The sequence below is a fragment of the Shewanella sp. P1-14-1 genome, from assembly GCF_001401775.1.
In the GTDB taxonomy this organism is placed as follows: domain Bacteria; phylum Pseudomonadota; class Gammaproteobacteria; order Enterobacterales; family Shewanellaceae; genus Shewanella; species Shewanella japonica.
The window spans coordinates 1-57,671 of sequence record NZ_LKTL01000029.1 but is presented as its reverse complement, the minus strand read 5'-3'; the positions used below and the strand labels follow the sequence as shown (position 1 = coordinate 57,671).

The following is a 57,671-nucleotide window of genomic DNA, read 5'->3' as shown; positions in this document are numbered from 1 at the left end:
ATTAATAATAACCGGCTCATCTGGGGTAACGGTTACACACGCAGTCATCATAAATGTCATCAACGCAAACATTGCTGCTTTTACACCGAACTTCATATTTTTATCCTTTCGTCATTCTTAATAAGCCTTCTTGTGTTGCAGATGCAACCAAGCGACCTTGTTGATCAAAAAACTGCCCTTTAACAAAACCGCGGCCACCGCTGGCATTGGTACTTTCTACACTATAAAGCAACCAATCTGAAAAATTAAACGGCCTATGGAACCACATGGCATGATCTATCGTCGCCATTTTAATCCCTGGCGTTAAAAATGACACACCATGAGGCTGAGCCGCAGTCACCAGAAAGTTGAAATCTGACGCATATGCGAGCAAGTATTCATGAACACTGTGATCACTTGGAATATGGCCATTCGCTCGCATCCAAATATACCGCTTGGGTTCAGTAGAGTCTGGAGCGATAGGATGTATTGGATTAACCAAGCGCATTTCGATCGGCGAGTCAGCCATGAATTTTTCAAGTATGTTAGCGGGTACTTTATCGCGCATTGTAGAAGCTAATTCTTGCTGATTTAGTAACCCGTCTGGACCATCGACGACTGGCATTTCAGCTTGATGTTCAAAACCTTCTTCAGGAGCTTGAAACGAGCAAGTCATGTAAAAAATAGGGCGGCCTTTTTGAATCGCTTTTACTCGTCTTGCACTGAAACTGCCCCCATCACGCATGTTTTCAACATCGTAGACAATAGGAAGTTTCTCATCACCCGCCCGCAAAAAATAAGAGTGTAATGAATGCACATGCCTATCTTCACTTACCGTTTGCTTTGCAGCACTTAACGCTTGCCCCATCACTTGTCCGCCAAAGACATGACCGAAGCCTAAATCCTGACTTTGCCCACGGAACAACCCTAGTTCGATTTGCTCTAATGAAAGCAGTGATAATAAATCGTTTAAAACTTGACTCATAATTTCCCTAACGTCTGCACAACCTGACTCAATAAACTTAGATTACCTTAGAACCACACACCTAGCGTAAATATATTCTCGAATTTACGTACAAATAAACAAAAAAACGATAAAATTCAGCACAATTAGTAACAAGATTTTACTTAATTGCGCGATCACAACCTCGTACTTAATCAAAAAAAGTTGCTATGCTATTAGTCTATCCTAATTTAACTCGATATCTTGAAGCCTTAACAATATGCAATCTTGGATTTTAGCCATTAGACCTCGCACTTTACCTGCTGCCATTGGTCCATTATTAATTGGTAATATTTTAGCCCTACACCTTGAGCAATTCAGTTATACCATTGCTTGCATTTCAATGTTATGTGCCATTTTATTGCAAATTGCCGTCAATTTAGCCAATGATTATTTTGATTTTAAAAATGGCATCGACACAGAAGAACGAGTAGGGCCTGTCAGAGTGACCCAAAGCGGAATGTTATCACCTAGCAGTGTACGCAATGCCATGGTTATTTGCTTATTGCTTGCATTATTGGTTGGTTCAGCACTTATTTTTCATGGTGGCTGGCCTATTGCGATATTAGCCGTGGCATCCTTACTTGGTGCGGTATGTTACAGCGGTGGACCTTACCCTTTAGCATCACATGGTTTAGGTGAAGTGGCAGCATTTGTATTCTTTGGGCTTGTTGCCGTCGTTGGTAGTTATTACTTACAAGCAGGTGACACGAGTACCAGTGCTTGGCTGTTAGGAAGCGCTATTGGCATGTTTAACGCAGCGATTATGCTAGTAAATAATACCCGTGATATTCAAACAGACACCAAAGCAGGTAAAAATACCCTTGCAGTCAAAATTGGACAAGCTCAAGCTAGAGTCTTATATCAAGCATTAGTCTATTTACCTTTTGGTCTTATTATTGGTGGTTTTTTAATGGGTAACCTTGCAGGCCTTCCAGTGCTGCTAGCAGGTTTATCATTAATCTACGCTCGTCAACTCAGCGGAGAGTTCAGTAATACCAGTGGTGAAGCCTTAAACCCAATCTTGGGGCGCACAGCTAAGTTAACAATGATTTTCAGCCTATTGTTCAGCATAGGGTTAATCTTTAGTTTGCCAATGTAACTGACCGCTCGCCCAATAAGTCTTCCTATGAACTTGCTTTAACATTAATACAAGCATGTCATAGGAAGCTTTTTACTTTATTAAGCCTATACTTAATCCTGTAATAATTACCCTTTTCTTCCCTCTTCATGCCATTCAAGAATAGCACTATCATCCAGCCTAGAAAGCGGATAATACACAGCTTCATTTGGTTTAAATGCTTGATTAGTAATTGCATTGTAAGCACATATCATCGACCATCTAGGTTTATCTGAGCGATTTTGATTTGATTTATGCAGCAAGTTGCAATGAAAAAACAGAACATCCCCCGTTGCTAACTCAACATTGACTAAAGGATGATACTTCATTGCCTCTTCGACAAAAGTCATGTCTGCGCCTTTTTGATCGCCAGCTTTAGCGTGATCTAACCTTCCTATATGATGTGAGCCTTTTAGTACCTGTAAGCAGCCATTTTCAACTGTTGCAGAGTTGATGGCAATCATGCAGCTAATCGCTTTTGGGTACAGCATAAGGTTATCTTGATGCCAATAACCGAAGTCTTGATGCCATTCCCAAGCGCCTCCAACCAATGGCTCTTTCATCATGATTTTGGTACTCGTATGGTAAGCCTCCTCTTCTAGTATCTTTTCTACTGAATCAACAAGTCGTCGGCCTCTAGAAAACATACTGTATAAGTCATCACCAGTTTGCTGCCAAATGCACACCTTGCTTAAGGCACCTTGACTGTCTTTCTTATTCCATGCTTGTTGGTACAAACCCTCATCATTAAAAGCGACTTGCTGCAATTTCGCCATTTCTTGTTGAGAATAGTATCCCTTTACAATGACATAGCCATCACGATTAAAATCTTTAATCTGTTCAACTGTTAATTCAAGCTTACTCATCTTCCATACTTCCTTTTAATTGCTAATGTTAGTTCCGTCTTTATTCATCTTGCTCGATAATGGCAAAATAAACGCCTAAACAAATTAAGTATTGTTAACAATAATCAATTAAACTTATTAAGATCGCAAGTTTTTATTTATATATAAATGTTAAATTTATATAAGTATTGATCTTATAAATAAATACCCTGTCGGTTTTCTATGCAAATTTGCCCAAATAGCCATACCTACATCTCAAAGAAAAAGGCCAACCGAACAATTGGGCACCATTAATAAAGGGAAAGGTGATATGCCAGCAAGTGTTAACTCAATAGCAGAACAAAAGTACTCTGTGCCAGCATTGGACAAGGGCTTTGATATTTTGGAATTTTTAGCTGAGCAACAAACCCCTTTACTTCAATCAGAGATAGCCAAAGGTATTGGGCGTAAGCCAAATGATATCTATCGGGTATTGGTTAACCTTGAAGCTCGGGGGTACCTTCATCGGGATGAGTCTTCTGGTCGATATCAGCTGTCTTTGAAAATATATAACCTCTCAAGAGGAATATCGCCGATTGATAAAGTGAGGCAAGCAGCGCTGCCGTTAATGGAGGATTTGGCGGTTACCACAGGTCAAGCTTGTCACTTAAGCATGCTTTACCAAAGTCAGGCAATGGTTATTGTACAAGCAAAAAGTCACTCCCCAGTGTCAATCAACATAACTGAAGGAGCAATGTTCTCTACCGTTTCATCAACTGCTGGTAAGGTATTACTGGCAAACAGTAACCCTGATGTCGCCTTGATGATACTAAAACGAGATGCACTTTATTTAACAATGAATCAAAAACAGAAAATGGCTTTATCTGCTCAACTGGAAGAAGTTAAGCAACAAGGTTTTTTGTTTACACATACAAGCCATATTGAAGGTATCGCGGAATATTGCGCATTGATTGGAGAACCAGAAGGACAAGTGATTGCCGCACTCACCTTTTCAGTGTTACCCAATGTGCTAAACCACACAGAGCTAAACCTGCTTCAAAATGCGCTGAAGCAAACAGCGAAACAAATTACCCACCAGTTAATAAGTTAAACGCAATCCGCTTAATACGCCTTTCCTTTATGGAAAAAGGCGTATTAGCATACGTAAAAACTTAGCACTGTAGACTTTTAAGATTCAACTTCTGCCGTTGCATTGGCCGAGATCTGTTTTCGGTCAAAATCATCATTAAGCAAGATCATGTCGGCTAAAGAAGCTCTTAACTTCACTGATGCAGGTGCTTTAGCTGCCGTTCTTTGACTTAACGATTCCCTTAGCAGTACGACTTCAAGTAATTTTTCTAGTGCATCATTATTGTCAATTTCAAGGGGGGGGAGTTTTTTGGCAGCATTTTTGGAGTATTGTTCATATTCAAACGTGACGCTTTCTATCGCTTCGGCTATTCGTTTCTTTTTATCAGCTTTTGTCGGCATTATATTCCCTCATAACTATGAATTTTTACTTACAAACCTTACTGCTTATAGTTGAACCTATAGCAGTCAAGCCGCAGTTACAAGTTTTGCTTACCCGCTTGATTGGGTAATATCATTATTCTATACACAAAAAAGCACTTCTAAATAGAAGTGCTTTTTAATCAATAGCCAGCTAAAAGCTGTCATTCAAAGTCGATATCAAACTTTTGATAATGTGCGTTGCTTAGCACTCCAATCTAGATGATATTTTTCACCTGCTGGTTTATCAGTACGTTCAAATGTATGGGCTCCAAAAAAGTCACGTTGACCTTGGAGTAAATTTGCGGGCAAGGTTTCACTGCGATAGCTATCATAATAAGCCACTGCAGAACTAATGCAGGGTGCAGGGATCCCTTGCATGACAGATGCCGCAACGGTCTTGCGCCAATTCATATGCTTAGCTGATAAACTGTCGCTGAAGGTTTGAGCCATCAGTAAGTTTGGAAGCGCTGCATCATCTTGATAAGCTTTAGTAATTGACTGTAAGAAAGTGGCACGAATGATACAACCCGCACGCCAAATCTTGGCGATTTCAGCAAAATCTAAATCCCAATTTTGCTCTTTAGCTGCCATCGCCATTAATTGAAAACCTTGGGCATAACAACATACCTTGGCGCAATATAAAGCATCTTCCAGGTTAGCGATAAACTCCGCTTTTTCGGCATCGTTCAATGGTATTTTTGCAGGACCAGAAAGCTTACTGCTTAAATTAACCCGCAAGGTTTTTTGCGTACTCACCGCACGTGCATAAACCGCTTCAGCAATTGTTGGCGCAGGGCAGCCAATTTGTAAGCTGCTTACCGCAGTCCATAGACCTGTGCCTTTTTGACCCGCTTTATCTAAGATCATTTCAACCAGAGGTTGACCGGTTAACGGATCATCTTGTTGTAACACCTCTGCGCTTATTTCCATAAGATAGCTATTTAAACTACCTTGGTTCCAAGTATGGAAAATACTACCAACTTCATGAGCAGATAAACCTAAGCCATCATGCAATAATTGATAAGCTTCGCAAATGAGTTGCATGTCAGCATATTCAATACCGTTATGCACCATTTTAACGTAATGGCCAGAGCCCGCAGGACCTATGTAAGTCGTGCATGGTTCCCCTTCAATCACTGGATTGCCCGGCTCAAACCGCTCAATAGGCAAGCCAGTTTCAGGATCAACTTTTGCTGCCATTGCTTTCCATACAGGTGCCACGTATTGCCAAGCATCTTTATCACCACTAGGCATTAAAGAAGGTCCAAAACGTGCACCAACTTCTCCACCTGAAACAGCAGAACTAAAGAATACAAACTTACCTTTAAAGCGCGCTTCACGCTCCACAGTATCAGTCCATAGACTATTACCTGTATCAACAATGATATCGTCTGATTCGATACCTGCTTCAATAAGCGCATTACACACGCCATCAACAGGTCCACCAGCAGGCACAGATAACACAATGACGCGAGGTTTAGCTAAAGAATCAAGCATTTCAGTAAGATTATTACAGCCTAGCATTCGGGGAGCTAAGTTTGCTTTTCTTTCTGCTTGTTCTTGATTTATTGCGGTATTCACTTTGTCGCTGTCGAGGTCGAAAGCCGCGACCTGGTAGCCATTATCAGCAATATTTAACGCGAGATTCTTGCCCATTACACCGAGGCCGATAACACCGATGTCTGAACGAAAGGGTTGGGTAGTCATTATTATTTTCCAAAGGTCACAGAGATTAATCGCGCGTAGCGAATCCATTTGGACGGTGATTATACTGATTTATGTAACTAAATTACAGTCGCAAAATGTGCACACACAATTGCATAATTAGGAAAGCAAACTAATAAACAAGTTTTAGCTAATAAACACAGTGAGTTAGAATAAATTAAAACGGATTGTAAATAATCGTTACAACATTTAATCCAGTAGTCTGAAAATACAAGATTTTTGGTTAAATAACCAAGTCAGCGACCTTAATAAAACATGATTAATGAGCTCATTTTAGCTTAAAAGTAACTAAAAAAGGTTGTATAAGCTTATCTAAGCAAGCTAACTCATACAACCTTTAACACATTGATGAACGATTTAGTTCAGTCCGTGCATCACATCAATACCTAAGCTTTTCCCTTCGCCATGACAGGTTTGGCAAGACTCATCACCAGGCTGATATATTGCGCCAGAGCTTGCATCTTGTTGGAATACACCGCCGAAGCTTTCTGCATGAGCTGCCCAGCTTGCTTCAGTGTTATGGCATGAGGCACACACAGCAACAGTCGGTGAATACTCAGAAACTTGACCCGATGAGGTCGCATCACGAGCTGCCACTATGACTGAGTCTTGCGCACCAAGCGTATCCATTTGGAGCTGACCTTCATCATGACACGCACGACAATCGTTCGCAGAAGCCGGATACGTCATTGCTTCACGTTCACTACCGGTATAGCCTTTGGTTGTGCGAGTATTTGCATGCAGTGAATGCACTAACTCTCGATAACCTAGACTATTATTAATAGTTCTAAATGATTTAATACTTGCATCACCTGGTGTGTGTTTGCGTGTGGCATTCATGTATTTAACCATGTCGTTGGTATGACAGCTTTGACAACTACCATCTGCTAAGGTTGTCGCAACTTGTGGCGAGTGACAAGCACCGCAGGTTGCCCCATTGGCTGGTGTAGATATTTTACTGTGAGCTTCATTCACTCGTTGCTGGAACTGTTCATCATGGCAAGCAATACACTTTTGGTTATTCACTAATTCAGTATAAAGCTCAACATTAGTGGTTAATGATATCGCTGCATCAGCTGGGACCTCAGCAAGCACGATACTTGATTCCGTCTCTAGTGCCTCACATGAAGCTGCTAGACCCGTTAATTTGTCTCCGCAAACCATAACCTTCGCATATAAGGTACCCGTCGTATTCAGCCCAAGATCGGCAACACCAGCATTGTTAATTGTCACAGTAACAACTGAACTCTCCCTAATTAACGTGATATCTTCTGAGCTTGATACCAGGTCCCACACTTTACGCTGGCCATTGTTTTCAGGCATAACATCTTGTTGCGGATTACCTGATGCCACCAGCCAAAGGTTATCTATAGCGGGATCAGCATCTGGAGTCGTGCTTAATTGGTTAAAAGTTAGGGTAGCTGTTAACGTGTCTTGCGCCTCATTTACCACACTGTCAGTTAACGCAAACTGATATTGCTCAATCAAGGAATCTGTCACACTCACAGTAGCATTGTGGAAAATGGCCGAACCTAATGGATTATGACTATCTGGGTGACAACCACTGCAGCTCATCGCCCATGCATCAGGAAACGCATCTCGATCGTGAAATAAGCCTACCGCAGTCCCATTCCAGGTATCAGGTGCATATTTCTCATGACAGCTTAAACAGGTTTCTTGACCAGGGTATTGGTAAAAGTTAGCTTGAGGCGCACCATCTTCAATATGACATTGCTGACATTGATGCATATCTCCAGGATAAGTCAGATCGCTATAATCATGGACAGATCCGTTATAACCAATGACCAAATAATCACTTTTATGGATTTTATGTACTAAGCTGGCCATGCCAATACTCACGCCTGTTTCAGGATCGCCAGAATAACTGGTATGACACATCACACAGCCTTCATAATCAAAGCGTTTATTGCCATGCATTAATAAGCGATTGTCAGCACTTAAGTCATTTGTATGGCATCGATAACAACTCTGCTCCGCTGTCAGTAATACCCGAGTATCTTCTGCTGAAGCGCTTACGCCAGTGGTCGGGTCAAAGTCAAATGTGGTGTTCACCAACATCGTACTGATGTCTGCATCGGAAAAAGGCATTAACTCTAAATACACCCGATGAATATTTTCTACATTGTACTCAGTATTAATTCCATCAATATTTGAATAGCTATCTAAAGGCTGTGAAAACGTATAACGATATAAACCGTTTCCAATAGCTTCAATACAAGCTTCTTTACAATCCGACTCAATACTTGCTTGCCACTGAGTCCCTTTGTGCTTGTCCCAGCCCTCTTCTAAATCATTGTCCGCAACGTCTCCAGGCTCAACCACGTTATTGATATAACTCGTCCATTGTGGTGATAAATCAGTTTCAGCAGTTGTCACAACAGTAGCGCTATCTGCTTCATTCAATGGGCGCACGCGCCTTTGTTGAACTCCTAGCTTAGCAATGCCTGCCCCTAAAGTTGAAATGGACGCCACATCGGCTAAACCACTTACAGCTACACCGTTGGCATTACTAAGATAAAACTCAAAAGAGACCTGCAACGACTCATCAATCGTGACCTTTTCAATTTCAGCTTGTAATGATTTTGCCGATGAAATTGCAATGTTAATGTCACCAGATTCTCCATCATCGCCATTTTTTCCGTCATCACCGGAACATGCTGTAAGTGCAACCATTGGAACTAAAACAAGCGGTGTTATCCACTTCTTATATTTCCTAATTAACAATTTGCTCATCATTATTATTCCTTTTATTAATTCACGGCATTTTTAATTTTTAGTAATAATTATTTATTTATAAAAATCTTATTGTGATAAAAATCATGAATCCACTCAAAATATTAAAACAACAACTAACAAAACAGTACATTCCACAAAGTAAAATACTCAGTTCAAAAGTAACAATTCCAAAAAATGGAATCGAATAGGATTTTTCAATAATTAAATAGAAAAGCAAATTTTAATAAATGGAATACACAGCAAAAAAATGTGACTTAAGATATATATTAAGACTAATTAGAAAAACAAGAAAACAAACGTGATCATAATCAACTTGTTTTTAAATTAATTAAATAATACTCGAATCATAAATATAAACATAAAAGCAATATTTATAATTAAGAGGAAACAAATATGATTACAAGGAGAGCACTACTTGCTAATGGCGCTAAGGTCGCTGTCGGAACCGTTTATGGTGGAACATTAGTCGGTTTTTTAACTGGGTGTGGTAGCAGTGATGACGCAGAAACCCCAATAGTTGAAGTCATACCCGGTGGACTCATGGTCGTCAACCCTATCTTATGTGTAGGTTGCCGACGTTGCGAAATAGCCTGTAGCTGGAGCCACGGAAAATCAGCTGTCAGCCCAAGTACCTCAAGAATTAAAGTTGCCAAAAACCTCAATTTTGGCCCCCATGGCGTGCAGCCAAACTATCAAGACCAGCGTGGTGAACAAGGTGATAGCACCATTGTGCCATCAACCTGTCGTCAATGTGATGTTTGCATGACCGTTTGCCCTCAAGAAGCGATTACCGTTAACGAAGAAACGGGAGCCAGAGTGGTCAACGATGACTTATGTGTCGGTTGTGGCTATTGCGCTGACAAATGCCCGCAGCAAGTTATCACCATAGATAAAACCACTCGAAAATCTCTCAAATGCGATCTCTGTGAAGGCAGTCCTAATTGTGCCCAAGTTTGCCCAACTGGCGCAATTAAGTTTTATACCTGGGAAGACGCTGTTGCCGAAGTTGAACTTCATGAAAAGTATTTAGAATTAGTTTAAAAACTAAAAAGGAATAATTATGACTACTACATATGGTGGCTGGGCCGGTTATATTTTAAGAGTTAATTTAACTACAAAAGTTATTACTAAAGAAACAACAGAAACCTATCACGATTATATTGGCGGAATGGGAATCGGTTATAAAGTTTTATGGGATGACCATGTCGACGGAATTAAAGCAACTGATGAAGAAAACCAATTAGTTATTTCAGCGGGGCCATTAAGTGGCTCAGGTGCAATATGTTCGGCTAGAACAACGATTACTTCTCGTAACCCTGTTATTCGAAATCACTTAATCACTGATGGCCACTTTGGCGGTCACTTTTCACCAGAGCTTAAATTTGCTGGTTACGATGCAATTATTATTGAAGGTAAATCAGAAACCCCTGTATGGCTAAAAATTGTTGATGACACTGTCACCCTCGAACCCGCAGATTCTTTATGGGGAGTAGGCATATTCGATACCTTTGCCAGCATCAGTAAATTAATGGGACAACAAGCTCAGGTTGCAGCAATTGGCCCTAGTGGTGAACACCTTGTAGCTCAATCAACTATTCAAACTCAAGGTGGCCATTCAGCAGGCGGTCATGGGGCTGTACTAGGCTCTAAAAAACTTAAGGCCATTGGTATTATTGGCACTGGTACAGTCGATATCGCAGAATCGACAACCAATGAGCAATTACGTGCATTAGATGACCATATTCTTGGGATCATTGGTGCTAACAATCAAGGAGTTGTTCCTAATCAGCCGCAATCTTGGGCAGAGTATAGCTCTACAGGCAGTCGTTGGCGAGGCGGTCCAGGCGTCACATGGGGAGCTGCAGACAATCCTGTTGATGTGGGTGAAACACCATGGGATGACCGCCAAAAAGTAGGCATGCGCACCTCAATGGCCGAAATGTATTTTGGCCGTGATGAAGCCAATAAAATCTTTAAACGTCCAGGAGGCTGTCACTCTTGCCCTATTCGCTGTTTTTGTGAAGTTAAAAACCCAAAAATGAAAACCGAATACAATCTGCCAACTGAAAACATTACCAATGTATGTTTAGGTTTTCTCGATCCTTGGTACGCCATGGGGAAACCAAGCAATGGTGAAAAACGAACCGACATTCAAACGGTTGGTGCCTATTATATGGATGATAATGGTATTTGGAGTGCTTACGGCCAACTGTCCCATTTAATGCGAGAGTTTACCGCCCGCGGCTTTTGGGAAATCATTCTACCAGCTGAAGAATATGCTGCGATTAATTGGGCACAATACGCTGATCTCGATGCGCATTTTATGCAAGATTTCTATACCCGTATTGCCTACAGTGAAGATTATCCTGGCTCAAATATTCTAGGGCGCTGCCTAGGCCGTGGCTTACATGAATTCATTAATGAAGATGGTGAACTGTACAACGTTGAAGATATTCTTAATGAGGTAGAATCTCCTCGTATGGCGGAATTGACCTTCGAGTTAGAATCTGATGCAAATTATGATTTAGTCGGTAAAACCTACAGTGTATTTCTCGATAAAAACATGAAAGTGTTTAACCGTTCTATGGTGGGTGGCGTTCACCACGCCAGTGAATCAGCAGGTCAAGTAGGAGCACTGCTAAACACAGTATTTAACCGTGATCCGCAATGTCACTCGCACATCAACTTAATTAACTGTGGCCTTCCCCACGCCAAGATCGCCGAAGTAGCCGCGTCACTATGGGGCGAAGGCGCATTTGATCCAGTTCAACATTACACAGCAATGAACACCTCCAAAGCAAAATTTGCTAAATGGTGTTTAGTGAAAAATGTATTACATGATTCATTAACCCTATGTAACTGGATGTTCCCACTCGTTGTCTCACCAGATGCCAATCGAGACTATATCGGTGACAGCTCAATCGAAGCACAAATGTTCAGCCTTGTCACAGGTATTGAAACATCAGAAGCCGAACTGGACGCCATGGCAGAAAGTGTCTTGCAATTGCACCGCGCACTTACCGTGTTGCAAATGAATGAAATCGATCAGCGAAATAAACATGATGTCTTGTCTGAATGGGTTTATGACTTAGATCATGACAAGAATTTCGGCGACGAAGGCACGATTAAAATGGATCGAGACGATATCCAAATAGGCTTAGACATGTTTTACGCTGAAATGGGCTGGGATAAGGATACTGGCGTACCGACTCGTGCAACATTAGAAAAATTCAAACTGGGTTACGTCGCTGACAAGCTAGAAAGCTTGGCGTTGTTACCAGCATAGGTAAATCAAATATGATTGAACTGGTTGATTATATTCGCTTGCTAAGTAAGGACGGTCGTCTGGTGACGGCCGAGCAAGTTATTGCTGTCGCAGGCCTTGATGTAGAAATAGAAGATGTTGAACTCGCTCATCAACAATTGATTGAAGATAGCCAATATCACGATATCGCCATTATAACGGGAGAAAAAGAGCACTATTTTTATTCTAAAAGGTTCATTGTAAGAAGTTACGCCATCCAATGGATTGGGGTAAAAGATGATAAGTTAATTGAAACAATGGCGGATTATATTCGCCGTTATTCAGCAATGGGCGAACTCGTTGCAGCGGTTAACTTTAGCTATCCACCTTATAAACTTGAACTCAGTGAATTAACGACATTAATTGATAAATTTAGCCAAACAGAGGGGTGTGAAGACATTCATTTTCAAGCCGATGCCAAGAATCATGAAACCCAAACTCATGGTTATTACTTCTCCATAAAAACCATGACCAACACTTATGCCAAAGTGTTGGCTGACCATGATCCATTTGAGTGGTCTGCTTAGGTAAACGTTATTGCCTTATATGCCGTTTATAAGGCAATAACACCCCAATAAAATCAATATAGGCTAAATTTCTTATTTATATTTAGCCAGTTTAGCTATGTACAGAATAAACTTTTGACTGATTTTCGCTAATCTTATTCGTTAGTTAACACTTCAAGAATAAAAACGCCGCTTTATCGTGACTAAGGTAAAACTTATCTAGTTTTTAACTCCTAAATTACCTCCTAGTTGGTACATTACTCATACATGATTCCAACTAAGTGTGATATATGAAGCCAACAACTACACAAGAAAGTCTTCTGCATCTTGATTACATGACTTTGCTGGTATTTCTTCGACTTTACGAGTTTCAAAGCGGTAAACTCACAGCTGAGTCATTTAACGTTCCCCAATCAAAAATAAGTCGTTGCCTGTCTAGGTTACGAGAAGCTTTTGATGATCCCTTGTTTATCAAAAAAGTGTCAGGCTTAGAAATAACCGATAAGTCTCAGCGCCTTTACCCTATCCTTAAACGTATTGAAATCAACCATATCGATCTTGCACAAGAAATAGATAAAAGCATCGAAACACTTAACAGTGAAATTGTCATTCATGCGCCTTCTGGTTTTACAAATGGCGTGCTAAGGAAACTGTATAACTGCCAATGTAATAACGCGTGTATGAAACCCTGCGTTAAATCTGCAGTATTGCAAGACAACGGCGCAAATGACGAAGAAATGTTATTGAATAGTCATTGCGACATCGTCATTACCTGCAATCCGTCCATTCATGTTGGCATACAAAGTCAGAAAATTTGTGAAGTTACCGACACCTTTGTAGTCGCAAGAGAAAACCACCCAATTTGGGATGAGATGTATAAGCCAATTTTAGATCGTGTGCTTAATTACCCTGTAATTTTGACTGAAGTGCTGCATTTTAATAGCGAACTTGAAGCGACACCGCTAAAACAGTTTGCCGATTCTCGTCAAAGAGAATTACTCGTTGCCGCTAAAACAAACAACCTCAATGAAATTTCTGACTTCTTAGTCGGCACTGACGCTATTACTTTAGTGGTATCTCAAGGTGCGGTAGATTATTTAACCCATGATGACACCATCAGAGCGCAAATTGTCCCACGAAAAGAACGTGAAGAATTAATGCGTAATAAGCCCAATATGACGCTCTACATGCAAACCAGAAAGTCTGAACGTAAGCTATCTGAATGTGTAAAAAACAAAATTGCCGAGCTAATCACCACAGGAGCAAATGGCTGCATTAAAGCTTGTCAATTTGAGCGCTAAAATGATTGCCAGATTGTTAGTTAACCTAATACAAATAAACAAAATACCAGAAAGACTAATAAGCTAAATACTGAAACCTTACTCTATACACCAGCCACAATGGCTGGTGTTACCGTGCTTTGCCATCGCTTCCCTTTCAATCACAAAACACGCAAAAGCCATCGCAAGGCCCATTTCTAAATACACCTGACAACTCGAGATACTGGTTCCGTAAGATTTCAGCAGTAATCTCTTCACCGGCCCATGGTTTAAATAACATTGTTATTATTCACTCAGATTTGACACTTGTTTGGAATGTCCGCAAGATAATTTGAGCTTTTGCTCTTTTCTCATCCAATCGGTTGAAAACAGCAAGAAATTTATCGATAAAAATAACACAGAAACAACGTTAAGTTTTCTTGTTCGTGTTTAATCAGAATGGAATCAAGATGCATAGACAAAATATCATTATCACAGGGGCAAGCTCAGGTTTAGGTCAAGGTATGGCCATAGAGTTTGCTAAACAAGGCTGCAATCTAGGACTTTGTGCTCGTAGAACCGAACGATTAGATGCATTAAAAAGTCAAATCGAGTCGATTAATCCAAACGTCAACGTCTGGTTATTACCGCTAGATGTCAATGACCATCAACAGGTGTTTGACGTTTTTGAGCAATTTACTCAGTTAATGGGGCAAGTTGATCGCATCATAGTGAATGCAGGTATGGGAAAAGGTGGCTCAATAGGCACAGGATTATTTGAAGCCAATAAACAAACTGCACAAACTAATTTCATCGCTGCTTTAGCTCAGTGTGAAGCTGCAATGAGTATATTCCGTAAACAAAACGCGGGCCACTTAGTCACAGTTTCCTCAATTAGTGCACTGCGAGGTTTTAGACGAGCAATGACCGTTTATGCAGCAACTAAAGCAGGATTAAGCTCGCTTTCCGAAGGCATGCGGTTAGATGTAATGAATACACCGATTAAGGTTACTTGCGTACACCCTGGTTACATTAAAACAGAAATTAACGATCACGCCGATGGGGCATTATTTATGGTCGATGCTGAAACAGGCTGCAAAGCGATGGTCAAAGCAATCAATAAGGAACCTGCAAATTGTTATGTGCCGAGTTACCCTTGGGCGATGATTCAATTAATCCTCCGTATATTACCTGATAAGTTTTTACGTAAAATGAGCTAGAAAATCGCTTACTTTTCAGCTTGTCGTCATATGTTGTTTACACTAAACCGCAAACACAAAAGAGCAATAAAACAACACATTGCAGATATATCAAACTAAAAGCGCACAAAACTGTTCATTAAATAATTTGATACCAGTTCATAAAAATTAAGTCAGAAACATAAAAAAGAGAAGCGTAAAGCTTCTCTTTTTTTATGTTCAAAATACTGAAACAGGATTACTTTAGCTCAGTAATATTAATCGAGCCTTTGCCATAGGTAGGATGGCCTTTTTGTTGTTCTTCAGGTAATTGATTTATGCAGTAATTAATATAAAAAATATTAAAAATTACCGTGAAAAACTTATTCATCTTGTAATCAATATCGAAGTTAACGTGAGCATAATCTTGAATCGCCGCTCTGGCACGAAAAGACCAAAAAACATAAAGACCAAATGCGATCAGCAGCATCATATTTCCGACAAATCCGAATAATCCCATATCACTGTGGGTTAGCACGCCGCCAAGGCCAAAACACACAGCAATAGTTATCACGAAGCTATCGTCAGCAGTGCGAATTGAGGTGATATCATCCATTTTAGGGTATTTCGCAAACAACCAAAGAATGGGATAAATACCGCCAGTGAATACCGTCAACCAAAACAAACGACTTGTTTTAGTGTTAATTTTTTCAGGCAATTCTTTAATATTGGAAATCATGAATGCTAAAACCTTTTTAATCGAATAAGCTGCTAACAAAAACGGATTGTATTAGCTTATTATAAAACTAAATTGCAGTCGTTATTATCATGCAAAGTAAAATTAAATAATAAAATCAGTGTTTAGCTCTCATTTTAGACTAATAATGTCGCTTCGCCAGTCATGCCATATTTAGTCACTTTTTAGCGACAAACCCGCAGCATTACACGAGATTTCAGGCAATTATTCATCAAGGCGCAAAACTCATCAAAAAAAGCTGAGCGTAGATTAAGCTCAGCTTGCTCCCAAACGCATATTCTTGTCACAGCTATACCACAGTGTAACTTAAGAGGCTGTGAGCTCCTTTGCTAACGCATCGGCATATCCCATCTTAGTTAACGCTGAGCGCACAATATCTAAAGTCATGGGATCTTCGATTGTGGCAGGCACAGTAAAGGCACTATTGTCGGCAATTTTACGCATCGTCGCCCGTAATATTTTACCTGAACGGGTTTTAGGCAGCTTTTGCACCGCACTCACCAATCTAAAAGAGGCAACAGGACCTATTTCATGGCGAACTAAGGCTAATAACTCCTTATATAATTGCTCATCAGAAATATCGACACCATTTTTTAATACCACTAACCCTAGAGGCACTTGGCCTTTAAGTTTATCTTGCACACCAATCACTGCCGCCTCAGCCACAGCATCATGTTGACATAACACTTCTTCAAATCGACCTGTCGATAAACGGTGCCCAGCAACATTGATGATGTCATCGATACGACTCATAATATAAAGATACCCGTCTTCATCGATGTAACCAGCATCACCCGTTAAGTAATAACCGTCATACATGGATAAATAACTGTCGACGTAACGGCTGTCGTTATTCCAAAGCGTGGTGAGATTTCCTGGCGGTAATGGCAATTTAATCACGACATTACCGCTTTCATTGGCAGGCACTTGCTCACCCATAGCATCAAGTACTTCAACTTGGTAACCCGGTACTGGCCTTGCTGGCGATCCTGCTTTAACTTCAATAGGATCGGCTCCCATTAAATTGGCAGCAACTGGCCAACCAGTTTCAGTTTGCCACCAATGATCAATCACTGGCTTGTTCAACTTTTCTTGCGCCCAGTAAAGCGTATCAGGATCGCAACGCTCACCCGCTAAAAAGACTTGCCCAAGACAAGACAAATCAACGCCGTCTAATCCATCACCATTAGGGTCTTCTCGTTTAATTGCGCGAATGGCCGTAGGAGCGGTAAAAAAACTTTTAACGTTATATTGTGAAATAATTCGCCAAAAAGCCCCAGCATCAGGCGTGCCAACGGGTTTGCCCTCATACATTAAGGTTGTCGCTCCCGCCATTAACGGTCCATAGACAATGTATGAGTGGCCTACAACCCACCCCACATCCGATGCAGCCCAAAATACATCGCCCGCATCAATATTATAAATATGCTTCATTGACCACATCATGGCGACTGCGTGGCCACCGTTATCTCTTACAACTCCTTTTGGTTGCCCTGTGGTACCTGAGGTATATAACACATATAAAGGGTGAGTTGACTCAAGGGGAACACAATCAATTAATGGTGCACCTGCTACTGCTTGCTGCCAATCAACATCGCGCTCACTCAGTAATTCAGCTTGATATTGTGGCCTATTTAAAATGACACAATGATTAACTTGGTGAGTCGCTTGCTCTAACGCTTCATCCAGTAGCGGTTTGTATTTAACAACACCAGATGGCTCGATACCGCATGATGCTGATAACACTAGCTTAGGCTTAGCATCGTTAATTCTAGTCGCAAGTTCATTAGCAGCAAAGCCACCAAAAACGACAGAATGGATTGCACCGATACGAGCACAAGCCAACATTGCATAGGCGGTTTCTGGCACCATGGGCATGTAAATGACGACTCTATCGCCTTTTTTAATACCAATGGATTCCATGTAACCTGCTAAACGACTGACTTGAGATAACAATTCTTTATACGTAATGCTGTAGTGATTTTGAGTCACAGGACTCACATACTCGATGGCAATACGATCGCCATAACCCGCTTCAACATGCCTGTCGACAGCATTAAAACAAGAGTTCATTTTGCCACCAGCAAACCACTGATAAAAAGGGGCATTTGACTCGTCCAACACAGTGTTAAAGGGGGTAAACCAAGTCACTGCTTGTGATGCTTGTTGCCAAAACGTCTGCTTATCTTGTATAGATTGCTGATGCATCTTCATCCCTAATCCAGCCATATGCTATTCCTCTATCAGTTTTTTATTCGCAATTGATATTTTTATTTCTGATCATAATTTTTTCATTATGGCGTGGTTAAAAAATAAACCCTATTAGACCAAGGGATATAGAAATAGCGATAAATCCCGCTGCAATTTGCATAGAAATAATTAACTAACTACCTGAAATTAAAACAGTCGTATAAATTTTCATGATAAACAGCAGCAAAAATTTGCTACACTTAGCCCAATTAAACACAAGCCTTTTCACCTCACCGAAACTGAGATTTTCTCAGTATTGGCAAGCTCAATTTACAACTTCATCAAGCGAAACCCCGTCACAAACCGGCGACAAACTTTACCTTTACGTAAACTTCATATATCTTGCATCAAAAGACGTATTTTTGGTGAGATGATGAGCGCGAACATAAACCCACAATCAACCTATTCAATTAGTGATTTATCAAAAGAGTTTGATATCACGACTCGGAGTATTCGTTTTTACGAAGACCAAGGGCTTATTAAACCTAAACGCCGTGGGCAAACCCGTATTTACAGCTTAAAAGACAGAGTTCGTCTAAAACTGATTTTGCGTGGTAAGCGATTAGGCTTTTCGTTAGCTGAAACCCGTCGGTTATTCGAACTGTATGATGCGGATAAAAGCAGTACGTCACAATTACATACCATGCTCGACTTAGTAGAAGAAAAGAAAGCTTCGCTGCAGCAGCAAATGGATGACATCAAAGTCGTACTCATGGAGCTGAATTCTGCAGAGCAGCAATGCCGAGCGGCGCTAGAACAAGATTAAATAATTGGGGGGAGCCCCCCTCAAAGCATCACAATTAACAACTAAGCTCAAAACGTCGCACTCATCGACTCGATATAACGTTAAACCAAGCAATTAGTCACTAAGAACTGATGCTTAACCAATACAAAGCTCAACATAAAAATTATAAGCCTAAGAAACAACATAGTTTCACGGTAAAAGTACCTAATATTCAACAGGACACAAGACAATGACATCACTCTACACAAGCCTTAATTTCGGCCTGGGCGAAGACGTGGATATGCTTCGCGACGCCATCAATGATTTCGCAACAAATGAAATCGCACCAATTGCTGCGCAGGTCGATCAAGACAATACATTCCCTAACCATATGTGGCCAGTATTAGGCGAAATGGGACTACTAGGCGTGACCGTACCTGAAGAGTTCGGCGGCGCTAATATGGGCTACCTTGCTCATGTTGTAGCCATGGAAGAAATCTCCCGCGCATCAGCTTCAATTGGCCTTAGTTATGGCGCACACTCAAACCTTTGCGTTAACCAAATTAACCGTAACGGCAATGCTGCTCAAAAAGCCAAGTACCTGCCTAAGCTGGTTAGTGGTGAGCACATTGGTGCCTTAGCCATGAGCGAACCTAATGCGGGTTCCGATGTGGTATCGATGAAGCTTCATGCCCGTAAAGAAGGCGACCGCTACATTCTAAATGGCAACAAAATGTGGATCACTAACGGTCCTGATGCCGACACTTTAGTGATTTACGCTAAAACCGATATCGATAAAGGCCCTCACGGCATTACCGCTTTTATCGTTGAAAAAACCTTTAAAGGTTTCAGCACCGCTCAAAAGCTAGACAAACTCGGAATGCGTGGCTCAAACACCTGTGAGCTTGTTTTTGAAGATTGTGAAGTCCCAGAAGAAAACATTCTAGGCGGCCTAAACAATGGCGTAAAAGTATTAATGAGCGGCTTAGATTATGAACGTGTCGTATTATCAGGTGGCCCATTAGGCATTATGAATGCGTGCATGGACATCGTTGTGCCCTACATTCACGAGCGTGAACAGTTTGGTAAATCAATCGGTGAATTTCAGCTTATCCAAGGCAAAATTGCTGATATGTACACCGGTATGAATGCAGCAAAATCATACGTTTATAACGTGGCGAAATCATGCGATCGCGGTGAAACCACTCGTAAAGATGCCGCTGGCGCTATCTTATACAGTGCAGAGTTGGCCACGAAAATGGCGTTAGATGCGATTCAATTACTCGGTGGCAATGGCTATATCAATGAATATGCCACAGGACGATTATTACGAGATGCCAAGCTGTACGAAATCGGTGCTGGCACATCAGAAATTCGCCGCATGCTAATTGGCCGTGAACTGTTTAACGAAACAAAATAGTCAAGATAGCAACACGCTATCGTAAGCACATAACCTAAGCCGTTCAAACGGCGGGCATCCGTAACTAATCGGTAAATCGAAAGTGTTTTGCGTAGCGTGGTTGAGAGTTTCCCCCATTGTCTCAGCCATGCTAACGCCTCACTTGATTCAATAAGGATATGCATTGTGACGCAACTGAGCAGCCGTATTAACTCCCGTAGCGATGAATTTAAAGCCAAACATAATGACATGGCTGCCATCGTAGACGACCTAAAACTCAAACTCGCTAAGATTGAACAAGGTGGCGGCCCCGCTGCACTTGAACGTCATCTTTCGAGAGGTAAATTGCTCCCTCGCCAACGTGTCGAAAAGCTACTCGATCCAGGTTCACCTTTTCTAGAAATTTCTCAATTTGCAGCATACGAGGTGTATGATGAAGCCGTTCCAGCGGCTGGGGTCATTGCAGGTATTGGTCGTGTTAGCGGCGTTGAATGTATGATTATTGCTAATGATGCAACAGTCAAAGGTGGAACCTACTACCCCATCACAGTGAAGAAGCATTTACGCGCTCAAGATATTGCAAGTCGCTGTCATCTTCCTTGTATCTATCTGGTTGATTCTGGCGGGGCAAACTTACCGCGCCAAGATGAAGTCTTCCCTGACCGAGATCATTTTGGCCGTATTTTCTACAATCAAGCGCAAATGTCAGCGAAAGGGATCCCGCAAGTGGCAGTGGTTATGGGGCTATGTACCGCAGGCGGCGCATACGTTCCAGCAATGGCTGATGAATCAATTATCGTCAAAGAGCAAGGCACCATCTTCTTAGCTGGGCCACCATTAGTTAAAGCAGCTACAGGTGAAGAAGTCACAGCAGAAGAGCTTGGCGGCGCTGAAGTGCACACCAAAATTTCTGGTGTGGCAGATCATTTAGCGCAAAATGACGATCACGCATTAGAGCTTGCTCGTAAATCCATTGCCCGCCTTAATCATCAAAAAGACATTGCTGCGCAGCTAAGTCCAGTGAAACCACCTAAATTTGATATCAACGAGCTTTACGGCATTGTAGGCACCGACCTTAAAAAGCCATTTGATGTAAAAGAAGTGATTGCTCGTGTCGTTGATGACTCTGACTTTGATGAGTTCAAAGCTAATTACGGTAACACCTTAGTGTGTGGTTTTGCCCGTATTCACGGCTACCCTGTCGGTATTGTCGCCAATAATGGCATTTTATTTTCAGAGTCAGCACAAAAAGGCGCTCACTTTATTGAGCTATGTTGTCAGCGCAAAATCCCATTATTGTTCCTGCAAAACATCACTGGCTTCATGGTCGGTAAAAAATATGAACATGAAGGCATCGCTAAGCACGGCGCTAAAATGGTGACAGCTGTTTCTTGTGCCAATGTGCCAAAATTTACCGTGATTATTGGCGGCAGTTATGGTGCAGGTAACTACGGCATGTGTGGCCGTGCATTCGAGCCAACGATGATGTGGATGTGGCCAAATGCCCGAATTTCCGTCATGGGCGGCGAGCAAGCTGCAGGCGTTTTAGCTACCGTTCGTCGTGACGGTTTAGCTCGTAAGGGACAAGAATGGTCAGATGAAGACGAACAAGCCTTTAGAAAACCCATTGTTGAGCAATACGACAAAGAAGGACATCCATATCATGCGAGTGCACGATTATGGGATGACGGCATTATCGACCCAGCGCAAACACGCGATGTGGTAGGTCTTGCTTTATCGGCGGCACTAAATGCGCCTATTGAAGATACCAAATTTGGTGTATTCCGCATGTAATTGCGGTTTAACAATAGGAGTACATGATGACTGATACAGTGACACTACCGCTTTCTTTTCAACACATCGAATGTCAGCTTAACCAAGGTATTGGTGAGTTAATACTTAATCGTGTTGAAAAGCATAACGCCTTTGATGAAGTGATGATTAATGAAATGATCACCGCCATTGAGTTTTTTGCCAATAACGAAACTTGCCATCAATTAATTCTACGAGCCAACGGGAAAAACTTCAGTGCAGGCGCAGACCTTAATTGGATGCGCAAACAAGCTCAAATGGACTTCGAGCAAAATCTCGATGACGCCCATGAGCTAGCTAAATTAATGCATGTTTTAGACAAATTTCCCAAACCGACCATTGCCTTAGTCAATGGCGCAGCCTTTGGCGGTGCACTTGGCCTTATATGCTGCTGTGATATCGCCATCGCCAATGAGCGTGCAAGCTTTTGTTTAAGCGAAGTCAAACTCGGCCTTATCCCTGCGGTGATTAGCCCTTATGTCGTCAGAGCAATGGGGAACCGCCAAGCAAGACGTTACATGCTCACAGCTGAACGTTTTAGTGCTGACGTTGCGTTAGCTCATCAAGTTATTCACGAAATTAATGATGATTTAGATGCCGCAGCAAAACCCTTTATCGATGCTTTTAACGCGAATAGCCCCCAAGGCATGGCATGGGTTAAAACCTTAGTATCTCACCTCGAAGATGGTGTAATTAACGACGACACTCTTGCCTACACCAGTGAGCAAATCGCCCGTATTCGGGTCTCTGATGAAGGTCAAGAAGGTCTTAACGCTTTCTTTGAAAAACGCCCTGCTGCTTGGACAACTGCCAGCAAAAATAATAACGATAAAAGCCCCCAAGCAAGCACCAAGACTGCTGCACAAGGAGTTCAGTAATGTTTACCAAATTATTAATTGCTAATCGCGGTGAAATTGCGTGTCGCATTATTAACACCGCCAGAGATATGGGCATACGCACAGTCGCTTTATACTCTGACGCTGATGCCAATGCCCGTCACGTTGCCATGGCTGATGAGTCATTTCACATCGGTGGCAGTGCCCCTGCTGACTCATATCTAAAAGCTGATTTAATTATTGATATTGCTAAAAAATCAGGCGCTGAAGCCATTCATCCTGGTTATGGCTTTTTATCAGAAAATGCAGAATTTGCTCGCAACTGTGAACAAAATGGCATTGCATTTGTCGGTCCAGGTAGCGATGCAATTGATGCCATGGGCAGCAAAAGTGCCGCTAAAATCATTATGGGGGCGGCCAATGTACCATTAGTGCCTGGTTATCATGGCGATGACCAAAGCGATGCGACATTACTTGATGAAGCAAAAAATGTTGGCTACCCAATGCTCATTAAAGCCGCTTATGGCGGTGGTGGTAAAGGGATGCGCATTGTTGAAAGCCAGGCCGACGTGCTTGAAGCCATTAACTCAGCACGTCGTGAAGCTGCATCATCATTTGGCAATGACAAACTATTGATGGAGCGCTACCTTCGCCAACCTCGTCACGTTGAAGTGCAAGTCTTTGCTGACACTTTTGGCAACACGATTTACTTATCCGACCGTGACTGTTCAATTCAGCGTCGCCATCAAAAAGTGGTCGAAGAAGCACCAGCACCAGGTCTAAGTGATAGTTTGCGTAAACAAATGGGTGAAGCGGCAGTCGCAGCAGCAAAAGCTATTGATTATGTTGGCGCTGGTACGGTTGAGTTCTTACTTGATACCGATGAAAGCTTTTACTTCATGGAAATGAACACCCGCCTGCAAGTTGAGCATCCAGTGACAGAAATGGTCACAGGGCAAGATTTAGTCAAATGGCAATTGATGGTAGCAAGTGGCAGCGAATTACCTTTGTCTCAAGATGAGGTGCGGGTTCACGGCCATGCTTTTGAAGTTCGTATTTACGCCGAAGATCCCCGTAATGAGTTTTTACCAGCTGCCGGTAAATTAAACTTCCTACGTGAGCCTGATCAAAACCGTCATGTACGCATTGATTCGGGTATCCGTGAAAACGATACCATCAGTAACTTTTACGATCCGATGATTTCAAAACTGATTGTATGGGACGAATCTCGCCCTCGCGCATTGCAGCGTTTAACCCACGCATTAAGCTCTTACCAAATCAGCGGTTTGAAACACAATATCGAATTTTTAGCCAATATTGCCGAACATAAAGCCTTTGCAGAAGCCGACTTTTGCACTGACTTTATTGAGCGTTACTCAAATAGCTTAATTGGCGATGTCACCGATGAAACTGAAAATGCACTGGCATTAGCCGGTCTTTACCAGGTATTGGCCCGTCAACAAGCTGCAAAAATCAATGCCACCAATAGCGATGATCCTTACTCGCCTTGGGGTCAAGTCAGCGGCTTTAGGCTCAACAGTGCCAATGTGCATCATGTTGCATTGCTGCATGTCACAGGCGCAGATGGCGAACACGAACTGCAAAACCTAGTGATAACTGATTTAGGAGACTCGCTGCACCTTGGTTTAAATGGTCAAGCCCTTAAACTGGCTGGCAGCATCAAAGATGAGGTCTTACTGGCTGAAATTAACGGTCATAAAAGTAAAGTACCAGTTAGCCATGAAGGCGATGAGTTCACGCTATTTTTACCTTCTGGTAGTTATCACTTTAAAGCGGTTCTCGCCCAAGAAGCCGAAGAAACAGTTGATAGCGCAGAAAAACTAAAAGCCCCGATGAATGGCACTGTGGTAACACACTTGGTTGAAGTCGGTGAAACCGTCGTTGAAGGGCAAGGGCTTCTAGTCATGGAAGCCATGAAAATGGAATACACCATCGAAGCCCCTTTTGATGGTGTAGTGAGTGAGTTTTATTTTCAAAGCGGCGAGCTCGTCACCGATGGTGTTCAGCTTTTAAATGTCGAACCAACGGCTGACGCCGAACAAGCATAAGGCGTAAATAATGTTGCCGCATAAAGTCAGTATTTTTGAAGTTGGAGCCCGTGACGGATTACAAAATGAGCTTCCCGTCAGCACGCAAGACAAGTTAACGCTCATCGACCAGTTAGCTGATGCAGGTGTAACGCGAATTGAAGCGGGTAGCTTTGTTTCCCCTAAATGGGTGCCACAAATGGCCGACTCGGGTAATATTTTTAAGCAATTAACCCGCAAGCCAGATGTTGCTTACTCCGCTTTAACCCCTAACTTAAAGGGGCTGGAACTTGCGCTTGACGCTGGAGCAGATGAAGTGGCTATTTTTGGCGCAGCATCAGAAACTTTCAGTCAGCGCAATATAAACTGCTCTATTGAAGAGTCTATTGCACGCTTTGAGCCAGTCATGGCAATGGCTAAAGCCCGTAACATTCCAGTACGAGGTTATGTCTCATGTGTCCTTGGCTGTCCTTACGAAGGTGACATTGAGATTGATGAAGTCGCTCGCGTGTCTGAAATACTTTACAAAATGGGTTGTTACGAGATTTCACTTGGCGACACCATTGGTGTTGGCACCCCCATTAAAGCCCGTAAGATGGTTGAAGCCGTGGCTAAGTTAGTGCCTGTTGAAAAACTGGCGCTACACTTCCATGACACCTATGGCCAAGCGCTTGCCAATATACAAGCTTGTTTAGACACGGGCATCAGTGTGATTGACTCATCTGTGGCCGGCCTAGGTGGTTGCCCATACGCTAAAGGTGCATCAGGCAATTTAGCGACAGAAGATGTTGTATACATGCTTCATGGTATGGGGATTGAAACCGGTATCGACTTACACAAATTAGCTAAAGCTGGCCAACAAATTAGCGCCGCTTTAGGCCGACTAACGGGCTCAAAAGTTGCTCAAGCAATTTGCAGTGAATAACCAAGGTTATTCTGGCCCCAATAATTTGCACTTAACGCAAGATAGAAAAGGACAAGATGATGGCAGGACTCAATAAAGTCGTTCATAGCTACGAAGAAGCCTTAAACGGACTCACCAATGACATGACCATCATGGTCGGTGGCTTTGGCCTTTGTGGTATTCCAGAAGGGTTAATTAACCACATGGTAAAAATGGGTGTAACAGGATTAACCGCCATCTCAAACAACGCTGGTGTTGATGATTTCGGCTTAGGCCTTCTGCTTAAAGAACGTCAAATCGCCACCATGATTGCCTCGTATGTGGGCGAAAACGCCACGTTTGAGCAGCAAATGTTATCGGGTGAGTTAAACGTTATCTTGACTCCACAAGGCACATTGGCTGAAAAAATCCGTGCTGGCGGCGCTGGAATTCCTGCGTTCTTTACCGCAACTGGATACGGAACTCCTATTGCTGAAGGCAAAGAAACCCGTGAAATAAAAGGCCGACATTATGTGCTTGAAGATTCACTGACCTCTGACTTTGCCCTTGTTCGTGCATGGAAAGCTGACACGATGGGCAATCTGATCTTTCGTAAAACGGCAGCGAACTTTAACCCTATGATGGCAACTGCGGGCAAGATTACGGTCGTTGAAGCAGAAGAGATTGTCCAACCGGGTGAATTAGATCCAAACCACATTCATACCCCAGGTATTTATGTTGACCGCGTCATACAAGCAAGCTTTGAAAAACGCATCGAACAACGTACTGTCAAACCAACTGACACGGCTGCAAAATAAGGAGCAAGAACATGGCTTTATCAAGAGAACAACTTGCTCAACGTGTAGCACAAGAAATGCAAGACGGCTTTTACGTTAACTTAGGTATCGGTATTCCAACCTTAGTCGCTAATTACATTCCAGACGGCATGAGCGTCATGCTTCAATCTGAAAATGGCTTGCTGGGTATGGGCGAGTTCCCAACCGAAGACACCATTGATGCTGATTTAATTAATGCAGGTAAACAAACGGTCACCGCTGTTGATGGCGCATCATTTTTCTCATCAGCAGAAAGCTTTGCCATGATCCGCGGCGGTCATGTGGATTTAACCGTACTAGGTGCATTTGAAGTGGATGTTAATGGTTCAATTGCATCATGGATGATCCCTGGAAAGTTAATTAAAGGCATGGGCGGCGCAATGGATTTAGTAGCTGGCGCTGACAATATTATCGTCACCATGATGCACGCAGATAAAAAAGGTAACTCAAAGCTACTGCCTCTATGTGAGTTGCCATTAACAGGTTACGGCTGCATCAAACGCGTAATGACTGACCTTGCCTTTATGGAAATCAAAGACGGCGCATTCCACTTGTTAGAGCGTGCACCAGGGGTATCAGTTGAAGAGATCCAATCAAAGACTGCGGGTAAGTTGGTCGTGCCAGAGCATGTACCAGAAATGGTGTTTTAAATTGAATGTTTGATTCAATTTAACTTTGGATAAAAAAATCAAAAGCGAGCTTCATTGAGGTTCGCTTTTTTGTTGGTGATTCGCAATTCAATTGCTCTGAAAGATTAAGAGCACCAAACTGCGTTTGGATTGAGTTTTCAAAGATTAACGTCGTGGCGCTTCGCCCACACCAGACCAAAAGGGAGTGGACGGCAACTCCCTCTTGGAACCCCCACCCGCTCCAACGAAGTGTTTTTCCTCTGACTAGCTAAGCCAATTCACTACCGCCTCAGATTCGCCATCCATGGCTCAACTGAGGCTATGTCGGCGTCCTGCCTCCATCACGTGAATTGACTTAACGTCATCGGACACTTCAATGGAGATTGTTGAATCGGCAGGTTTGTTTTTACTAGAAAATAAAGTTTATTCAGCATCAACTAAATTCTAATTGAACATTCTCTCTTTTAATTCTTCACATGTTCCATCTAATCCTGGAAATAAAGATCCTGCTGTCACTCCCATCAATGTTAATTCTTTCACAACTTTATCTCTTTCAGACCAAAGTAAGTCGACTGCATGTAAAAAATCAATACCCAAAGATTGCTCAACTGTCTTAATGTGTAATTCAATATCAGCAACACTAGTTACAGAACTTGTAGCTTGCTGAGGAATCATTCGGTTATTTTCTATTCCAAGTAAATCAATTACTGAAACATGCCTTTGACCAGACGTTATATTCTGATTTTGTGCAACTTTTTGACGCCATTCACTCGACAATATATAGATTCTAACTTTTTTGTCTGGGGATTTTTTAGCATCTTCGGAAGATATCCCTCTAAATGCAAAAAAAGCTGCTACATAGGGTGATAGTGTCCAATCAAGTAACGGAGTAGGATAACCGTGATGTTGAGCTAAATTCATAAGAGCACCGAACTCTTCTGAATTAGACAAATCGAAAACATGATTTGTTTTATTACATAAAGATCTATGAAGTTCGGGAATATCTTCTCTCAAATAACGAGTTAAATCATTCCGACCTTGACGATGAAAGCTTGTTTGTAATTTCCAAGGCTCATTCTGTCCACGATATAAAGAGCGATCAGTACTGTTAATTATCATTTGTTTGAAATCGTTCCATGACTTCAAATCTGATGGTAAAACTGATCCACTTTTAAGATTTGATACTTCAAGTTCACCATCTACATTTGTGTCAATATCAGTTTTAGCACTTACATTTAGCTTTTGATTAGTTAATTTGAACTTAATATTTACTGATTTAGGAATTTGCGATTCAATGTATTTATCCTTGAGTAACTCCCAAGAGGTTGGGGTCAATAAACGTGAATCAAGCGGGTGAATAAGTTCACTATTACACTCTCCGACACCTTGAAATATGTCCTTTTTTAGCAATTCAAAATGTATGGAAAGACTAGGAATTGTATTAGACTGATCGACAAAATAGGCTACTCCATTATACGAATTTTCTCTTTCGTCAACATTCATAGTCACCAATGCGACGTTAGAACCTTTTAAATAACCTAACCATTGTCCTTTCATCAATACTCCTGTTAATGCTCTGATTAGCCAAGCTAAAAAACTATAATTATTGCTTTATATTATCTCATAATTCTCAATCCTCCCTACAAAAAATAATAAATGACCATAAGTGGAGTCAAAGTAAACTTTCCTAACTACCTCACTTGAGCCCGCAGGTTCAATTATCTCCGTTGGAAGTGTCTGAATGCGTTAAGTTCATTTGCGTGATGGAGGCTGGTCATTCTCGTGCATCCATGCACCACATGACATTCAGGCATCCTGCCTATCGACGCCGACATAGCCTCAGTTAAGCCATGGTCACTCTTAGCATCCCAGCTAGAGTCACATTAAACAATATTAGGCTTCTATCACAAAGCTGCCTTGCATAATCGCCCAGTGACCTGGAAATGAACAAAAGAATCGGTAAGCGGCTTTGCTATCTAACCCCTCAATATTAAACGTTATTGATGTTGAGCCTCCGCCGCCAATAACGTCAGTATGGGCTAACACTCTTTCATCACCCTCTTTTATATAGCTGTTATCAGCACCTGCGGTCATGCCGTCATTCGCAATAGCTTGAACATTGTCAGCAGTGCTTAGTACCCAGTTATGGCCCATTGCTGATTTAGGTAAACTGCCTGAATGATGTAAGTTTAAGGTCACTTCTTTGCAGGTCGCTGGCACTGATAAACTTTTCTTATCAAATTGCATCGCATCATTGGCCGTAATTGTTAGTTCGCACTCACTTGCGTTAACGTTTAGGCTCATTAACATTACGCCTAGTGCAGCTGTAGCTTTAATCATGTTGGTCATATCATTTCCTTGTGACGGTATAGAATGCATTGTTATTAAAAACGAAAGCATACTAAAACAAATCGCAACAAATGAGAATGATTATCAATTGTAAATAAGTTAAATATTGATTAGCACTTAGCGAATAACCCTTTAGGAGAAATCAAAAGAGTTTGCGTATTCTACTCTTCTAGGATGCTTACTTCATATGTCTGCGTATATAAAAAATATCGATTATGTGGCAAAAGAGCGCTGTAATTTAATCTTTAATTACCGCTTTGCATGTAAGATAGGGGGTTAATCTTCCCAAATAGGCTCTGCCCTATTGCCATTGTTAGGCTAATTTCATGACGTTTGATATTTTATTACTGTTACTTGCTGGTTTTTTTGGCGGCGTTTTAAACTCGCTAGCTGGCGGCGGCAGTTTTATCACTTTCCCTGCATTAATATTTGTTGGCGTGCCACCGATTATGGCTAATGCAACCAATACTTTTTCGTCCTTTGCTGGATATCTCAGTGGTGCATTTGCATTTAGACGAGAGCTGCTTGCTCATAAAAAAGAGATTAAAACCATTATCATCACCAGTTTATTTGGTGGTGCTTTCGGCGCATGGCTATTACTCATTTCTCCAGAGACCGTGTTCCAACAAGCGATTCCTTGGTTACTATTATTTGCAACCTTACTGTTTATTTTTGGCTCTAGAATCAATGCCTTTTTCAGTCGTTTATCGAATCAACATAAGTATGCCTCTCAATTGGGCGCGGTAATGTTATTTTTAGTGCTACTAGCTGTCTGTATATACGGCGGTTTTTTCAATGCGGGGTTAGGCATTATCGGTTTAAGCTATTTGGCATTAGCTGGGCACACTAATATCAATGCGATGAATGGCATTAAGCTAGTCATTTCTTCATCGGTTTCCTTAATCGCTATTATTTTATTTATCTACAATGATGCAATTGCGTGGTTCGAGGGGGTTACGGTACTGGTTGGTACTTTGATTGGCGGTTATATGTCAGCCCATATTGCCAACAAGGTATCCCAAGTACGCATGAGGCAGTTTGTGATTGTGATGAGTTGCGCCATTACGGTTTATTTCTTTTACTCCACATATTCTAACCCTCTGTAAAAACTAGATGCAGCTTGTTGTTGTGATGAGCTGCAACATTACGGTGTATTTCTTTTACACCACATTTTTAAACCTCCCCCCAAAAAACTAGATACAGCTTGTTGAAATGAGCTTTAACAGTTCGGTGTATTTGTTTTACACCACATATTTATACCTCCCCCAAAAAAACTAGATGCAGCTTGTTGTTGTAATAAGCTGCAACATTACGGTGTATTTCTCTTACTCCACTTATTGTCATCCTCTCAAAAAATGAGATACATGTAGTGAGTGACTCCTATTCCAGTTGCATTCTTAACAACAAAACGGTGTTGATTGCAGATATAAGGCTATCGTTTCTGGCAGGTCACCGCTTTGTTACCGAAGTAACAATTCAGGGTTTAAGCAAAGTAAAATTCACTACTAAGCTTCAACCAAAAGTCCCATACCGAAGAGGCTTAAACTAAAATAAAATGAAATAATTCTGTAACAAGCAATAAACCCAATGAAAACCCAGACACATATAGTAAATGGAATTTACGATACTGAAAAAATGTACCTCACGATTGGTAAAGACTCAGTAGAGAAGCACTTTAAACCTTACCGTAAATACATTAGTCGTTATAACATCGAAAAAGAATCATTAGTTAGACTTCAAAATATTAATGGAGTCCCCAATTTAATCGACTGTGATGACAGAAACAAAACACTGGTGATGTCAAAAATTTCGGGTAAAACACCAGCACATCTAACCCGTGATAACTTGAAAGATTTGATTGAATTAGTCAATAAAATGCTCGATGCAGGTGTTGCTCGGCACGCATTACCCATAAGAGATATCATTGTTGATAATCAGAATAAATTAGGCTTAGTAGATTTCGAACGCTCTACTTTACGCGGCTCAATCATCCGTCTTGATTGGTATGTGGCCAAAAAAGTCACTCACTACCATTTATATCGATTAATTGCTCAATTCCAGCCTGACCTACTTACGAATAAGCAAAGCCAAAAACTCAATGCTGTAACTCGAATTCGACACTTCTTCAAACGCTAGTACAGCGTGCTTTACTAGAAACAGTCAGCGATTGTCATGCTTTAACTGCTTTCAGTGCAAATCAGTCTATTGGTTGATAGCGGTTGTTTTTAATCAAGATTAATCAACCTATAAATCTCACAATGTATCATTAAATCAGTAAATTAGCTCAAATTCGTTATTATATTCAACGTTAAATATCGCCTATTAATTCTGTGAGTTAAATCGTGCAAGTTTTGCATTTTATATTAGGCTTAAAGATTGTCATCTATTGACATAAAGCAGTGATTTGACAAACTTCTAAGGAGAGAAAAATGTCTAAGAAATTAATAGCGCTACTTATCTCAGGTCTATTGCTGGGTTGTGGTAGTAGTGATGATTCAGAAGAGCCAGCACCAGAAGCTGAAATACCGCAACCAGAGGTTGAAGATCCCGCTCCCACACCAACCCAAGGTATCTTTATCGATAGTGCCGTTATCGGTATTGGATATAGAACAGAAACTCAATCTGGAGTCACTGATGAAGAAGGTAATTATAATTACCTTGAAGGTGAAACTGTCACTTTCTTTATCGGCGACCTAACCTTCCCTGCAACACCAGCATCAGGAATTGTCACCCCTTTTAATATTGCGGCATCTGAAAGTGTTGATGACAATCAAGTAGTAAACATCGCAAGGTTGCTACAAACGCTTGACCAAGATGGCGATACTTCCAATGGGATTACCATTACCGATACCGCTATCGCAACAGCTGAACCAGTTGATTTTAATTTAAGCACAGATGAATTTGCCGACGATCCTGCGGTTAAAACCACTATTGAAAATGGCGGTCAAGATACCGCTGTAACAGACTTAGTTGATGCAGACGATGCTGTCGACCACTTAACCGAACAAGTTGCGGCGAATGGCGTTCAGGTCGGTATCACTGGCACTTGGCATTATCCAGATGACGATAATGATTTACTCACGTTAGTGTTTTTTAACGACGGCACCTATGCGCATTTTGAAGTTGACTCAGAGGATGAAGAGGAAGAGTCAGGAATGGAATGGGGAATGTACAGCCGTGACAGCGAAACCAACCGTGTTATTGCCAGTCAAACATTTGATGAAAATGGCGATACAGGCTTAACTGATTTTACTGACGTAGATGGTGCACCTTTATTATTTGCCGAAGTTATGGAAGAACAATTAGTCCTTTCAATCGACGAAGATGCCAATGACTCAATTGATGAAACACTTAATTTTGATAAGCAAGGCAGCGAGGGTGTTGTCGGCACCTGGTTAGTAAAAGCAACCGATGATCAACCCGGTGATGAAAATGACTTGTTGATGTTGTTATTTAACGATGATGGAACATACATTCATGCAGAAATAGACCTAGATGGTGCGGCCGAAGAGTCAGGCATGGAATGGGGAACCTACAGTATCGATAGTGAAAGCAATATGGTCACAGTAACCCAAACGTTTGATAGTAATGGGGATACAGGGTTAACTGACTTTGTCGGTGAAGATGGGCCTTCCCTATCAATGTCGGCACAAGGCAATACATTGCTTTTATATATCGACGAAGATGGTGATGGCGACGTTGATACTCAGATGTTATTCCAGCGTCAATAAACAATGTACACAAGCTAACTCAGTAGGTTCAATCTACACCTTTAAGAATGCGCAATACACGCCATGCTTGAATCTGCTGAGTTTTATTACCCCACCATAATTAAGGCTTTATCATTACGAGTTAATCAATAACGACACATTAATTGGTCGTTAGTAGCGAATACACATGCAATAAACTCAAGTAGCCATTCTTAAAAAATAATTCTTTAGGGAAGCAAGGGGTTTTGCTTCCCTCCTTATCTAACAAACTGCTAAAAATGATATCTCACGCCGCCAATGGCTTCTAATTCGACTTTAACATCATCAATCAAGTACAAGGTAGGTTGTGCTTCAATAAAAAACGTAAAGCGCTCTACTTTAGTGTGAGCACCAAATACCGCTCTTGCGCCCAATTTAATATCATCATTTTTTTTATCAGCAATCTTGCCGCCCACGCCCCAATAAAAATGTGGGTGATCGTTAAAATTAAATGTTTTATCTAAGGTAAATGAAAAGTCATCAAAACCCACCCCAAACTTATACTCATTCATTTTTACATTAATGCCTGAGTCGCTACCTACCATTAAACCGACTTCAGGCGCAGCATTGGCCTTAGGTGTAAAAATGATAACCAGAGAAAGCATGATTGAAACAAAGACGGTGACAAACTTCATGATGGACCTTGTTAGAAAATAAAAGGCGACATCCTAGCGAGTTTGCTTTTAAGAGTAAATTTGACGAGTAACATTGGGGCATTTTTAAACAAATAACGCGAGTAAAGCGCCAGTATACATAACGATTTCATAGCGATTTTGCATCAAGTGTTTCAATGTTGGGCGAAAGTAACACACAATAAAATTAAGGCGTATATGAAGCATGGATGCCAAAGTAGCATCCGAGTCGGAACCTATTCAAACTCGTCAGTAAATCATGAACAAGTCCCGATTATCTTACTTCAAGATAATTTCTCGCATTCTATATTCCCCTGTTAAGGTTCTCACTTCTGGGTATTTGGCAGAGATTTCGTTAGACATTTTTTCATCCGAATCACTCCATTTCTGCATAAATTGTTTGTACTTTTCCTTATTGGGTTCAATATCAGCGGCATTGTCAAAAGTCACCACCAGCAACATATTAAAGTCACCACTGGTTGCCAGATCACTGCCGTATATTTTCCAATCTTTAATAAAGCCAAGCTCCTTTTGAATATTTACTGCTTTAACCCAGCTACTGCGTAAACCCGCTAAGTAAATATCTCCCATATTGGGATCCACTTTTACCGTGGTCATCATCATGATTTCGCTGCCGAGATCGTAATCTTCATATACTTCTAATCTATCCTTTGAAAATACAGAACTACTAAATAAAACACATAATGCAATTATTAAGGTCTTGTTCATGTCGTTCACTCCTAATTGTTAACTTAATTCACTGGTCACTTTTTAACCAAATTAAGCTTTAAGAGTATAGTCGAAAGGGTTATAAAAGCAGGAAAAATATAAATCTGAAAGTTATCAGTTCATTAGCGGTGAATATAAAAAAGAATAAAGAAACAAGTCAGTCTAAAGTTATACAAACGACTGAGATTAAAGGATAAAAACCGCACATAAAAAAAGAAATAAAAATGGTTCTAGAAGTACCTTTAACGTATTTAAAGTAAAACACCGCCCGAAGAGCGGGTTTTCACCGCTCAAAAACGTATCACTTTAGACTTACATAAAAAGAGTTGTTAATTAAGCATCTTTAGCGGGGGCTGCAGTAAATAACCCCTGAATTTTCGGTGTGATACTAATAAGTTGATTGGTCAATAAACTCATGCTGTAACCCAGCATGGCGCCCAATAATAATGGCGGTAGAATAGCTGCTAAATCAGCGCCTAATGCAAATGTAATACAGCAGCCAATAAACGCACCTGGGATAAACGCCAGTTTTTGATAACTCGCCTGTAAACACATCGCAGCAGTGGCAACACCGGTAAATGCGTAACCTACCATCGGTGAAATAAAGAACCCACTCCCCGAGATAATAAGCCAACCCCAAAAAACACCTGACAGATTCGTACTCATGGCCATCAGCATGCCTTTAAGGCCAGTTTCTGTTTGAGCAAAAAAAGTGCTACAGCTTAAAAAACCAACCCAAGTCACTAACTGGAAAACATCGGCAACCCCAGCCCATAGCGCTGCGAGTAGACCTGCTGATATTGCTATTTGCCAACGATGTTCCATATTGCCCTCTCGAATGTTGCCAAAATAAAACGTAGAGTTTATAAAATAATACAATCGACACGTAATCTACGCTATTTAGCGATGAAACAAAAGTGATCTAGAACAGATTAATGAGCAAAAAACAGTCAACCAAAGCGATAAAGCTGCCAATACATTAAATATTACTAATTCAAGATACACTTAGTATTAAGGATTTTTATCCTCCTCAATGAAGTAAATCTGTAAATCTATCGACAAAAACCATAACACTTGTCACTTCCAAACAAGCTAAAACCATTCATAAACGAACTATTTAAGTGATACCGTTCAAATTTTTACTACAAGAACACCGAGTTTATGTAGCTAATTGTATTTTCTTGCGAGAGCTATCATTTTCTATTCTTTGACTCCTCTAGTCTGATATTCAACAAGTCATCAACAGCAAAGCTGCCTTATTGGACTCAACAAAACCAATAGTCATGACAATAATTTGAGGAACGCCTATGAAAAACTACCTATCAAACTCAAGATTAAATCTTGCGACAAATAGTCTTGACTGGGTCATGGGACACACCATCAAACAATCGCTAAGTCTTAAAGATGCAGTGCCTTTAGATGGGATTCAGCAATTAGCGGTACCAGAAAAACCGATTGAGACCTTATACATTCACATTCCTTTTTGTCATACATTGTGTCGATTTTGCTCGTTCCACAAAATTAAGTTTAATGAAGGCGTCGCTAAAACTTATTTTAAAGCCCTAAGACAAGAAATTCGCACAGTAATTGCGCAAGGATACCGATTTAATCGAGTGTATATTGGCGGCGGCACGACCACGATTTTAGAAGATGAATTAATCAAAACTATCGAACTGATTAAATCTATTACCACGATAAGAGAAGTCTCTTGCGAGAGCGACCCGATATACTTTAAAGAAGGTAATCCGCATTTACTTAAAGGCTTAGTGGATCGCATGTCTATCGGGGTGCAGAGCTTTGATGACAAGATTTTAAAGGCCAGTGGTCGATTTGAAAAATTTGGTAGTGGATTACAACAAGCCGAATACGTTAGCCGTGCAATTGAAGTAATACCAACGGTTAATCTCGATATGATGTACGGCTTTAAAATGCAGACCCCAGAGACTGTAGCCAATGATTTAGCCCAAACAATTCGTCTCAGCCCAGATCAAATCACCACTTATCCGCTTACCGTAGGCATTGGTCAAAACCGTAAAAAAGCGGGTTGCCTTGCTGGCCAACCCGAAGAACTTTGGCCACAATTTTTAGCGGTAAAAGAAGCACTGGCTGAGCGGTATATTATGGAGTTCCCATGGACTTTCAGTCGTAACTTTGGCCAACCCGTTGAAAATAAGTATGTATTAGATGGCGAAGATTGTTTCGGTGTTGGCTCTGGTGCTTTCGGGCGTTTTGGCGAGCAGTTCAGGATCTCAAGTTTTGATATCCCTGACTATATTGAGCGTATCCAATCTAATCAAACCGGAACCAGCTACACCAAACCATTAGATAACAAAGCATTATTACAACATCATTTAATGATGATGATGGGGCATGGACTATTGGATAACGCCCAATTTAAAGCACATACAGGTAAAACATTGTGGCAAGCGTTCCCACTTGAGATGAGTTATTTGATTTCAGCAGGCGCACTGAATAAACAAGGCAGTAACTATGTGACCACACCGGCAGGTCAATTTATTGGTTTGAAAATGTTCTCAGGCTTTTTAGCTGGGATGGACTTCTTACGTGAACAAGCAAGAGAACTGCCCTTATCAATGAAATCTGACAGCGAAGCATCTGCTAATAACAGCATCGCTAATGAAACAAAAACAGATTCAGGCATTATCGTTTAATACAGGCTCTGCGGCTTACTATTTAAGTCGCAGAGCAAACATCCCTTAAATTTGCTACGACTTTATTAGCTTATAAAAGGATAACTAAACGGTATTACGGCGTAAGGATATACTCTATGGCTTGAGCTAGTTTAGGCGAGTCAGGGTCGGACACTTGTGTCACCCACACCACTTCCCCACTTCGGTTTATAAATACGGTAGTTGGTGTACCTTTAACGCCATATAAGTCGGCCACACTGTCACCGTTTATCAGCGTTTGCATCTCTATCCCTCGACTTTTTAACACGCTCTGCGGTTGTGCGCCCTTATCTTCACGAAAACTAATCGCTACCATCTCTAAATCAGTATCTTGATAAGTTTGCCGTAATCTTTCTAAACCAGGTTGCAGCTTTTTGCAGTAAGGACACCAAGTCGCCCAAAAGTGAATAACAACGGGCTTGCCAGCAGTCGATTCAAGTGACCATTGTTTACCATTAGCATCAAACAGCGAAAAATCGGCGGCTTTGGGAAATTGATACCCTTTATCACCTTGCTCATCAGCGCCCCATGCTAGCGATGACAATAAAACAGCTTGTATTACTGCCGCAGCGAATAGTAGCCATTTGGCGAGTTTTATATGGTCACCGTTATGGTGAATATCAATCACATTCATACAGACAAACCCCGGAAATATTAAGAATGATTTAACGCAAAAGTCATCTAAATTCTGTCTTAAACGCTCTCTTAAATTCGGCCTTTAATTCGGCCTTGCTTGAGCACCTATATACAGACCGAGCTACCCGCTTATTGCTTTCATCGCTATTCATTTTTAACTGAACTTGTCACAGAAATCATGTTCGTTTATCCAAGTCATCAGCCATTTTACAAACTGGTCTAATCAGGTTAACTTGGCACAAAAGGTAAATGGAGTTCACATGCCGACATTGACTGACTGGCAACAAGATAGCTATTTTCAGCAATTTTCTTTTGCCAAAGAAGCTGACTATTCTATTTTCGTAAAACATGCAGGAGATACTAATAATCCCGCGTTATTACTGATTCATGGCTTTCCCACCAGCAGTTATGATTGGCAGCCTATATGGCAAAGTCTCAGCGCTCAGTTTCATGTCATTACCTTAGATATGATTGGCTTTGGATTATCAGATAAACCCACCCAATTTCACTATTCGTTCGCCGCTCAAGCCAATTTAATCGAGCAAATACTCGCGTCACTCAAGATAACTAATGTGCATATTTTGTCTCATGATTATGGCAACACAGTCACACAAGAGTTACTGGCGAGGCAACAGCTCAATCAACCCAATTATCGAATACTGAGCACAGTGTTATTAAACGGCGGTATTTTTCCTGAAGTGATTCACCCAATTCTTATCCAAAGATTGTTATTAAGCCCACTCGGCTTTTTAGTCGCTAAACGAATGGGATTCAAAGCATTTAAACGTAACTTTGATACCATTTGCACAATCAACATTTCAGAAAGTGAACTACAAAAACATTGGCAATTGATTAAACATCATCAAGGTGAGCGAGTATTTCATAAGCTTATTCAATACATGAAAGAGCGAAAGGTGAATCGTGACCGCTGGGTCAATGCGCTTATTGATAACCCAACGCCGATGCGCTTCATTAATGGACTAGATGATCCTATTTCTGGCCAAGATATGCTTGAGCGATATGAAACTCTGATTGATACTCCAGATACTATCAGCCTGCATGATATTGGTCATTACCCTCAACTAGAAGCGCCAAGCTTAGTATTGAAGCATGCAATGGCATTCTGGCAGCGCCACCAAATTATTGGTTAATCTGCGTTAATAAAACCAAGAAATGAATGAAGGATAATGGCGCTCAAGCAACACAAATTATTACCGCTTAAATTAACTGAGTTTTTACTCAAAGTTCGCTAAAGTAGACTAAGTTATAACCAGTCGCTGAAAAACTTATTCAATAATTAATAACAACCACGACGACTCAACAACCACAACTATGGTGCGAAAAAACGCAAAAAACAAAGGACCGTATTATGCCGATTTATCAAGCCCCACTGCGTGATTACCAATTTATCCTATCTGAGCTGCTATCTATCTATGATCAAACCGAACTCGCAGGCTTTGATGAAATAGACCCAGAGCTAACCGACGCTATTTTGCAAGGCGTCGCCGATTTCACCACCGACATCATGTTACCTTTAAATGCATCAGGCGATCTTGAAGGATGCCAACTTAAAGATGGCAACGTCATTACGCCTAAAGGTTTTAAAGAGGCTTACCAACAATACATTGATGATGGCTGGGCTACGCTCACCTGCGATCCTGAATATGGCGGTCAAGGCTTACCTGAAGTCATTGGCACCTTTGCCACCGAAATGAAAACCGCCACCAATATGGCTTTTGCCATGTATCCTGGGTTAACCCATGGCGCTTATTCAGCCATCCATGTCCATGGAAGCGATGCACTGAAACAAAAATATTTAGCAAAATTAGTCAGTGGTGAATGGACTGGAACCATGAACTTAACTGAATCCCATGCTGGAACCGATCTTGCCCTTCTTCGTACTAAAGCAACCCCCGTTGCTGATGGCAAATTTGCAATCAGTGGCGAGAAAATTTTCATTTCATCAGGGGATCATGACTTAGCTGAAAACATTGTCCATTTAGTTTTGGCCAAGCTGCCTGATGCACCAGAAGGGGTGAAAGGTATTTCATTGTTCGCGGTGCCAAAGTTTCATGTAAACGATGACGGCAGCTTAGGTGAAGCCAATCAGTTATGTGCCAGTGCGTTAGAGCACAAAATGGGGATTCATGGTAATTCAACCTGTGTCATGGTGTTTGATGGCGCTGTAGGAGAGTTGGTTGGCGAACCTCATCAAGGTCTAAAAGCCATGTTTACTATGATGAACCAAGCTCGCCTTGGCGTTGGTATTCAGGGCTTAGGCGTATCTGACATCGCTTATCAAAATGCGCTGGTTTATGCCAAAGAGCGCATTCAAGGCCGAGCGCTTTCTGGAGTTAAACAGTCACAACAAGCTGCAGACTCGATTTTAGTTCACGGTGATGTGCGTCGTATGTTGTTATCTCAAAAGTCATTCAATGAAGGAACGCGTGCATTAATGGGCCAACAGGCTTTATGGCTTGATCAGGCAGAGCGACACAGCGACCCTGTAAAAGCTAAACAAGCGGCAGCGCTTGCAGCCCTTTTTACGCCAATCGTAAAAGGGTTTGTGACCGATCAAGGCTTTAAAGCTTGTGTTGATGCTCAGCAGATTTATGGCGGACACGGCTATATTAATGAATGGGGTATGGAGCAATTTGTACGTGATATTCGAATTGCGATGATTTATGAAGGCACAAATGGCGTACAAGCACTCGATCTTGTTGGTCGTAAATTATTATCAGATAAAGGCGCAACACTGACATTATGGTCAGATATGGTTAAAGGCTTTATTGGTGAACATAGTAATAATGACGCGATGAAACCTTACCTAGCAGGGTTAATGGATGCAGCCACGGATTTAGAAAAAGCCACAGGATTTATTGCACAGTCAGCGGCTAAAAATCCCGATATGATTGGTGCAGCCTCAATGCCATATATGCAGTTATTTGGCATTAGTGCCCTTGCATGGATGTGGGCACGAATTGCAGCGACTTCAATTGCCGCCCTTGATGCAGGTACAGATGAGTCTGATTTTTATCAAGCTAAGTTAAATACAGCCGAGTTTTATATGCGATATTGGGGATGCCAAACGCGCAGTTTACGCAAGCAAGTCGAAATGAGCAGCGCGCAAATTGCAACCTTTGATGAAGCTGATTTTTAGTCTGACTCAATACAAGCAATCTATGTGAGCTTTATAAAAAAACAGCGCCTTTAGGCGCTGTTTTTGTGTTTCTGGAAATAACCTTTAATGACTAATCCCAGATGAATTCTCTAAAATGCTTACGACACACTGACTCGTAGCTTTCATTACCACCAATAGCAACCTGCTCACCTTCACGCATAGGTTTACCATTACCATCAAGACGAACGACCATATTGGCTTTGCGACCACAGTGACAAATGGTTTTTAACTCAACCAATTTATCTGCCCAAGCGAGTAGATATTGACTACCGCTGAACAGCTCCCCTTGGAAATCCGTTTTCAGGCCGTAACACAATACTGGGATATCAAGATTATCCACCACATGAGTTAATTGCTTCACTTGTTCTTTACTTAAAAACTGGGACTCATCAATTAAAATGCAGTGTAATTGCTGAGATTCAAGCTCAGCTTCAATCATGGTCGATAAATTATCGTTTGCTCCAAATACTTGAGCATCTGTTTCAATCCCTATTCTAGACGCCACTTTTCCAACACCGTATCTGTCATCAATTGACGCTGTCATAACAAGCGTATTCATGCCACGTTCACGGTAGTTATAAGATGATTGGAGAAGCGAAGTTGATTTGCCGGCATTCATTGCCGAATAATAGAAATAGAGTTGTGCCAAAACAGAAGATCCTTATTGTTATAATCGAGGTTAGTCTACCATTGAATCGATTTAGAGATAAGGCATGTGAGGATTAAATAGCGTGAACTTGCTAGCACTATTCCTTGATGATGAATCCCCTTTACCATCACAGTTAATTTGCTTTCCCTTTTGATGGTTAACTCGCCCTACTCCTTATTCGTTTCTCAAGAGAATATCGCACAAAGCCAAAGCATGGCTGATGAAAAGAATGTATTCCAAACAAGCATCCATTAACATAATTTACATTTTGCAATAAATTAGATCACAGTTTTCAAGCTCACTACCAGCACAACATATACAGGCATCACGAAACGACAAAATCTTCATATACGATTAAGAAACAATTGATAAATTGCATAAACAATTATAATTAAGGAAGTAGAAACACAATGCATAAAACAATTGTCGCTGCCGCGATTGCTGCAACACTCGCATTAAGTGGTTGTAGTCATACTCAAACAGAAAACACCACTCAGGGCGCTCAAGTGCAAACTCAAAATCCATTGATGCAAGCAAGCGTACTCCAGTACCAAGCACCTGACTTTAGTCAGCTTAATAATGAGCATTTTCAGCCAGCGCTTGAACTGGGAATTGAACAGCACCATCAAGAAATTCTCAAAATTGCTGCTAACCCTGCCTCACCGACATTTGAAAATACCATTGTCGCTATGGAAAAGAGCGGTGCATTACTCACTCGCACTTCGAGTATTTTCTATAACTTAACCGGCTCAAACAGCAACCCTGAATTACGTAAAGTACAAGGCATTATGGCGCCGAAGATGGCGGCACATTCAGACAATATTAATTTAAATCCGCAGTTATTCAGCCGTATTCAAGCAATTTATGATACTCGCAATAACAGCTCGTTAACTGCAGAAGAAGTTCGTTTAGTAGAGGTTTATCATCAGCGATTTGTGCTCGCTGGCGCCAAGCTAACTGAAGCGGAAAAACAAAAGATTCGTGAATTAAATGAAGAGCAATCAACACTCACCAATGAGTTTGCACAACGACTGTTAAGACTCAGCAAGGAAATTGCAGTAAAAGTAGACGATGAAGCCCAACTGGCAGGTTTATCACAATCCGCTATTGCAGCAGCAAAAGCAGATGCTGAAGCGGCAGGACTTAAAGGCCAATATCTACTCAATATCACCAATACCACACGCCAACCGGTTTTAGCTCAATTAGATAACCGTGAGCTGCGTCAGCAAGTTTGGGAAGCGTCAGCAAACCGTGGCTTAACGGGTGACAACGAAACCGCTTCATTAGTCGCTCGTTTAGCGCAGCTTCGTGCTAAAAAAGCCAAACTACTTGGCTTTGACACTTGGTCTGATTACCGTTTAGCCCCGCAGATGGCTAAAACGCCCGAAGCGGTTTACGACATGTTTGGCTCAATGGTGCCATCTGTGGTGGAAAACACTCAAAAAGAAGCCGCTGATATACAAGCCATGATAGATAAAACTAGCGGTAACTTTACCCTAGCACCATGGGACTGGGCATATTACGCAGAGTTAGTCCGTAAGGAAAAATATGACCTCGACTCAGCGTCTATTAAACCTTACTTTGAGTTCAATCGTGTTTTAGAAGATGGCGTATTCTTTACCCTAGAAGCATTGTACGGTGTTACATTAAAGCCACGTCCAGACTTACCGGTTTATCACCCAGACGTAAAAGCTTACGAGATGTTTGATGAAGATGGCAGTAGCATGGCTATATTCTATGCAGACTACTTTGCTCGTGAAGGTAAACGTGGTGGTGCGTGGATGAGCTCGTTTGTCGGTCAATCTGAGTTATTAAATCAAAAACCTGTCGTCGTAAATGTCATGAACATTAAAAAGGCGCCAGAAGGCCAGCCAACCTTTGTGAGCTACGATGAAGCGACGACCATGTTCCATGAAATGGGCCACGGTACTCACGGTATGTTCTCTAAAGTGAAATACCCATCTTTAGCAGGTACTGCTGTATCTCGTGATTTCGTTGAATTCCCTTCAACTTTTGAAGAGGACTGGGCTGCGCACCCTAAAGTACTTGCAAACTACGCTAAACACTACGATACAGGCAAACCTATTCCAGACGATTTACTGCAAAAGCTATTAGCTTCTCGAAGCTTTAACCAAGGCTTCGACACCTTAGAATACATGTCAGCTGCGCTGCTTGATCTAGAGTGGCATGCACTGGATGCTGACGCGCCGCTGCAAAATGTTGAAAGCTTTGAAGCTGCTGCGCTTAAAAAACATGGTGTCGACTTACCAGCAGTACCACCTCGTTACCGCTCAACTTACTTTGCTCATGCCTTCCCTGGGGGATATTCAGCTAGCTACTATGCATACATGTGGAGTGAAATTCTTGCTGCTGATGCCTTTGCTTATGTGCAAACTCAAGGTGGGCTGAATCGAGAAATCGGTATGAAGTTTAGAAAAACTATCCGTGAAGTCGGCAATAGTGTGCCGCCAATGGAAGCCTATCAAAACTTTAGAGGCCAAGCCCCTACCACTGACGGCTTGCTTGAGCGCCGTGGCTTAAAGTAACTTAGCTCTGGTTAACGAGCAAAAAAATGCCACTCAATTGAGTGGCATTTTTATTGTTAGATTTTAGCCTAAACTGGGATCTGACTTTAACAAGTCGAGCTCATATTAAGTCACAAACTAAATCCAAGTGCTTAGGACTACTTAGTGGCTATTTTTAGTCCTAAGATTGCTAATACGAACAATACAGAACACGTAATAAAGCCCATCGCAACAGAACCAGAGAAACCAAGCACGGTATAACCCACAATACTGATAACCGCTACGATTATCGCGTAAGGCAATTGTGTCATAACGTGGTCAAGATGGTGACAGCTCGCTCCTGTCGAAGACAAGATAGTGGTATCAGAAATCGGTGAACAATGGTCTCCAAATACCGCACCAGAAAGCACAGCGGCAAGCATTGGTAACATCATAGTGCTATCACTGCCCATCGCCATATCGGCAGCGATTGGTAACATAATACCAAATGTCCCCCAGCTAGTGCCGGTTGAAAATGCGGTTAAACCAGCTAATAAAAATAGCACTGCAGGCAGTAATGCAAATGGAATATTACCCGTTGCCAAGCTCGCCATGTATTTACCCGTTTCAAGCTCGCCAATCACTGACGCAATTGTCCAAGCAAATAACAAGATATAAATAGCTGGCAACATTGACTTAGCGCCAACTTTGATTCCAGTAAACATCATGCTGGTGCTAATTTTTTGCTGCATGGTTAATGCAATCGTCACCACTAGACCCACTAATGAGCCGTAAAATAATGATTCGCTGACTTCAGTGTTTTCAAATGCGCCTAAAACACTAAATGGTAAACCTTCACCCGCCAGCGCATCAGCACCGGTTGAAACCATAAAGTAAATAGTTGCCGCCACAAGCACAAAAATCGGCAGGAATAACCCCATGATTTTACCTGTATCAGCTTCTGGTAAATCAGCGGTCGCGCCTGGAGGTAACCCTTTGCTTTCGTCAAAGAGTTCGCCTTTTTGCGCATTACGCTCATGTTGGCGCATTGGGCCAATGTCTAAACCAAAGATAGCAACACACAATAAAAGTAATAGCGCAAAAATGGCATAAAAGTTCATCGGCACCATTTGTAAAAACACGCTTAAATGGCCTGTATCAGCAAAACCATGTGCCGTTAAGATACCGCCAATTAGGGCAATAATGTATGCCCCCCAGCTTGAGACTGGAGAGATAACACAAACTGGCGCAGCTGTTGAATCTAACAAGTAGGCCAGTTTTGCACGTGAAATATGGTAGCGATCAGTAATAGGACGTGCGATTGAGCCAACCACGATACTGTTGAAGTAATCGTCGATAAATACCACACAACCTAAGAACATGGTCATGAGTTTGGCGTCACGTTTATTGCGAATACGTTGGTGTGCCCAATCAGCAAACGCACGTGCTGAACCACTCACGGTAATTAAAGCGGTGATCATCCCCAGCACTACCAAGAAGCCAATAATTTGTAAATTCCAGGCATTGAGTGCGCCGTCATCCCACACTAAACTGGTGACAGTACTCACTAAGTGGCTTGCAGCTCCAGTAAAAGAGAAATCAGTCAGCAATATCACGCCAGCAATAATACCTAAACCTAATGAAAGAAGTACTTTGCGTGTAACTACTGCTAATACAATTGCCACAACAGGAGGCAAAAGAGAGAGTGCCGAATCGGCATAACTTGTTATCATCATTTATATATTTTCTTCGTTGAGTACGAATGGAGGATAACTGATAAGGCAAGACATCGCATAAAGCGAAGACAAGAATCTTTTCAGTAGCACTCCACAGTAATATCGATATCAACATCGATATCCATTGTTTTATCCTCACGGATAAAAATTACTATGACAGTGCAGCCCCTTTCGGAAACTGCCCCAGCAAATGGTATTGATCGTACCGATTCACTTCGGCACCAAATCCTTTCAAATTAAGTTATTGGTATCAACCAACTTAACCATACTGATATTTGATGCGCCTCTACTTATGTATACGACAGTTTAAATGCTTTATAAAAGCTCACTGCCGCGACACAAGACCATACAAACATAAGCACGAGGTTAATTACCAGATAAAACTAGCTTATCTTGTGAGAAATAACATCACAATCAAAAAACAACACAACACGATATCGACACCGTAACGAATTGTTAGCAAGCGAAGAATTATCCATCAATTAACGACAGTGAGATTAATATGCTTAAAAAATCTGATTATTGAATTAATTCAGATGTATTTATATCGTTCAATAGGTTTAGCAATGATAAAGCTGAAAAACAATGTCATTTAATGCGCACTGACACTAAAACAAACTATCGAATAATCACGCCATAAACTGCGACCCAAAAAAAAGGTTTTTGCCTAAAAGACAAAAACCTTTTTCTACAATCAGTTTATAATTACAAAGATTGAGTTAACTCAGGAATCGCATCAAATAAGTCTGCTTCAAGTCCATAATCAGCCACTTGGAAAATTGGCGCTTCAGGATCTTTATTGATAGCCACAATCACTTTAGAGTCTTTCATACCCGCTAAATGTTGAATAGCGCCAGATATACCGACAGCGATATACAGATCAGGAGCAACAATTTTACCTGTTTGACCGACTTGTAAATCGTTAGGAACATAGCCAGCATCAACAGCGGCACGTGAAGCGCCAACGGCAGCGGTTAGCTTGTCAGCTAATGCTTCTAGAATAGCAAAGTTCTCACCGCTACCCATGCCACGACCACCAGAAACAATCACTCCAGCGCTGCCTAATTCAGGGCGCTCAGATTCTGTGAGAGTTTGCGAAACAAAAACAGTCTTAGCTTCTGCAACAAAATCAATGTTAACCGCTTCAGCACTGCCATCGTTGCCTGCAGCATCAAATGCACTGGTACGAACCGTCATCACTTTTTTGTCATCTAAGCTTTGTACTGTCGCCAATGCAGAACCTGCATAAATAGGACGTACAAATGTGTCAGCACTCACCACATCTACGACTTCAGAAATTTGCGCAACATCTAATAATGCTGCCACACAAGGAAGTGTATCTTTACCTACACTGCTTGCTGCAGCTAGCACGTAATCGTAATCACTGGCGACATTAACAATTAACTTAGAAAGGTTTTCAGCCATTTGCGCTTCATAAGCAGCATTGTCAGCGACAAGGACTTTACTCACACCCGATAGTGCTTGTGCAGATGCAACCACAGCACCAACATGACTACCAGCAACAAGCACATGGACATCGCCGCCAATTGCGGTTGCTGCACTAACGACTTTGGCCGTGTCTAATTTTAAACTTGCGTTATCGTGTTCTGCTAATACTAAAATAGCCATAATTAGATCACCTTCGCTTCATTTTTTAACTTTTCAACAAGTTCAGCCACCGAACTCACCATGACACCTGCTTGACGTTCTGCAGGTGGCGTCACTTTAATCACATTTTGATGTGCTTTAAGGCTTACACCCAAGTCATCAATAGATAAGGTTTCAAGTGGTTTACGCTTTGCTTTCATAATATTAGGTAATGAAGCATAGCGAGGCTCATTTAAGCGTAAGTCCGCAGTCACCACCGCTGGTAACGGCATTTTTAATGTTTGTAACCCACCATCAACTTCACGAGTCACTTCAGCACTGTCAGCAGTTAATGTTAATTCAGAAGCAAATGTTGCTTGTGGCATATCAGTTAAAGCAGCAAGCATTTGGCCTGTCTGGTTATTGTCGCCATCAATTGATTGCTTACCAAAAATAATCACATCAGCTTGTTCTTTTTCTTGAACCGCTTTTAAAATTTTAGCAATTGATAACGGCACTAAATCTTCATCAGTCGTCACATGAATGGCACGGTCAGCACCCAAAGCCATTGAAGTACGTAACTGCTCTTGTACTGATTTGGCACCAATACTCACCACTACAACTTCTGTGACACTTCCCGCTTCTTTTAGTCTAACGGCTTCTTCTACCGCGATTTCACAAAATGGGTTCAAGGCCATTTTCAAATTAGCAGTATCAACATCTGTGTTATCAGCTTTTACTCTGACTTTCACATTGGCATCGACTACGCGCTTTACAGGCACCAATACTTTCATGGGATTTCCTTCTACACCTTCAATGTATGTGGATGGCACATTGGCTTCAGCCAATGCAATATGGCATAACTTTACGTCCTGTTAACGTTAACGTCAACCAAAGTCAAACACTTGTTTATATAATTTTTAGTTAAGAGACTGCTGATAAATAACTTATATATGCAAATAAAATATTACTTTTAGACTTAATTAACGCTTTTTAATTAAAATTTGCCTATTTAAAGGTTTTTTTATTTGATCCAATCAAATTTACTTTCTATTATTAAGAGCAATTCAAGTAACCGTGCTTTTTTTACTATCTTTTTTTGTTTTAACAATTTAAATAGTCGCATCAATTTACACTCTAGTTTGATAACAATTAACCAATTTAGAGTATTGATAGGTATTATTTAATCATCACAGAATTACTTGAGATACTTATTAATTAAAATCATTAGGATGCACATTGATATGAGTGACTTTTTAGAAATTTTGACACATGGTCGTCGTTTTAAAGCTGCTGTAAAAGAGTTATCACTAGATGAATTACGTGAACTTTCTACTAAGCTTGAAAAAATCATTACAGAAAGAGAAGAAGATGAAAAAGCTGAATTAGAAGCCAATGCTGAGCGTAATGCCCGCATTGCTGAAATATTAGCTCAAATTGAAAATAGCGGTTTATCAATTGAAGATTTAGGTGAAGTAACAGCAAAGCCTGCACCTAAAAAGCGTGCCCCACGCCCTGCTAAATATCAAATTGAAGTTGATGGCGAATTAATTCAATGGACTGGTCAAGGCCGCATGCCAACTGTATTTAAAAACCAAGTAGATAATGGTAAAACAATGGAAGACTTCTTAATTCCAGGTATGGAATAAGTCTTAATCTACGATATGATAAAAAGCTTACTTCGGTAAGCTTTTTTGTTATCTAGGATGAGTAAACAGTATTTCCTCGACGCCATAAGCCATGTAAACTAACCCCTTCGCAGCACACCACTCAATTAGGCCTGTATTATGAATGTTTCTCGTCCAATGATGTCTTTCGCACTAGTATCAAGCTTTTTATTATCAGGCTGCGCAAGTGATTATACTTTTAATAGTAATTTAGACAGTAAAGCCATAGATGAGTATTTCAAGCCAACAAGCGTTGAACTATTTAAAGACGGTGAACGTCCAACTGGCGCATTTGATATTGTTGCCCTAGTTGAAGGCGAGTCTTGCCAAGAAACGGAAACTGGCGTACCCGCTAATGTCGCAGATGCCCGCACACAAGCCCGTAAAAAGGCCAATGAACTGGGTGCTAATGGACTTATCGTTAAGAAGTGTCTATTAACAGAACAACCAACAGAAACTTGCTTTACCCAAGCATTCTGCGTCGGCCAAGCAATTAAAATGCACAATGTGCAATAACCTTTTTACTATTATTTAATTCATGACTACTCATTCTGACCAGCCGTTTCAATCTGATATTGAAGCGGTTGCAATTTGTCGCACGCCATATAAACAAAAGTTTGGTATTCCTAGGCAACCTGGCCTAGTTAATGTCAAAGGCTGGGTTGAGTTAACCCCCAAATTTAACCAACTCGATGCCGTCAGGGGTATTGAACAATATTCACACCTTTGGCTACTTTTTTGTTTTCATGAAAACTTAGCACAAGGCTGGAAAAACACCGTTAGACCTCCTCGACTAGGCGGAAATGAAAAGCTAGGCGTATTTGCTACCCGCTCTACTTTTAGACCAAATGGCATTGGCCAATCTGTAGTTAAATTACATTCAGTTGTTAGACGCAACGGTAAAGTCTGCCTAGAAATATCTGGAATGGATTTATTAGATGGCACACCAATCATTGACATAAAACCCTATATTCCATTTTCTGACGCCATTGATAATGCAACTGGAGGCATTGCTCAATCAGCACCAGAATTAATAGAGGTTCAATATTCATCATTAGCTGAAACACAAGTTTTGGCTCACTCTAAAGCGCTTGATATATCGCATTTACAACAAGTAATTACGGATGTTTTAGCGCAAGATCCGAGGCCTGCATATAAAAAAGCCAAAGTTGATCTTAAAATTTATCAAGTTGCTTTATTTGATATAGATGTATTTTGGCGAGTTAACGATAAAACGATTGAGGTGATTGAAATTAAACCGACTAGCGTATGTTAAAATAAACTTAGCTTTTCGATTAACTATGTCATTTTCACCCATTTTTAGGCGAATTGATTTATCTAACAATGTTTTAAATCTAACGGTCTTAATAATAATTTCGTTAACTTAATCTTAGGCTTAATAATGAATAATAAACCTGATTATCAAACTCAGCATAAAAAACGCCTATCTTGGATGCCTTGGCTTTATTTTTCGTTAAAAGAAAAACACTTAGTCTGGGCAAAGCCTTGGCAAGACGAGATCCAACAACATTTAACCCAAGTTGAAACTATTCATATTGGTGAGCACAGTTTTATCGCTCCTGAAGCCAACCTTTTTGCAGAACGTGGACGTGACATTCATATAGGTAACCAATGTATGATTGCAGCTGATGTGTTTCTCCACGGCCCTATTACACTGGGTGATGAGGTCGCGATTAACCACGGCTGTTCATTTGATGGCGGAAAAGTAGGTATCACGATCGGCAATAAGACCCGCATAGCAAATAACGTGACTATTTACGCATTTAATCACGGGATGTCCGTCGATAACCCTATTTACCAACAAGCTGTTACAGCCAAAGGGATCACAATTGGTGATGATGTTTGGATTGGAGCACAAGCTGGTATTGTTGATGGTGTCACTATTGGTAATCAAGCCATTGTCGGTATGGGCAGCGTTGTCACCAAAGATGTCCCGGAGTTTGCTATTGTTGCAGGAAACCCTGCTAAAATAATCGGCGATAGGCGCGATAAGTAGATAAAAAGTGCTGCACAATAACGCCATGTCGTTCAATTTTCCTTGCTAACATGACGATGTAAAACCAGCGTCTTATTGGTTTAATTATTTCAATGCCCTTGTTCCATATATTAAAGCCAAGATGTTGTTAATTATCTGGTGACAACATCGTTGCAAGTGCTAAAATGTCGCCCATTAATAGCTACTAAGTGGACATTGGGAATGCGAGTTAGCAATTACCTGCTTTCAACACAAAAAGAAACTCCTGCAAATGCAGAAGTGATCAGTCATCAATTAATGTTACGTGCAGGTTTTATCCGCCGTAATGCATCTGGCCTTTATTCATGGCTGCCCAGCGGATTACGCGTATTGCGTAAAGTTGAGGCGATTGTTCGTGAAGAAATGAATAATGCTGGTGCTGTTGAAATCTTAATGCCCCTAGTTCAGCCTGCCGATTTATGGGCTGAAACTGGTCGCTGGGAAAAATTCGGTCCAGAATTGCTCCGCTTTCAAGATCGCCACAATCGCGACTTCGTATTAGGTCCAACTCATGAAGAAGTCATTACCGACCTTGTACGTAAAGAAGTTAGCTCTTATAAGCAATTACCATTGAACTTATATCAAGTTCAAACAAAATTCCGTGATGAGGTTCGTCCTCGTTTTGGTGTGATGCGTGCTCGTGAGTTCTTGATGAAAGATGCTTACACATTCCATTTAAGCCAAGAGTGTTTAGATAACACCTACGCACAAATGCATAATGCATACAGTAAAATTTTTGAGCGTATGGGGTTAGCTTTCCGTCCTGTTATCGCAGATACAGGCTCAATTGGCGGCAGTGCTTCACATGAATTCCATGTACTTGCAAATAGCGGCGAAGATTTAATTGCTTACTCAAACGGCAGTGATTACGCAGCCAATATCGAGAAAGCAGAAACAGCTGAGCCTACAACAACGTTAGCCGCACCAACTCAAGAAATGACTTTAGTTGATACGCCAAATGCTAAAACGATTGCCGAGTTAGTTGAACAATTTGACGTTGAAATCACTAAAACAGTGAAAACATTGATTGTTAAAGGTGCGACTGAAGAAGCGCCCCTTGTAGCGCTAATCGTACGTGGCGATCATGAGCTCAATGAATTAAAAGCTGATAAGCACGAACTTGTTGCTGCACCACTTGAGTTTGCAACTGACGCAGAAATCAAAGGTGCCATTGGCGCAAGCACTGGCTCTTTAGGCCCTGTAGGCTTAACAATGCCAGTTATCATTGACAAAGATGTTGCTGTAATGAGCGATTTTGCAGCGGGTGCCAACCAAGATGGAAAACATCATTTTGGTATCAACTGGGAACGTGACTTACCAATGGCGCAAGCGATGGATCTTCGCAATGTTGTTGAAGGTGAGCCTACGCCTGACGGTAAAGGTACTTACGAGTTTGCTCGTGGTATCGAAGTGGGTCACATCTTCCAACTGGGAACCAATTACTCAGAAGCCATGGGTGCAACCGTACTTGATGAAAACGGTAAAGCAAAAGAAATGCTGATGGGTTGTTATGGTATCGGTGTCAGTCGTATTGTTGCTGCAGCAATTGAGCAAAACCACGACGACCGAGGCATGATGTTGCCAGTAACCCTTGCCCCATTCACTGTGGGTATTTTACCGATGAACATGCACAAATCGCATCGTGTAAAAGAAATGGCAGAGCAGTTATACAAAGATTTGAGTGCTGAAGGCATTGAAATCTTACTGGACGATCGTAAAGAGCGCCCAGGTGTCATGTTCAATGACATGGAGCTAATTGGTCTACCTCACGTTGTCGTAATTGGTGACCGTAATATCGACGCAGGTGTATTTGAATATAAAAATCGCCGCACTGGTGAAAAGCAAGAAATTCCTTTTGACCAAATCGTTGACTTCATTAAGTCATCTATTAAAGGCTAAACCTTTACTCAAACCTTCACTAGGCTAGCTAAAATCTGCCTCAGTGAAAGACATTAAACGCACCTTAGGGTGCGTTTTTTTTACTAAAAATTTATACGATGGTGTAAAAAAACCTTCATTAACTCGTCTAACCAGATAATATTAACCATACTGATATCATGATGTTAAACACAATAAGGAGATAAACGTTGTCAGAGACTATTGCACTGGTATTAGGTGGCGGTGGCGCTAGGGCTGCATACCAAATTGGTGTGTTAAAAGCCTTAGTACAACTGTACCCTCGTAATCACCACATTCCATTTGCAATCCTCAGTGGTTCTTCAGCTGGTGCAATTAATGCCACTTCGTTAGCAACCCATGCATCGTGTTTTCATTTAGGCGTTAAAAAACTCGATTGGGTATGGCGTCATTTTGAAACGAAAAAAGTATATCGCTCTTCTTTTTGGGATGTATTCAAGCACCTTTGCAAGATGGCATTAAAAGGCTTACAGACTGATAAAATGAACACTGATGCCGGTAGTTTGCTCGATAACTCTCCGTTACGTCAGTTACTTAACCAACTAATAGACTTCCAACGCATTGAGCGAAACATTGGCAGTGGCGCACTAAAAGCAATTAGTATTGACGCTTCTAGTTATAACGACTCACATTCATACAGCTTCTACCAAGCCCATAATAGTGTCGATGATTGGCAAAGAGCGAGACGGCAAGGAAACCGCTGCACACTGACGACCAACCATTTGATGGCAACATCAGCTATTCCTTTGGTTTTTCCGTCAATTAAGCTCAATCAAGCTTACTTTGGCGATGGCTCAGTACATCAATTATCCCCGCTATCAAGTTCAATTCATTTGGGGGCTGATAAAATCATGGTTATTAACCTCGATAGCCCACATAAAAAACCGCAACACGAAATTGATGCTCACCCAAAAGCTGCCACCATCGCGGGTCACTTACTCGATACCATTTTTTCTGACACCTTAAACAGTGATCTTGAGCGGCTTGAAAGAATTAATACCACCTTAGATTTAATTCCTGGCGCAGATGTGGAAATGATAAACCTAAGGAAGATTAATACGTTAGTTATAAAGCCTAGTGAAGACCTAAGCGAAATTGCAGCAAGATATTATAAAGATCTTCCCCTCGCGATAAGGATACTCCTCAAATTCATTGGTATAGATAGTCAGTCAGACTCAAGTGTGGTTTCTTACCTATTATTTGAAAAAGCCTACACAAGTGCTTTAATTGATTTAGGTTATCAAGACGCAATGACACAGATAGACACCTTTAAGGACTTTTTTAATATCAAGACTACCTAGCTGGATAAAAGGAATGTTATGGACGCAATAAGGATAATTGCTCTAGCAACTTTGCTGATGTTAGCAGCCTGCAATGACACTAAGTTACAATTTGACCCCGATCCTCTCAAAGGCAGCTTACATACGGTTGACTGGGCAGGCACTTACCAAGGCGTTTTTCCTTGTCCAAGCTGCAACGGAATGAAAACCATACTCACCTTAATTGCCCCTAATCAATACACCATTTCAACAGAGCACTTAGGACAAGACCCTAACCCATTTGTCAGTTCAGGTGAGTTCAATTGGGATAGTACAGGAAATATAATCTATTTAGATCGAGGGCAAATTTACCAAGTTGTAGAAAGCAAAATGTACTTATTGAATGTGGAAAGTCAACGAATACGTGGGGAACACGAAGAGCAGTACATTGTTCACAAAATCAGTTCATAAAATCAGTTCATAAAATCAGCTCATAAAAAAGCCTTCCCCTTATATGTCCAACAGTATGTCCAGTCGTCGATATACATTGTTAGCAATTAGCTTCCCGGCTACCGCCTAACATAAGCGAATGATACCAGATATGTCGGAAAGAATTTTTCACCAACAAAGCACATATATTTTGCTTTCGCTTCAAAATAAAATTCGGTAAAAAGTACGGGTAACCAGTCATGATATACGCTATGACAGCCCTAAAAACTCAGCTGTAGTAGCATCACTTTGGAAAGAGTTATGTCTCAAAACTATAAATTTGATATCGACGATCTTCTTTGGGATGAAGAAGTTGAAACCAAGCCCAAAACGAAAAAAGTCAATCATCGTAGAAAGGATACCAAAAAACGTTATGCCGATGATTACGCTGAATTAGATTTTGAGGCGAACCAATATCAGTGACAGACTGCCATAAAAAAAAGCAAGTTGCTCAGCAACTTGCTTTTTTATATATGAACGACCAACGATGAAAGTGCTAGAATTTTGCCGTACCGCCAATATAGAAACCATCATCAAATGAGCGATCTGAACGGTCGTCATATTTGAATGTTAAGTTACGGTAACCTACAAACAATGCCATATTCGGGTTAAAGCTATACTTCACTTTTGCACCTAGCTCGGTGTAGCCATCGACGTTAGAAAAAGATAATACAGAAGGTGCGTAATAAGCATCACCATGTAATGATAAATTGTTATTCAGCGCCAAGCTGTAATGACCACCCACTGATATCACACTGCCATTTGGACTATCATCAAACCAAACTGAAGACCATTTAGGGCCTACTTCAATAGTATGTGGACCAGTTTGATGAACCATGTGCATCGCAAATTCAGCCAAATGTCCTTTTTTATCAGAATAAATGTAACCCGCTTCAAGGTTGGTATGCTCATTAAGGTAAGATTTTAAATCAGCAGAAACCACATGTTCGCTTATACCAAACGTTAATTCGGATGCACTTGCATTCAACGATAGTGCACTTACTGCCGCTATGGCTGCAGCTTTAATGGTTTTGCTCATGTTAATACCTCAATCAAGAATCATAATTTGCCGAGATTATACTGACCATTATTATTAAGTCTTTATAAATCAGTCACGCTGGTGACAAATCAATCACTCGAATACAAACTTCAAACGCGTTAATAACAATTTAACCAAATGATTCATACTTGCTACTTATAAATATTGATGACGACATTGCTAAAAAATAAACGAAATAGCAGTGCTTTTGATATCTAACTCACAACAAAAAAATTAAATTGCGCACAACTTAATTGTGCTATTAGAGTTGATCAGATATAGTAAGAACAAATCTATAAGGAGTAAGCTATGAGTCAGTCTTTTTACGATCAATCAGCAGTTGATATTCAAGGTAATACCGTTTCAATGGCACAATTTAAAGACAAAGTTGTGTTAGTCGTTAACACCGCTAGTGAATGTGGCTTTACTCATCAATACAAACCACTGGAACATTTATACCAACTCTATAAAGATCAAGGTTTTGTGGTATTAGGTTTTCCGTGTAATCAATTTGGTAAACAAGAAAAAGGCGACGAAGCAGCTATCAGTGAATTTTGTGAAATTAATTTCGGGGTCACCTTCCCACTATTTAGCAAAATTGATGTAAATGGCCCAGATTCAGCACCGCTATATACTTTCTTGAAGTCACAAGCTAAGGGATTATTAGGTAGTCAGTCGATAAAATGGAACTTTACAAAATTTTTAATCAACAAAGATGGCAAGGTTCTCAATCGATATTCACCAACAACAAAGCCGGAAAACCTAATGAGTGAAATTGAGGGCTTATTAAAATAAACATCAACCCACTGAATTTAAATACAAAAAATTTATCAAAAGTCATATCAAAATAAATATCAAAATAAATATCAAAATAAATTGTATTTTTTTTGAACTATCCAGAGAAGGGAGAGTCTTACTTACTAAGACAGTGTGATTTCACTTTCATCATCTCCCTGGGACTTCTAGCGCGGTCCCCTTGATCTCAAAGTGGATCGATAGGCAATCATTTGATTGCCTTTTTTTATGGCTCTAAATACGTAAGCCAATACATCGACATCTCAACCATAATAGTACTCCTCTCCGACTAGCTAAAACTCATAAAAAGCGACGTAATGGCAAGACTCTAGGTCATCAAAAATCAGTTTTTTTATATTTTTATAAAAATTTTAAATTTATTTGAACCTTTTTGAATAGCAACGCTCTGAGTATATGTAGCAAGTTGGTAAGCGTTAATGGTAAAGCAAACCCTTCATCACGGTTTACTTCACAAGACAATTTATCAACATGGTCTCATCAACCAATGCTAACCGAATTATTTTTAAGACTGCTTTACTGGTTTTTGAATTGTTCATCATCATCCCCCCATTCGGGAACCTGTTAATCTGCTAGCGCTTGATTAACTTATGTCCCACAAGAAATACTTCTGGCAACCCATTGGGTTGCCATTTTTTTATCTTAAATTCAGCAAATAAAATTTGAGGT

General features: G+C 41.0%; 50 protein-coding genes and 1 riboswitch (1 of these 51 running past the window's edge). Of the genes, 31 read left to right on the top strand and 19 right to left on the bottom strand.

The genetic code is table 11. The annotated features are described in order from the left end of the window. Nucleotides 1–96: the 5' end (the start) of a YbaY family lipoprotein gene (locus AN944_RS18285; protein ID WP_055026089.1), read on the bottom strand. It extends 300 nt beyond the left edge of the window; the window shows 96 of its 396 coding nt (coding positions 1–96); its start codon is at nucleotides 94–96; its stop codon lies beyond the left edge, outside the window. A gap of 4 nt (nucleotides 97–100) precedes the next feature. After that, complete coding sequence (gene tesB / locus AN944_RS18280; RefSeq protein ID WP_055026088.1) at nucleotides 101–964, bottom strand: acyl-CoA thioesterase II; 864 nt, start codon at nucleotides 962–964, stop codon at nucleotides 101–103. Nucleotides 965–1,202: 238 nt separating this feature from the next. Here tesB and AN944_RS18275 point away from each other — a divergent pair, with 238 nt between their 5' ends. Further along, nucleotides 1,203–2,084 carry a 1,4-dihydroxy-2-naphthoate polyprenyltransferase gene (locus tag AN944_RS18275; RefSeq protein ID WP_055026087.1) on the top strand — a complete coding sequence of 294 codons (882 nt, stop codon included), beginning with the start codon at nucleotides 1,203–1,205 and terminating at the stop codon, nucleotides 2,082–2,084. A 107-nt stretch (nucleotides 2,085–2,191) separates the two neighbouring features. Here AN944_RS18275 and AN944_RS18270 read toward each other — a convergent pair whose 3' ends face one another. Continuing rightward, nucleotides 2,192–2,968, bottom strand: a complete 777-nt coding sequence (locus AN944_RS18270; RefSeq protein WP_055026086.1) for a phytanoyl-CoA dioxygenase family protein — start codon at nucleotides 2,966–2,968, stop codon at nucleotides 2,192–2,194. 289 nt (nucleotides 2,969–3,257) lie between these two features. On the opposite strand from AN944_RS18270, the gene AN944_RS18265 reads away from it, so the two are divergent. Further along, nucleotides 3,258–4,037, top strand: coding sequence for an IclR family transcriptional regulator (locus tag AN944_RS18265; RefSeq protein ID WP_055026092.1), 780 nt, complete (start codon nucleotides 3,258–3,260; stop codon nucleotides 4,035–4,037). A 77-nt stretch (nucleotides 4,038–4,114) separates the two neighbouring features. Here AN944_RS18265 and AN944_RS18260 read toward each other — a convergent pair whose 3' ends face one another. The 3 genes from AN944_RS18260 to AN944_RS18250 all read right to left on the bottom strand — a co-directional run bounded on the left by AN944_RS18260 (nucleotide 4,115) and on the right by AN944_RS18250 (nucleotide 8,917). Next, nucleotides 4,115–4,417, bottom strand: a complete 303-nt coding sequence (locus AN944_RS18260) for a hypothetical protein (protein WP_055026085.1) — start codon at nucleotides 4,415–4,417, stop codon at nucleotides 4,115–4,117. A 198-nt stretch (nucleotides 4,418–4,615) separates the two neighbouring features. Next, the gene (gene gndA / locus AN944_RS18255) at nucleotides 4,616–6,145 is read right to left on the bottom strand and encodes an NADP-dependent phosphogluconate dehydrogenase (protein ID WP_055026084.1); all 1,530 of its coding nucleotides are present in this window, start codon (nucleotides 6,143–6,145) and stop codon (nucleotides 4,616–4,618) included. A gap of 375 nt (nucleotides 6,146–6,520) precedes the next feature. Further along, nucleotides 6,521–8,917, bottom strand: coding sequence for an OmcA/MtrC family decaheme c-type cytochrome (locus tag AN944_RS18250; RefSeq protein WP_160319092.1), 2,397 nt, complete (start codon nucleotides 8,915–8,917; stop codon nucleotides 6,521–6,523). 396 nt (nucleotides 8,918–9,313) lie between these two features. On the opposite strand from AN944_RS18250, the gene AN944_RS18245 reads away from it, so the two are divergent. The 5 genes from AN944_RS18245 to AN944_RS18225 all read left to right on the top strand — a co-directional run bounded on the left by AN944_RS18245 (nucleotide 9,314) and on the right by AN944_RS18225 (nucleotide 15,209). Next, complete coding sequence (locus AN944_RS18245; protein WP_055026082.1) at nucleotides 9,314–9,961, top strand: 4Fe-4S dicluster domain-containing protein; 648 nt, start codon at nucleotides 9,314–9,316, stop codon at nucleotides 9,959–9,961. A 19-nt stretch (nucleotides 9,962–9,980) separates the two neighbouring features. Then, nucleotides 9,981–12,206, top strand: a complete 2,226-nt coding sequence (locus tag AN944_RS18240; RefSeq protein ID WP_055026081.1) for an aldehyde ferredoxin oxidoreductase — start codon at nucleotides 9,981–9,983, stop codon at nucleotides 12,204–12,206. An 11-nt stretch (nucleotides 12,207–12,217) separates the two neighbouring features. Beyond that, a complete protein-coding gene (locus AN944_RS18235; RefSeq protein WP_055026080.1) occupies nucleotides 12,218–12,751 on the top strand; it encodes a hypothetical protein in 534 nt (177 codons plus the stop codon). 269 nt (nucleotides 12,752–13,020) lie between these two features. Beyond that, complete coding sequence (locus tag AN944_RS18230; RefSeq protein ID WP_055026079.1) at nucleotides 13,021–14,031, top strand: LysR family transcriptional regulator; 1,011 nt, start codon at nucleotides 13,021–13,023, stop codon at nucleotides 14,029–14,031. Nucleotides 14,032–14,459: 428 nt separating this feature from the next. Then, entirely contained in the window at nucleotides 14,460–15,209 is a 750-nt protein-coding gene (locus AN944_RS18225; RefSeq protein ID WP_055026078.1) for an SDR family oxidoreductase, read from the top strand. Nucleotides 15,210–15,426: 217 nt separating this feature from the next. On the opposite strand, the gene AN944_RS18220 is transcribed toward AN944_RS18225, so the two are convergent. Both AN944_RS18220 and AN944_RS18215 read right to left on the bottom strand, forming a co-directional pair. Further along, nucleotides 15,427–15,906, bottom strand: a complete 480-nt coding sequence (locus AN944_RS18220; protein ID WP_055026077.1) for a hypothetical protein — start codon at nucleotides 15,904–15,906, stop codon at nucleotides 15,427–15,429. A gap of 324 nt (nucleotides 15,907–16,230) precedes the next feature. Further along, entirely contained in the window at nucleotides 16,231–18,153 is a 1,923-nt protein-coding gene (locus tag AN944_RS18215) for a propionyl-CoA synthetase (protein WP_055026076.1), read from the bottom strand. Nucleotides 18,154–18,547: 394 nt separating this feature from the next. Between AN944_RS18215 and AN944_RS18210 the strand changes: the two genes are divergently transcribed. From AN944_RS18210 to AN944_RS18175, 8 genes are all read left to right on the top strand, one after another. Beyond that, nucleotides 18,548–18,940 (top strand): MerR family DNA-binding transcriptional regulator, encoded by a 393-nt coding sequence (locus AN944_RS18210; protein ID WP_055026075.1) that lies wholly within the window; start codon nucleotides 18,548–18,550, stop codon nucleotides 18,938–18,940. Nucleotides 18,941–19,148: 208 nt separating this feature from the next. Further along, nucleotides 19,149–20,318 carry an isovaleryl-CoA dehydrogenase gene (locus AN944_RS18205; RefSeq protein WP_055026074.1) on the top strand — a complete coding sequence of 390 codons (1,170 nt, stop codon included), beginning with the start codon at nucleotides 19,149–19,151 and terminating at the stop codon, nucleotides 20,316–20,318. Between the two features lie 165 nt (nucleotides 20,319–20,483). Further along, nucleotides 20,484–22,091 carry a carboxyl transferase domain-containing protein gene (locus AN944_RS18200; protein WP_055026073.1) on the top strand — a complete coding sequence of 536 codons (1,608 nt, stop codon included), beginning with the start codon at nucleotides 20,484–20,486 and terminating at the stop codon, nucleotides 22,089–22,091. 26 nt (nucleotides 22,092–22,117) lie between these two features. Further along, complete coding sequence (locus tag AN944_RS18195; protein ID WP_055026072.1) at nucleotides 22,118–22,987, top strand: enoyl-CoA hydratase-related protein; 870 nt, start codon at nucleotides 22,118–22,120, stop codon at nucleotides 22,985–22,987. After that, nucleotides 22,987–25,014, top strand: coding sequence for an acetyl/propionyl/methylcrotonyl-CoA carboxylase subunit alpha (locus AN944_RS18190; protein ID WP_055026071.1), 2,028 nt, complete (start codon nucleotides 22,987–22,989; stop codon nucleotides 25,012–25,014). The genes AN944_RS18195 and AN944_RS18190 overlap by 1 nt, the downstream gene beginning before the upstream one ends. Nucleotides 25,015–25,024: 10 nt before the next feature. Continuing rightward, nucleotides 25,025–25,918: a hydroxymethylglutaryl-CoA lyase gene (locus tag AN944_RS18185; protein WP_055026070.1), complete on the top strand. Its 894-nt coding sequence runs from the start codon at nucleotides 25,025–25,027 to the stop codon at nucleotides 25,916–25,918. A gap of 59 nt (nucleotides 25,919–25,977) precedes the next feature. Further along, entirely contained in the window at nucleotides 25,978–26,694 is a 717-nt protein-coding gene (locus AN944_RS18180; protein WP_055026069.1) for a CoA transferase subunit A, read from the top strand. An 11-nt stretch (nucleotides 26,695–26,705) separates the two neighbouring features. Beyond that, nucleotides 26,706–27,362: a 3-oxoacid CoA-transferase subunit B gene (locus tag AN944_RS18175; protein ID WP_055026068.1), complete on the top strand. Its 657-nt coding sequence runs from the start codon at nucleotides 26,706–26,708 to the stop codon at nucleotides 27,360–27,362. A gap of 423 nt (nucleotides 27,363–27,785) precedes the next feature. On the opposite strand, the gene AN944_RS18170 is transcribed toward AN944_RS18175, so the two are convergent. Continuing rightward, nucleotides 27,786–28,898, bottom strand: a complete 1,113-nt coding sequence (locus tag AN944_RS18170; protein ID WP_055026067.1) for an FRG domain-containing protein — start codon at nucleotides 28,896–28,898, stop codon at nucleotides 27,786–27,788. 336 nt (nucleotides 28,899–29,234) lie between these two features. Continuing rightward, nucleotides 29,235–29,681, bottom strand: a complete 447-nt coding sequence (azu, locus tag AN944_RS18165; protein ID WP_408005091.1) for an azurin — start codon at nucleotides 29,679–29,681, stop codon at nucleotides 29,235–29,237. A 335-nt stretch (nucleotides 29,682–30,016) separates the two neighbouring features. Here azu and AN944_RS18160 point away from each other — a divergent pair, with 335 nt between their 5' ends. The 3 genes from AN944_RS18160 to AN944_RS18150 all read left to right on the top strand — a co-directional run bounded on the left by AN944_RS18160 (nucleotide 30,017) and on the right by AN944_RS18150 (nucleotide 33,421). Continuing rightward, nucleotides 30,017–30,796 carry a sulfite exporter TauE/SafE family protein gene (locus tag AN944_RS18160; protein ID WP_055026065.1) on the top strand — a complete coding sequence of 260 codons (780 nt, stop codon included), beginning with the start codon at nucleotides 30,017–30,019 and terminating at the stop codon, nucleotides 30,794–30,796. Nucleotides 30,797–31,277: 481 nt separating this feature from the next. Continuing rightward, nucleotides 31,278–31,826 carry a hypothetical protein gene (locus AN944_RS18155; protein ID WP_144430221.1) on the top strand — a complete coding sequence of 183 codons (549 nt, stop codon included), beginning with the start codon at nucleotides 31,278–31,280 and terminating at the stop codon, nucleotides 31,824–31,826. Between the two features lie 293 nt (nucleotides 31,827–32,119). Further along, the gene (locus AN944_RS18150; protein WP_055026063.1) at nucleotides 32,120–33,421 is read left to right on the top strand and encodes a hypothetical protein; all 1,302 of its coding nucleotides are present in this window, start codon (nucleotides 32,120–32,122) and stop codon (nucleotides 33,419–33,421) included. Nucleotides 33,422–33,672: 251 nt separating this feature from the next. Here the strand turns inward: AN944_RS18150 and AN944_RS18145 are convergent, their stop codons facing one another. The 3 genes from AN944_RS18145 to AN944_RS18135 all read right to left on the bottom strand — a co-directional run bounded on the left by AN944_RS18145 (nucleotide 33,673) and on the right by AN944_RS18135 (nucleotide 35,625). After that, on the bottom strand, nucleotides 33,673–34,074 hold the full coding sequence (locus tag AN944_RS18145; protein WP_055026062.1) for a hypothetical protein: 402 nt from the start codon (nucleotides 34,072–34,074) through the stop codon (nucleotides 33,673–33,675). A gap of 276 nt (nucleotides 34,075–34,350) precedes the next feature. Further along, nucleotides 34,351–34,800: a hypothetical protein gene (locus AN944_RS18140; RefSeq protein WP_055026061.1), complete on the bottom strand. Its 450-nt coding sequence runs from the start codon at nucleotides 34,798–34,800 to the stop codon at nucleotides 34,351–34,353. Between the two features lie 333 nt (nucleotides 34,801–35,133). Further along, nucleotides 35,134–35,625 carry a DUF1097 domain-containing protein gene (locus AN944_RS18135; protein ID WP_055026060.1) on the bottom strand — a complete coding sequence of 164 codons (492 nt, stop codon included), beginning with the start codon at nucleotides 35,623–35,625 and terminating at the stop codon, nucleotides 35,134–35,136. A 482-nt stretch (nucleotides 35,626–36,107) separates the two neighbouring features. On the opposite strand from AN944_RS18135, the gene AN944_RS18130 reads away from it, so the two are divergent. Then, nucleotides 36,108–37,472, top strand: a complete 1,365-nt coding sequence (locus AN944_RS18130) for a coproporphyrinogen III oxidase family protein (RefSeq protein ID WP_080916204.1) — start codon at nucleotides 36,108–36,110, stop codon at nucleotides 37,470–37,472. Between the two features lie 94 nt (nucleotides 37,473–37,566). Here AN944_RS18130 and AN944_RS18125 read toward each other — a convergent pair whose 3' ends face one another. Further along, nucleotides 37,567–38,124: a TlpA disulfide reductase family protein gene (locus AN944_RS18125; RefSeq protein WP_082420056.1), complete on the bottom strand. Its 558-nt coding sequence runs from the start codon at nucleotides 38,122–38,124 to the stop codon at nucleotides 37,567–37,569. A 262-nt stretch (nucleotides 38,125–38,386) separates the two neighbouring features. Between AN944_RS18125 and AN944_RS18120 the strand changes: the two genes are divergently transcribed. Then, on the top strand, nucleotides 38,387–39,277 hold the full coding sequence (locus AN944_RS18120) for an alpha/beta fold hydrolase (RefSeq protein ID WP_055026059.1): 891 nt from the start codon (nucleotides 38,387–38,389) through the stop codon (nucleotides 39,275–39,277). A gap of 218 nt (nucleotides 39,278–39,495) precedes the next feature. Then, nucleotides 39,496–41,286 (top strand): acyl-CoA dehydrogenase C-terminal domain-containing protein, encoded by a 1,791-nt coding sequence (locus tag AN944_RS18115; RefSeq protein ID WP_055026058.1) that lies wholly within the window; start codon nucleotides 39,496–39,498, stop codon nucleotides 41,284–41,286. Between the two features lie 91 nt (nucleotides 41,287–41,377). Here the strand turns inward: AN944_RS18115 and AN944_RS18110 are convergent, their stop codons facing one another. Further along, the gene (locus AN944_RS18110) at nucleotides 41,378–41,956 is read right to left on the bottom strand and encodes a thymidine kinase (RefSeq protein ID WP_055026057.1); all 579 of its coding nucleotides are present in this window, start codon (nucleotides 41,954–41,956) and stop codon (nucleotides 41,378–41,380) included. A gap of 410 nt (nucleotides 41,957–42,366) precedes the next feature. Between AN944_RS18110 and AN944_RS18105 the strand changes: the two genes are divergently transcribed. Further along, entirely contained in the window at nucleotides 42,367–44,502 is a 2,136-nt protein-coding gene (locus tag AN944_RS18105; protein ID WP_055026056.1) for a M3 family metallopeptidase, read from the top strand. Nucleotides 44,503–44,639: 137 nt separating this feature from the next. On the opposite strand, the gene AN944_RS18100 is transcribed toward AN944_RS18105, so the two are convergent. The 3 genes from AN944_RS18100 to AN944_RS18090 all read right to left on the bottom strand — a co-directional run bounded on the left by AN944_RS18100 (nucleotide 44,640) and on the right by AN944_RS18090 (nucleotide 48,577). Continuing rightward, on the bottom strand, nucleotides 44,640–46,196 hold the full coding sequence (locus AN944_RS18100; RefSeq protein ID WP_055026055.1) for a Na+/H+ antiporter NhaC family protein: 1,557 nt from the start codon (nucleotides 46,194–46,196) through the stop codon (nucleotides 44,640–44,642). Between the two features lie 76 nt (nucleotides 46,197–46,272). Next, nucleotides 46,273–46,493, bottom strand: a riboswitch (Lysine riboswitch). A gap of 408 nt (nucleotides 46,494–46,901) precedes the next feature. Next, nucleotides 46,902–47,825: an electron transfer flavoprotein subunit alpha/FixB family protein gene (locus AN944_RS18095; protein WP_055026054.1), complete on the bottom strand. Its 924-nt coding sequence runs from the start codon at nucleotides 47,823–47,825 to the stop codon at nucleotides 46,902–46,904. Between the two features lie 2 nt (nucleotides 47,826–47,827). Continuing rightward, the gene (locus AN944_RS18090) at nucleotides 47,828–48,577 is read right to left on the bottom strand and encodes an electron transfer flavoprotein subunit beta/FixA family protein (RefSeq protein WP_055026053.1); all 750 of its coding nucleotides are present in this window, start codon (nucleotides 48,575–48,577) and stop codon (nucleotides 47,828–47,830) included. Nucleotides 48,578–49,027: 450 nt separating this feature from the next. Here AN944_RS18090 and AN944_RS18085 point away from each other — a divergent pair, with 450 nt between their 5' ends. The 8 genes from AN944_RS18085 to AN944_RS21555 all read left to right on the top strand — a co-directional run bounded on the left by AN944_RS18085 (nucleotide 49,028) and on the right by AN944_RS21555 (nucleotide 55,573). Beyond that, nucleotides 49,028–49,432, top strand: coding sequence for an H-NS family nucleoid-associated regulatory protein (locus AN944_RS18085; RefSeq protein WP_055026052.1), 405 nt, complete (start codon nucleotides 49,028–49,030; stop codon nucleotides 49,430–49,432). Between the two features lie 138 nt (nucleotides 49,433–49,570). After that, complete coding sequence (rcsF, locus tag AN944_RS18080; RefSeq protein ID WP_055026051.1) at nucleotides 49,571–49,966, top strand: Rcs stress response system protein RcsF; 396 nt, start codon at nucleotides 49,571–49,573, stop codon at nucleotides 49,964–49,966. Nucleotides 49,967–49,988: 22 nt separating this feature from the next. Next, nucleotides 49,989–50,726, top strand: a complete 738-nt coding sequence (gene tsaA, locus AN944_RS18075) for a tRNA (N6-threonylcarbamoyladenosine(37)-N6)-methyltransferase TrmO (RefSeq protein ID WP_055026050.1) — start codon at nucleotides 49,989–49,991, stop codon at nucleotides 50,724–50,726. A 126-nt stretch (nucleotides 50,727–50,852) separates the two neighbouring features. After that, on the top strand, nucleotides 50,853–51,467 hold the full coding sequence (locus AN944_RS18070) for a DapH/DapD/GlmU-related protein (RefSeq protein ID WP_055026049.1): 615 nt from the start codon (nucleotides 50,853–50,855) through the stop codon (nucleotides 51,465–51,467). A 201-nt stretch (nucleotides 51,468–51,668) separates the two neighbouring features. Next, complete coding sequence (locus AN944_RS18065; RefSeq protein ID WP_055026048.1) at nucleotides 51,669–53,384, top strand: proline--tRNA ligase; 1,716 nt, start codon at nucleotides 51,669–51,671, stop codon at nucleotides 53,382–53,384. Between the two features lie 188 nt (nucleotides 53,385–53,572). After that, nucleotides 53,573–54,703, top strand: a complete 1,131-nt coding sequence (locus tag AN944_RS18060) for a patatin-like phospholipase family protein (protein ID WP_055026047.1) — start codon at nucleotides 53,573–53,575, stop codon at nucleotides 54,701–54,703. Between the two features lie 18 nt (nucleotides 54,704–54,721). Beyond that, complete coding sequence (locus AN944_RS18055; RefSeq protein ID WP_055026046.1) at nucleotides 54,722–55,132, top strand: copper resistance protein NlpE; 411 nt, start codon at nucleotides 54,722–54,724, stop codon at nucleotides 55,130–55,132. 279 nt (nucleotides 55,133–55,411) lie between these two features. Next, entirely contained in the window at nucleotides 55,412–55,573 is a 162-nt protein-coding gene (locus tag AN944_RS21555) for a small highly charged protein (protein ID WP_119968964.1), read from the top strand. A 73-nt stretch (nucleotides 55,574–55,646) separates the two neighbouring features. Here AN944_RS21555 and AN944_RS18050 read toward each other — a convergent pair whose 3' ends face one another. Continuing rightward, nucleotides 55,647–56,189: a YfaZ family outer membrane protein gene (locus AN944_RS18050; protein WP_055026045.1), complete on the bottom strand. Its 543-nt coding sequence runs from the start codon at nucleotides 56,187–56,189 to the stop codon at nucleotides 55,647–55,649. Nucleotides 56,190–56,498: 309 nt separating this feature from the next. On the opposite strand from AN944_RS18050, the gene AN944_RS18045 reads away from it, so the two are divergent. Beyond that, the gene (locus AN944_RS18045) at nucleotides 56,499–56,984 is read left to right on the top strand and encodes a glutathione peroxidase (RefSeq protein ID WP_055026044.1); all 486 of its coding nucleotides are present in this window, start codon (nucleotides 56,499–56,501) and stop codon (nucleotides 56,982–56,984) included. Nucleotides 56,985–57,671 lie beyond the last annotated feature (687 nt).

What these genes read in the sequence shown, in the direction of transcription:
- AN944_RS18135 (WP_055026060.1), bottom strand. Translation starts at nt 35,625, where the DNA reads ATGGAACATCGTTGGCAAATAGCAATATCAGCAGGTCTACTCGCAGCG.
- AN944_RS18170 (WP_055026067.1), bottom strand. Translation starts at nt 28,898, where the DNA reads ATGAAAGGACAATGGTTAGGTTATTTAAAAGGTTCTAACGTCGCATTG.
- AN944_RS18270 (WP_055026086.1), bottom strand. Translation starts at nt 2,968, where the DNA reads ATGAGTAAGCTTGAATTAACAGTTGAACAGATTAAAGATTTTAATCGT.
- AN944_RS18155 (WP_144430221.1), top strand. Translation starts at nt 31,278, where the DNA reads ATGAAAACCCAGACACATATAGTAAATGGAATTTACGATACTGAAAAA.
- AN944_RS18115 (WP_055026058.1), top strand. Translation starts at nt 39,496, where the DNA reads ATGCCGATTTATCAAGCCCCACTGCGTGATTACCAATTTATCCTATCT.
- AN944_RS18195 (WP_055026072.1), top strand. Translation starts at nt 22,118, where the DNA reads ATGACTGATACAGTGACACTACCGCTTTCTTTTCAACACATCGAATGT.
- AN944_RS18145 (WP_055026062.1), bottom strand. Translation starts at nt 34,074, where the DNA reads ATGAAGTTTGTCACCGTCTTTGTTTCAATCATGCTTTCTCTGGTTATC.
- AN944_RS18070 (WP_055026049.1), top strand. Translation starts at nt 50,853, where the DNA reads ATGAATAATAAACCTGATTATCAAACTCAGCATAAAAAACGCCTATCT.
- AN944_RS21555 (WP_119968964.1), top strand. Translation starts at nt 55,412, where the DNA reads ATGTCTCAAAACTATAAATTTGATATCGACGATCTTCTTTGGGATGAA.
- AN944_RS18065 (WP_055026048.1), top strand. Translation starts at nt 51,669, where the DNA reads ATGCGAGTTAGCAATTACCTGCTTTCAACACAAAAAGAAACTCCTGCA.
- gndA (WP_055026084.1), bottom strand. Translation starts at nt 6,145, where the DNA reads ATGACTACCCAACCCTTTCGTTCAGACATCGGTGTTATCGGCCTCGGT.
- rcsF (WP_055026051.1), top strand. Translation starts at nt 49,571, where the DNA reads ATGAATGTTTCTCGTCCAATGATGTCTTTCGCACTAGTATCAAGCTTT.
- AN944_RS18215 (WP_055026076.1), bottom strand. Translation starts at nt 18,153, where the DNA reads ATGGCTGGATTAGGGATGAAGATGCATCAGCAATCTATACAAGATAAG.
- AN944_RS18125 (WP_082420056.1), bottom strand. Translation starts at nt 38,124, where the DNA reads ATGAATGTGATTGATATTCACCATAACGGTGACCATATAAAACTCGCC.
- AN944_RS18205 (WP_055026074.1), top strand. Translation starts at nt 19,149, where the DNA reads ATGACATCACTCTACACAAGCCTTAATTTCGGCCTGGGCGAAGACGTG.
- AN944_RS18090 (WP_055026053.1), bottom strand. Translation starts at nt 48,577, where the DNA reads ATGAAAGTATTGGTGCCTGTAAAGCGCGTAGTCGATGCCAATGTGAAA.
- AN944_RS18100 (WP_055026055.1), bottom strand. Translation starts at nt 46,196, where the DNA reads ATGATGATAACAAGTTATGCCGATTCGGCACTCTCTCTTTTGCCTCCT.
- AN944_RS18250 (WP_160319092.1), bottom strand. Translation starts at nt 8,917, where the DNA reads ATGAGCAAATTGTTAATTAGGAAATATAAGAAGTGGATAACACCGCTT.
- AN944_RS18085 (WP_055026052.1), top strand. Translation starts at nt 49,028, where the DNA reads ATGAGTGACTTTTTAGAAATTTTGACACATGGTCGTCGTTTTAAAGCT.
- AN944_RS18225 (WP_055026078.1), top strand. Translation starts at nt 14,460, where the DNA reads ATGCATAGACAAAATATCATTATCACAGGGGCAAGCTCAGGTTTAGGT.
- AN944_RS18190 (WP_055026071.1), top strand. Translation starts at nt 22,987, where the DNA reads ATGTTTACCAAATTATTAATTGCTAATCGCGGTGAAATTGCGTGTCGC.
- AN944_RS18265 (WP_055026092.1), top strand. Translation starts at nt 3,258, where the DNA reads ATGCCAGCAAGTGTTAACTCAATAGCAGAACAAAAGTACTCTGTGCCA.
- AN944_RS18230 (WP_055026079.1), top strand. Translation starts at nt 13,021, where the DNA reads ATGAAGCCAACAACTACACAAGAAAGTCTTCTGCATCTTGATTACATG.
- AN944_RS18245 (WP_055026082.1), top strand. Translation starts at nt 9,314, where the DNA reads ATGATTACAAGGAGAGCACTACTTGCTAATGGCGCTAAGGTCGCTGTC.
- AN944_RS18130 (WP_080916204.1), top strand. Translation starts at nt 36,108, where the DNA reads ATGAAAAACTACCTATCAAACTCAAGATTAAATCTTGCGACAAATAGT.
- tsaA (WP_055026050.1), top strand. Translation starts at nt 49,989, where the DNA reads ATGACTACTCATTCTGACCAGCCGTTTCAATCTGATATTGAAGCGGTT.
- AN944_RS18140 (WP_055026061.1), bottom strand. Translation starts at nt 34,800, where the DNA reads ATGAACAAGACCTTAATAATTGCATTATGTGTTTTATTTAGTAGTTCT.
- azu (WP_408005091.1), bottom strand. Translation starts at nt 29,681, where the DNA reads ATGATTAAAGCTACAGCTGCACTAGGCGTAATGTTAATGAGCCTAAAC.
- AN944_RS18050 (WP_055026045.1), bottom strand. Translation starts at nt 56,189, where the DNA reads ATGAGCAAAACCATTAAAGCTGCAGCCATAGCGGCAGTAAGTGCACTA.
- AN944_RS18175 (WP_055026068.1), top strand. Translation starts at nt 26,706, where the DNA reads ATGGCTTTATCAAGAGAACAACTTGCTCAACGTGTAGCACAAGAAATG.
- AN944_RS18210 (WP_055026075.1), top strand. Translation starts at nt 18,548, where the DNA reads ATGAGCGCGAACATAAACCCACAATCAACCTATTCAATTAGTGATTTA.
- AN944_RS18120 (WP_055026059.1), top strand. Translation starts at nt 38,387, where the DNA reads ATGCCGACATTGACTGACTGGCAACAAGATAGCTATTTTCAGCAATTT.
- AN944_RS18220 (WP_055026077.1), bottom strand. Translation starts at nt 15,906, where the DNA reads ATGATTTCCAATATTAAAGAATTGCCTGAAAAAATTAACACTAAAACA.
- AN944_RS18275 (WP_055026087.1), top strand. Translation starts at nt 1,203, where the DNA reads ATGCAATCTTGGATTTTAGCCATTAGACCTCGCACTTTACCTGCTGCC.
- AN944_RS18160 (WP_055026065.1), top strand. Translation starts at nt 30,017, where the DNA reads ATGACGTTTGATATTTTATTACTGTTACTTGCTGGTTTTTTTGGCGGC.
- AN944_RS18180 (WP_055026069.1), top strand. Translation starts at nt 25,978, where the DNA reads ATGGCAGGACTCAATAAAGTCGTTCATAGCTACGAAGAAGCCTTAAAC.
- AN944_RS18055 (WP_055026046.1), top strand. Translation starts at nt 54,722, where the DNA reads ATGGACGCAATAAGGATAATTGCTCTAGCAACTTTGCTGATGTTAGCA.
- tesB (WP_055026088.1), bottom strand. Translation starts at nt 964, where the DNA reads ATGAGTCAAGTTTTAAACGATTTATTATCACTGCTTTCATTAGAGCAA.
- AN944_RS18150 (WP_055026063.1), top strand. Translation starts at nt 32,120, where the DNA reads ATGTCTAAGAAATTAATAGCGCTACTTATCTCAGGTCTATTGCTGGGT.
- AN944_RS18235 (WP_055026080.1), top strand. Translation starts at nt 12,218, where the DNA reads ATGATTGAACTGGTTGATTATATTCGCTTGCTAAGTAAGGACGGTCGT.
- AN944_RS18105 (WP_055026056.1), top strand. Translation starts at nt 42,367, where the DNA reads ATGCATAAAACAATTGTCGCTGCCGCGATTGCTGCAACACTCGCATTA.
- AN944_RS18185 (WP_055026070.1), top strand. Translation starts at nt 25,025, where the DNA reads ATGTTGCCGCATAAAGTCAGTATTTTTGAAGTTGGAGCCCGTGACGGA.
- AN944_RS18045 (WP_055026044.1), top strand. Translation starts at nt 56,499, where the DNA reads ATGAGTCAGTCTTTTTACGATCAATCAGCAGTTGATATTCAAGGTAAT.
- AN944_RS18095 (WP_055026054.1), bottom strand. Translation starts at nt 47,825, where the DNA reads ATGGCTATTTTAGTATTAGCAGAACACGATAACGCAAGTTTAAAATTA.
- AN944_RS18240 (WP_055026081.1), top strand. Translation starts at nt 9,981, where the DNA reads ATGACTACTACATATGGTGGCTGGGCCGGTTATATTTTAAGAGTTAAT.
- AN944_RS18260 (WP_055026085.1), bottom strand. Translation starts at nt 4,417, where the DNA reads ATGCCGACAAAAGCTGATAAAAAGAAACGAATAGCCGAAGCGATAGAA.